54 protein-coding genes (2 of these 54 only partly in view) are annotated in these 55,452 nt (G+C 69.0%); 27 read left to right on the forward strand and 27 right to left on the reverse strand.

Translation table 11 applies throughout. The annotated features are described in order from the left end of the window. Nucleotides 1-711 carry the beginning of a leucyl aminopeptidase gene (locus tag HHL28_RS04330; RefSeq protein WP_075770043.1) on the reverse strand. 783 nt of this gene lie to the left of the window's left edge, so only the first 711 of its 1,494 coding nucleotides appear in the window; it begins with the start codon at nt 709-711; the stop codon falls past the left edge of the window. Nucleotides 712-1,113: 402 nt separating this feature from the next. On the opposite strand from HHL28_RS04330, the gene lptF reads away from it, so the two are divergent. From lptF to rsmA, 5 genes are all read left to right on the forward strand, one after another. Continuing rightward, entirely contained in the window at nt 1,114-2,250 is a 1,137-nt protein-coding gene (gene lptF / locus HHL28_RS04335; protein ID WP_075770044.1) for an LPS export ABC transporter permease LptF, read from the forward strand. Nucleotides 2,251-2,255: 5 nt separating this feature from the next. Beyond that, a complete protein-coding gene (gene lptG / locus HHL28_RS04340; protein ID WP_075770045.1) occupies nt 2,256-3,377 on the forward strand; it encodes an LPS export ABC transporter permease LptG in 1,122 nt (373 codons plus the stop codon). A gap of 90 nt (nt 3,378-3,467) precedes the next feature. Continuing rightward, nucleotides 3,468-4,742, forward strand: coding sequence for a peptidylprolyl isomerase (locus HHL28_RS04345; protein WP_075770046.1), 1,275 nt, complete (start codon nt 3,468-3,470; stop codon nt 4,740-4,742). A 32-nt stretch (nt 4,743-4,774) separates the two neighbouring features. Beyond that, the gene (gene pdxA, locus HHL28_RS04350; protein WP_075770132.1) at nt 4,775-5,758 is read left to right on the forward strand and encodes a 4-hydroxythreonine-4-phosphate dehydrogenase PdxA; all 984 of its coding nucleotides are present in this window, start codon (nt 4,775-4,777) and stop codon (nt 5,756-5,758) included. A gap of 2 nt (nt 5,759-5,760) precedes the next feature. Further along, nucleotides 5,761-6,615, forward strand: coding sequence for a 16S rRNA (adenine(1518)-N(6)/adenine(1519)-N(6))-dimethyltransferase RsmA (gene rsmA / locus HHL28_RS04355; protein WP_075770047.1), 855 nt, complete (start codon nt 5,761-5,763; stop codon nt 6,613-6,615). A gap of 203 nt (nt 6,616-6,818) precedes the next feature. Here rsmA and HHL28_RS04360 read toward each other — a convergent pair whose 3' ends face one another. Further along, a complete protein-coding gene (locus HHL28_RS04360; protein ID WP_075770048.1) occupies nt 6,819-7,469 on the reverse strand; it encodes a LysE family translocator in 651 nt (216 codons plus the stop codon). Nucleotides 7,470-7,739: 270 nt separating this feature from the next. Here HHL28_RS04360 and HHL28_RS04365 point away from each other — a divergent pair, with 270 nt between their 5' ends. Further along, on the forward strand, nt 7,740-8,795 hold the full coding sequence (locus tag HHL28_RS04365) for a glycosyltransferase family 4 protein (protein ID WP_075770049.1): 1,056 nt from the start codon (nt 7,740-7,742) through the stop codon (nt 8,793-8,795). Nucleotides 8,796-8,844: 49 nt separating this feature from the next. Here the strand turns inward: HHL28_RS04365 and gmk are convergent, their stop codons facing one another. After that, nucleotides 8,845-9,519: a guanylate kinase gene (gene gmk, locus HHL28_RS04370; protein WP_075770050.1), complete on the reverse strand. Its 675-nt coding sequence runs from the start codon at nt 9,517-9,519 to the stop codon at nt 8,845-8,847. A 58-nt stretch (nt 9,520-9,577) separates the two neighbouring features. Continuing rightward, complete coding sequence (locus HHL28_RS04375; protein WP_075770133.1) at nt 9,578-10,456, reverse strand: YicC/YloC family endoribonuclease; 879 nt, start codon at nt 10,454-10,456, stop codon at nt 9,578-9,580. A gap of 157 nt (nt 10,457-10,613) precedes the next feature. Here HHL28_RS04375 and HHL28_RS04380 point away from each other — a divergent pair, with 157 nt between their 5' ends. Further along, nucleotides 10,614-11,375, forward strand: a complete 762-nt coding sequence (locus HHL28_RS04380; RefSeq protein ID WP_075770051.1) for an SDR family NAD(P)-dependent oxidoreductase — start codon at nt 10,614-10,616, stop codon at nt 11,373-11,375. Nucleotides 11,376-11,439: 64 nt separating this feature from the next. Here the strand turns inward: HHL28_RS04380 and HHL28_RS04385 are convergent, their stop codons facing one another. From HHL28_RS04385 to HHL28_RS04425, 9 genes are all read right to left on the reverse strand, one after another. Beyond that, nucleotides 11,440-12,042 (reverse strand): class I SAM-dependent methyltransferase, encoded by a 603-nt coding sequence (locus tag HHL28_RS04385; RefSeq protein WP_075770052.1) that lies wholly within the window; start codon nt 12,040-12,042, stop codon nt 11,440-11,442. A 233-nt stretch (nt 12,043-12,275) separates the two neighbouring features. Next, nucleotides 12,276-13,037: a hypothetical protein gene (locus HHL28_RS04390; RefSeq protein ID WP_169654768.1), complete on the reverse strand. Its 762-nt coding sequence runs from the start codon at nt 13,035-13,037 to the stop codon at nt 12,276-12,278. A gap of 38 nt (nt 13,038-13,075) precedes the next feature. Continuing rightward, nucleotides 13,076-13,339 carry a hypothetical protein gene (locus HHL28_RS04395; RefSeq protein ID WP_075770054.1) on the reverse strand — a complete coding sequence of 88 codons (264 nt, stop codon included), beginning with the start codon at nt 13,337-13,339 and terminating at the stop codon, nt 13,076-13,078. Continuing rightward, entirely contained in the window at nt 13,311-13,826 is a 516-nt protein-coding gene (locus tag HHL28_RS04400; RefSeq protein ID WP_075770055.1) for a hypothetical protein, read from the reverse strand. The genes HHL28_RS04395 and HHL28_RS04400 overlap by 29 nt, the downstream gene beginning before the upstream one ends. Before the next feature lie 27 nt (nt 13,827-13,853). Continuing rightward, complete coding sequence (locus HHL28_RS04405) at nt 13,854-14,108, reverse strand: hypothetical protein (protein ID WP_075770056.1); 255 nt, start codon at nt 14,106-14,108, stop codon at nt 13,854-13,856. Nucleotides 14,109-14,196: 88 nt separating this feature from the next. After that, the gene (locus HHL28_RS04410) at nt 14,197-14,814 is read right to left on the reverse strand and encodes a DUF2589 domain-containing protein (RefSeq protein ID WP_404326491.1); all 618 of its coding nucleotides are present in this window, start codon (nt 14,812-14,814) and stop codon (nt 14,197-14,199) included. A gap of 27 nt (nt 14,815-14,841) precedes the next feature. Beyond that, the gene (locus tag HHL28_RS04415; RefSeq protein WP_075770058.1) at nt 14,842-15,381 is read right to left on the reverse strand and encodes a DUF2589 domain-containing protein; all 540 of its coding nucleotides are present in this window, start codon (nt 15,379-15,381) and stop codon (nt 14,842-14,844) included. Nucleotides 15,382-16,023: 642 nt separating this feature from the next. After that, a complete protein-coding gene (locus tag HHL28_RS04420) occupies nt 16,024-16,506 on the reverse strand; it encodes a hypothetical protein (protein WP_075770059.1) in 483 nt (160 codons plus the stop codon). 138 nt (nt 16,507-16,644) lie between these two features. Then, a complete protein-coding gene (locus HHL28_RS04425; protein ID WP_075770060.1) occupies nt 16,645-18,546 on the reverse strand; it encodes an ABC-F family ATP-binding cassette domain-containing protein in 1,902 nt (633 codons plus the stop codon). Between the two features lie 462 nt (nt 18,547-19,008). Here HHL28_RS04425 and ndk point away from each other — a divergent pair, with 462 nt between their 5' ends. Next, a complete protein-coding gene (gene ndk, locus HHL28_RS04430) occupies nt 19,009-19,431 on the forward strand; it encodes a nucleoside-diphosphate kinase (RefSeq protein WP_075770061.1) in 423 nt (140 codons plus the stop codon). A gap of 74 nt (nt 19,432-19,505) precedes the next feature. Here the strand turns inward: ndk and HHL28_RS04435 are convergent, their stop codons facing one another. Next, nucleotides 19,506-20,099 carry a hypothetical protein gene (locus HHL28_RS04435; protein ID WP_075770062.1) on the reverse strand — a complete coding sequence of 198 codons (594 nt, stop codon included), beginning with the start codon at nt 20,097-20,099 and terminating at the stop codon, nt 19,506-19,508. A 173-nt stretch (nt 20,100-20,272) separates the two neighbouring features. On the opposite strand from HHL28_RS04435, the gene HHL28_RS04440 reads away from it, so the two are divergent. Next, nucleotides 20,273-20,539 carry a hypothetical protein gene (locus HHL28_RS04440; protein ID WP_075770063.1) on the forward strand — a complete coding sequence of 89 codons (267 nt, stop codon included), beginning with the start codon at nt 20,273-20,275 and terminating at the stop codon, nt 20,537-20,539. A 3-nt stretch (nt 20,540-20,542) separates the two neighbouring features. Here HHL28_RS04440 and HHL28_RS04445 read toward each other — a convergent pair whose 3' ends face one another. Together HHL28_RS04445 and HHL28_RS04450 are read right to left on the reverse strand one after the other, a co-directional pair. After that, entirely contained in the window at nt 20,543-21,322 is a 780-nt protein-coding gene (locus tag HHL28_RS04445; protein WP_404326495.1) for a vitamin K epoxide reductase family protein, read from the reverse strand. A 33-nt stretch (nt 21,323-21,355) separates the two neighbouring features. Further along, complete coding sequence (locus HHL28_RS04450) at nt 21,356-21,751, reverse strand: DUF2147 domain-containing protein (RefSeq protein ID WP_169654770.1); 396 nt, start codon at nt 21,749-21,751, stop codon at nt 21,356-21,358. A gap of 130 nt (nt 21,752-21,881) precedes the next feature. Between HHL28_RS04450 and lepA the strand changes: the two genes are divergently transcribed. Then, entirely contained in the window at nt 21,882-23,684 is a 1,803-nt protein-coding gene (gene lepA / locus HHL28_RS04455; RefSeq protein ID WP_075770066.1) for a translation elongation factor 4, read from the forward strand. 369 nt (nt 23,685-24,053) lie between these two features. Here lepA and HHL28_RS04460 read toward each other — a convergent pair whose 3' ends face one another. Next, nucleotides 24,054-24,434 (reverse strand): hypothetical protein, encoded by a 381-nt coding sequence (locus tag HHL28_RS04460; protein ID WP_075770067.1) that lies wholly within the window; start codon nt 24,432-24,434, stop codon nt 24,054-24,056. Nucleotides 24,435-24,588: 154 nt separating this feature from the next. Between HHL28_RS04460 and HHL28_RS04465 the strand changes: the two genes are divergently transcribed. Further along, a complete protein-coding gene (locus HHL28_RS04465) occupies nt 24,589-24,936 on the forward strand; it encodes a helix-turn-helix domain-containing protein (RefSeq protein WP_075770068.1) in 348 nt (115 codons plus the stop codon). A 312-nt stretch (nt 24,937-25,248) separates the two neighbouring features. On the opposite strand, the gene HHL28_RS04470 is transcribed toward HHL28_RS04465, so the two are convergent. Further along, a complete protein-coding gene (locus HHL28_RS04470) occupies nt 25,249-26,823 on the reverse strand; it encodes an anti-phage dCTP deaminase (protein WP_083698943.1) in 1,575 nt (524 codons plus the stop codon). A 217-nt stretch (nt 26,824-27,040) separates the two neighbouring features. On the opposite strand from HHL28_RS04470, the gene HHL28_RS04475 reads away from it, so the two are divergent. The 5 genes from HHL28_RS04475 to HHL28_RS04490 all read left to right on the forward strand — a co-directional run bounded on the left by HHL28_RS04475 (nt 27,041) and on the right by HHL28_RS04490 (nt 32,579). After that, nucleotides 27,041-28,228 (forward strand): helix-turn-helix domain-containing protein, encoded by a 1,188-nt coding sequence (locus HHL28_RS04475; protein ID WP_075770070.1) that lies wholly within the window; start codon nt 27,041-27,043, stop codon nt 28,226-28,228. Between the two features lie 372 nt (nt 28,229-28,600). After that, nucleotides 28,601-29,746: an iron-containing alcohol dehydrogenase gene (locus HHL28_RS04480; RefSeq protein ID WP_075770071.1), complete on the forward strand. Its 1,146-nt coding sequence runs from the start codon at nt 28,601-28,603 to the stop codon at nt 29,744-29,746. 113 nt (nt 29,747-29,859) lie between these two features. Continuing rightward, entirely contained in the window at nt 29,860-30,165 is a 306-nt protein-coding gene (locus HHL28_RS04485; protein ID WP_169654772.1) for a helix-turn-helix domain-containing protein, read from the forward strand. Nucleotides 30,166-30,411: 246 nt separating this feature from the next. Then, nucleotides 30,412-31,101 carry a winged helix-turn-helix domain-containing protein gene (locus HHL28_RS18315; protein WP_404326499.1) on the forward strand — a complete coding sequence of 230 codons (690 nt, stop codon included), beginning with the start codon at nt 30,412-30,414 and terminating at the stop codon, nt 31,099-31,101. Nucleotides 31,102-31,202: 101 nt separating this feature from the next. Beyond that, on the forward strand, nt 31,203-32,579 hold the full coding sequence (locus HHL28_RS04490) for an LpqB family beta-propeller domain-containing protein (RefSeq protein ID WP_404326872.1): 1,377 nt from the start codon (nt 31,203-31,205) through the stop codon (nt 32,577-32,579). A 26-nt stretch (nt 32,580-32,605) separates the two neighbouring features. Here HHL28_RS04490 and HHL28_RS04495 read toward each other — a convergent pair whose 3' ends face one another. Next, nucleotides 32,606-34,471, reverse strand: a complete 1,866-nt coding sequence (locus HHL28_RS04495) for a copper-translocating P-type ATPase (RefSeq protein ID WP_404326501.1) — start codon at nt 34,469-34,471, stop codon at nt 32,606-32,608. Nucleotides 34,472-34,491: 20 nt separating this feature from the next. Then, nucleotides 34,492-34,797: a cation transporter gene (locus tag HHL28_RS18320; protein WP_404326503.1), complete on the reverse strand. Its 306-nt coding sequence runs from the start codon at nt 34,795-34,797 to the stop codon at nt 34,492-34,494. A 156-nt stretch (nt 34,798-34,953) separates the two neighbouring features. On the opposite strand from HHL28_RS18320, the gene HHL28_RS04500 reads away from it, so the two are divergent. Both HHL28_RS04500 and HHL28_RS04505 read left to right on the forward strand, forming a co-directional pair. Then, on the forward strand, nt 34,954-35,634 hold the full coding sequence (locus tag HHL28_RS04500; RefSeq protein ID WP_075770075.1) for an RluA family pseudouridine synthase: 681 nt from the start codon (nt 34,954-34,956) through the stop codon (nt 35,632-35,634). A 326-nt stretch (nt 35,635-35,960) separates the two neighbouring features. Continuing rightward, on the forward strand, nt 35,961-37,649 hold the full coding sequence (locus tag HHL28_RS04505) for a hypothetical protein (protein WP_075770076.1): 1,689 nt from the start codon (nt 35,961-35,963) through the stop codon (nt 37,647-37,649). A 267-nt stretch (nt 37,650-37,916) separates the two neighbouring features. On the opposite strand, the gene HHL28_RS04510 is transcribed toward HHL28_RS04505, so the two are convergent. Continuing rightward, nucleotides 37,917-38,123, reverse strand: a complete 207-nt coding sequence (locus HHL28_RS04510; protein ID WP_075770077.1) for a hypothetical protein — start codon at nt 38,121-38,123, stop codon at nt 37,917-37,919. A 309-nt stretch (nt 38,124-38,432) separates the two neighbouring features. Here HHL28_RS04510 and HHL28_RS04515 point away from each other — a divergent pair, with 309 nt between their 5' ends. Then, entirely contained in the window at nt 38,433-39,515 is a 1,083-nt protein-coding gene (locus HHL28_RS04515) for a sensor histidine kinase (RefSeq protein ID WP_169654776.1), read from the forward strand. 72 nt (nt 39,516-39,587) lie between these two features. Here HHL28_RS04515 and HHL28_RS04520 read toward each other — a convergent pair whose 3' ends face one another. Both HHL28_RS04520 and HHL28_RS04525 read right to left on the reverse strand, forming a co-directional pair. Further along, nucleotides 39,588-40,994 carry a PRC-barrel domain-containing protein gene (locus tag HHL28_RS04520; protein WP_075770079.1) on the reverse strand — a complete coding sequence of 469 codons (1,407 nt, stop codon included), beginning with the start codon at nt 40,992-40,994 and terminating at the stop codon, nt 39,588-39,590. Between the two features lie 461 nt (nt 40,995-41,455). Continuing rightward, entirely contained in the window at nt 41,456-43,408 is a 1,953-nt protein-coding gene (locus HHL28_RS04525) for a hypothetical protein (protein WP_404326507.1), read from the reverse strand. 174 nt (nt 43,409-43,582) lie between these two features. Here HHL28_RS04525 and HHL28_RS04530 point away from each other — a divergent pair, with 174 nt between their 5' ends. Continuing rightward, the gene (locus tag HHL28_RS04530; RefSeq protein ID WP_169654778.1) at nt 43,583-45,172 is read left to right on the forward strand and encodes an alpha-amylase family glycosyl hydrolase; all 1,590 of its coding nucleotides are present in this window, start codon (nt 43,583-43,585) and stop codon (nt 45,170-45,172) included. Nucleotides 45,173-45,289: 117 nt separating this feature from the next. Beyond that, a complete protein-coding gene (locus HHL28_RS04535) occupies nt 45,290-45,709 on the forward strand; it encodes a MarR family winged helix-turn-helix transcriptional regulator (protein WP_075770083.1) in 420 nt (139 codons plus the stop codon). A gap of 164 nt (nt 45,710-45,873) precedes the next feature. Here the strand turns inward: HHL28_RS04535 and HHL28_RS04540 are convergent, their stop codons facing one another. From HHL28_RS04540 to HHL28_RS04550, 3 genes are all read right to left on the reverse strand, one after another. Continuing rightward, entirely contained in the window at nt 45,874-46,065 is a 192-nt protein-coding gene (locus HHL28_RS04540) for a hypothetical protein (protein ID WP_075770084.1), read from the reverse strand. Nucleotides 46,066-46,095: 30 nt separating this feature from the next. Further along, nucleotides 46,096-46,659: a 3-keto-disaccharide hydrolase gene (locus HHL28_RS04545; protein ID WP_075770085.1), complete on the reverse strand. Its 564-nt coding sequence runs from the start codon at nt 46,657-46,659 to the stop codon at nt 46,096-46,098. A gap of 189 nt (nt 46,660-46,848) precedes the next feature. Next, on the reverse strand, nt 46,849-47,634 hold the full coding sequence (locus tag HHL28_RS04550) for an MlaA family lipoprotein (RefSeq protein WP_075770086.1): 786 nt from the start codon (nt 47,632-47,634) through the stop codon (nt 46,849-46,851). A gap of 263 nt (nt 47,635-47,897) precedes the next feature. On the opposite strand from HHL28_RS04550, the gene HHL28_RS04555 reads away from it, so the two are divergent. The 6 genes from HHL28_RS04555 (at nt 47,898) to spt (ending at nt 54,981) form a co-directional block, all read left to right on the forward strand. Further along, entirely contained in the window at nt 47,898-49,229 is a 1,332-nt protein-coding gene (locus HHL28_RS04555; RefSeq protein ID WP_075770087.1) for a lipopolysaccharide biosynthesis protein, read from the forward strand. Continuing rightward, the gene (locus HHL28_RS04560; RefSeq protein ID WP_075770088.1) at nt 49,226-50,365 is read left to right on the forward strand and encodes a hypothetical protein; all 1,140 of its coding nucleotides are present in this window, start codon (nt 49,226-49,228) and stop codon (nt 50,363-50,365) included. The genes HHL28_RS04555 and HHL28_RS04560 overlap by 4 nt, the downstream gene beginning before the upstream one ends. A 212-nt stretch (nt 50,366-50,577) precedes the next feature. Then, nucleotides 50,578-52,308, forward strand: coding sequence for a fatty acyl-AMP ligase (locus HHL28_RS04565; RefSeq protein WP_075770089.1), 1,731 nt, complete (start codon nt 50,578-50,580; stop codon nt 52,306-52,308). Nucleotides 52,309-52,318: 10 nt separating this feature from the next. Next, entirely contained in the window at nt 52,319-53,503 is a 1,185-nt protein-coding gene (locus HHL28_RS04570; protein WP_404326511.1) for an NAD-dependent epimerase/dehydratase family protein, read from the forward strand. Continuing rightward, the gene (locus HHL28_RS04575; protein ID WP_075770091.1) at nt 53,504-53,755 is read left to right on the forward strand and encodes an acyl carrier protein; all 252 of its coding nucleotides are present in this window, start codon (nt 53,504-53,506) and stop codon (nt 53,753-53,755) included. It abuts the gene before it with no gap. Between the two features lie 2 nt (nt 53,756-53,757). Further along, nucleotides 53,758-54,981, forward strand: coding sequence for a serine palmitoyltransferase (spt, locus tag HHL28_RS04580; protein ID WP_075770092.1), 1,224 nt, complete (start codon nt 53,758-53,760; stop codon nt 54,979-54,981). Nucleotides 54,982-55,166: 185 nt separating this feature from the next. On the opposite strand, the gene HHL28_RS04585 is transcribed toward spt, so the two are convergent. Then, nucleotides 55,167-55,452: the final stretch of a class I SAM-dependent methyltransferase gene (locus HHL28_RS04585; RefSeq protein WP_404326514.1), read on the reverse strand. The gene runs 302 nt beyond the window's last position; the window shows 286 of its 588 coding nt (coding positions 303-588); its start codon lies beyond the right edge, outside the window; it ends in the stop codon at nt 55,167-55,169.

Here is a 55,452-nt window from a genome sequence, read left to right on the forward strand (position 1 = left end):
GGTGCTGCCCTGGCCGACGCCCAGCAGGGCGCCCATGCCCAGCTTCCGCATCTTCTTCTCGTCCAGCACCTCCACCTCGACGCCCAGGTCGCGCAGCTCCAGGCAGCGGTCGGCCAGGCTCTCCGGATAGATCACGTTGCCCGGCTCGGACACCAGGTCGCGGGCCAGGAACACGCCGTCGGCCAGGGCCTCGTGGCGGGGCCACAGCTTCTTGGCGGCACCGGCGTCGGCGGTCAGGACGGTGACCTTCTTCAGGGAGGGCTTCTTGTCCTCCGGCGTCTTGGTCTTGTACTTGTCGAAGCGATAGCTGCGCGACAGGGCACCAAAGGCGATCTCCACCGCCAACTCCGCGCCCGCCAGGGCCGCACCCTCATGGGCGTCGGCGGCGATGGCCACCTCCGTCTCGCCGCTGGCCAGCAGGCCGGCGATGGCGGCGGAACCGGTGTTGTTGGCGGTCAGGGCGGTGCCGTCGGCCGGCTTGCCGATGCCCACCAGCAGGATGCGCGGCGACTCCACGCCCGTGGGGGCCAGCACGCTCAGCACCTCGTCCGCCTTGCCGGAGAAGCGGCCCGACTCCATGGCGCGGGTCAGCAGGCCGCCGGTGCGCTGGTCCAAATCCTGCCCGAAGCCACCCAGCTTGCGGTCCGCCGCCACGGTCACGGCGATCACGCCCGCCTTCGGCAGGGCGAGGGGCGAGAAGGAGATCTTCATTCTTGTCTTCCTGGCTGGTGCTGCTGGTGGCCCCGGGGGTGCCGCGCGGGGGGATGCCCTGCGGCCCCGGGTGTTGTCTTGGTGCTTGGGAGTCGATAAAGAACAGCCACCAAACCATGTCAAGCCGTGCCCGCACGTCACTGCCCCTTTCGGCGCCGGACCGGCGGGGCGCGCGTGCCATCTTGCCGCCCCGATCCGGCCTTAGACCCGGGGGCATGCCCCCGGAGGACGCCGACCGGCGGCCCGCGACCCCATGGTCGCGAAGCCAAGCCGCCGGATGGCGGCGCCCGGCGTCTGAGGGGGCCTTTGGACGTTCACGGCCAAAGGCCGGTCGTGTAAACGACAAGGTATGCTTGCCTGCCGCGTGCAAGTCCGCACGGGCCCGACGGAACAGCGGGGACCATGAACCAGATCGGCCGCTACCTGCTGCGCAACCTGACGGTGGCGACCCTGTTCGTCACCGTGGGCTTGGCCGCGGCCATCTGGCTGACCCAGTCCCTGCGGCTGGTGCAGCTGGTGGTGGAGGGCGGGGCGCCCTTCGCCATGTTCCTGAAGATGGCGGTGCTGACCTTCCCCACCTTCCTGTCGCTGGTGCTGCCCATCGCGCTGCTGTCGGCGGTGCTGTTCACCTACAACAAGCTGACCATGGACAGCGAGCTGGTGGTGATGCGGGCCGCCGGGCTCGGCCCCATGGCGCTGGCCCGTCCGGCGCTGCTGCTGGGCCTGGGCGTGGCCCTGGTCTGCTACGCCCTGACCGTCAGCATCGGCCCCGCCGCCCAGCGGGAGCTGGTGCGCATGCGGGAGGAGGTGCGGAGCGAGTATTCTGCCGTCCTGCTGCGGGAGGGCACCTTCAACGATGTGGGCGAGGGGCTCACCGTCTATATCCGGGAGCGGGGCCGCAACGGGGAGCTGCGCGGCCTGCTGATCCACGACATCCGCAGCCCGGAGGCGCAGACCACCATCGTGGCCGAGTACGGCATGCTGATGGATGTGGGCGACAACCCGCGGGTGGTCGTCTCCAACGGCACCCAGATGAAGTTCTACGAACCCACCGGCAAGTTGGAGTGGCTGGAGTTCGGCCGCTACACCGTGGACCTCCAGGTCCTGCGCAAGCAGCTCGGCACCCGTTGGCCCGACCCGCGGGAACGCCCCATCGGGGAGCTGTTCCGCATCTCCAACGACCCGCTGGACCAGGAATTCAAGTCCCGCCTGCGGGCGGAGCTGCATTCCCGCCTGTCCACGCCGCTGCTGGCCCTGGCCTTCACCGTCATCGCCATGTGCGCCCTGCTGCCGGGTGAGTTCAGCCGGCGGGGCCGCGCCTCCCGCATCGCCGGGGCCGCCGTGGCCGCGCTGGTGCTGCAGAGCGCCGTGCTGGGCGTGGCCAACCTGGTGGGCAAGAACCCGACCCTCACGCCGCTGCTCTACGCCACCTGCATCCTGCCGACGGTGCTGGGCCTCTGGTACATGAAGAACTGGCGCATCGTGCGGCGCGCCCTGTCCCGGCGGCTCGCCCCGCCGGCGCCCGCGGCGGCGGAGTGACCCCCATGCGCCTTTCCCCGACCCTGTCTGCCTATATCGGCCGCCAGTTCCTGCTCTGGTTCCTGGCGGTGCTGGGGGTGATGCTGGCCATCATCTACCTGCTGGACACGGTGGAACTCCTCCGCCGCGCCGCCACCAAGCCCGACGCCACCTTCGAGGTGGTCATCGGCATGGGCCTGCTGAAGCTGCCGGAGATCGGGCAGCAGGTCTTCCCCTTCGTCATCCTGTTCGGCGGCCTCTACACCTTCTGGCGCCTTACGCGTACGCAGGAGCTGGTGGTGGCCCGGGCCAGCGGCATCTCCGTCTGGCAGTTCATGGCCCCGGTCATGCTGACCGCCATCGGGGTGGGCATCCTGCTCATCACCGTACTGAACCCCATCTTCTCCGCCATGCTGTCGCGGTATGAGCAGATGGAGAACCGTTACCTGCGCGGCCAGACCTCCTCCCTCGACGTGGCCAAGTCCGGCCTGTGGCTGCGCCAGCCGGGGGAGGATCTGTCCTACCTGATCCATGCGGAATCGGTGGTGCCCGGCACGCTGGAACTGCGCAAGGTCATGGTCCTGCTGGACGCGCCCCCGGGCGCCCCGGCCGGGCCTTCCGGCGCGCCGCAGACCGCCGGACGGCTGGACGCGGCCACTGCCGTGCTGAAGGAAGGCTACTGGGACCTGCGGGAGGTCTGGTACAACCGCCCCGGCCGCCCGCCGGAGTTCCTGGCCCGCTACCGCCTGCCGACGGAGCTGACGGAGCAGCGCATCCAGGAGAGCTTCGCCAGCCCGGACACCCTGTCCTTCTGGGAGCTGCCGCGCTTCATCGACATGCTGGAGGCGACGGGACTGTCCTCCATCCGCCACCGGCTCTACTGGCACTCCCTGCTGGCCCTGCCGGTGTTCTTCGCCGCCATGGTGCTGCTGGCCGCCGCCTTCGCCCTGCGCCAGTCCCGCCGCGGCGGGGTGCTGGGGCTGGTCGCCGCCGGGCTCGCCACCACGCTGGTGCTGTTCGTGCTGCGTGACATCGTCAGGGCGCTGGGGGTATCCGGCGCGGTGCCGGTGCCGCTGGCCGCCTGGGCGCCCGCGGGCATCACGGTGATGCTCGGGATCGCGGCCCTTCTCCATATGGAGGATGGCTGACCCTCCCGCGCTTTGCCTTGTGGGCCGATACCCTCTATAACACCGCCACCCCGACGTCCCATGTCGTCTCCTACAGTGACCAGAGCCATCATGAAGCGCCTCCTCCGGAGCACCCTGTTCGGCCTGACCGCCGCCTTCTCCATCGCGGCCCTGCCGGTGGCGGTGCCTGTCGCCTCGGCGCAGGAGGCGGGCCGGATCGCCGCCATCGTGAACGAGGAGGCCATCACCATGTCCGACGTGATGGGCCGGCTGCAGCTGGCCGTCGCGTCCTCGGGCCTGCCGGACAATGTGGAGACGCGGCAGCGGCTGCTGCCCCAGGTGCTGCGCCTGCTGATCGATGAGACGTTGCAGGTGCAGGAGGCGCGCAAGCGCAACATCCAGGTCACGGCGGACGAGCTGGACCAGGAGATGGCGGACCTCGCCCAGCGCAACCGCATGTCCCTGGACCAGTTCAAGCAGGCCCTGGCCCAGGCGGGCATCCCCTTCAACACCATGCGCCAGCAGACCATCGCCCACGTGGCCTGGGGCAAGCTGGTGCAGCGCATGATCCGCCCCAGCGTCCAAGTGTCGGACGATGAGGTGAACGGCTATATCGAGCGGCTCAAGGCCAACGCCGGCAAGCCGGAGTACCTGGTCTCCGAGATCTTCCTGTCCGTGGACAAGGCCAACGACGAGCGCCAAGTGGCCCAGCTCGCGGAGCAGCTGGTGGACCGCATCGGCCAGGGCGCGCCCTTCGCCGCCGTGGCCCAGCAGTTCTCGCAAAGCTCGGGTGCCGCCGCCGGCGGCGACCTGTCCTGGATCCAGCAGGGCCAGTTAGAGGAAAACCTGGACCGGGCGTTGCAGCAGCTCCGCCCCGGCCAGTTCTCCCGCCCCATCCGCGGTGCCAGCGGCTACCACATCCTGTGGCTGCGGGAGCAGCGCACCGTGGCGGCCGGCGACCCCAACAACATCCAGGTCAGCATCCGCCAGTTTATCCTGCCCGCCGCGGAGGGGCAGGACCCGACCCCGCAGTTCAACCAGGCCAAGCAGGTGGTGCAGGAGGCGGCGAGCTGCCCGGCGCTGGAGCAGGCCAGCCAGCGCATCCAGGGCGCCCAGCTCTTCAACCTGCCCCTGACCCGCATGGGCGACATCCCGGAGCAGCTCCGCGGCCTGATCGCCCCCCTGGGCGTGGGTACCCCCACCCAGCCGCTGGTGACCGACCGCGGCGTCATGATCCTGATGGTCTGCGACCGCGTCGTGCCGGAGGGCAGCACCCCGCCCGTGGACCAGGTGCGCAACGCCCTGTTCCTGGAGCGGCTGGACAACCAGCAGCGCCGCTACCTGCGCGACCTGCGCCGCGACGCCGACATCCAGACCCGGCTGTGATCACCGGGCGCGGCCTCCCCCTCGCCCTGACGATGGGTGAGCCCGCCGGCATCGGCGGGGAGATCGCGTTGAAGGCGTGGCTGGCGCGGGGTGAACGGGACCTGCCGCCCTTCGTCCTGCTGGACGACCCGGCCCGCATCCGCGCCCTCGCCGCGTCCCTGGGCTGGGACGTGCCGGTGGCGGAAATCGCCGCCGTGGGGGAGGGGGCGGGCCGCTTCGCCGACGCCCTGCCCGTGCTGCCCGTACCGCTGGCCGTGCCCGCCGCGCCGGGCAAGCCGGACCCGGCCAACGGCCGCGCCGTCATCGACAGCATCGACCGGGCCGTCGCCCTGGCCCAGGCGGGGCAGGTGGCGGCGGTGGTCACCAACCCGATCCAGAAGAGCAGCCTGTACCAGGCCGGCTTCCGCTGGCCCGGCCATACCGAGTACCTGGCCCACCTGGCCGGTCTGCCCGACGATGGCACGGTCATGCTGCTGGAAGGGGGTGGCCTGCGCGTCGTCCTCGCCACCATCCATGTCGCCCTGGCCCGGGTGCCGGACGTGCTGACGGCTGACGCCATCCTCCACGTCGCCCGCGTCACCAACGCCGCCCTGAAGGCCGATTTCGGCATCGCCCACCCCCGCCTCGCCGTCGCCGCCCTCAACCCCCACGCGGGGGAAGCCGGCAGCATGGGGCGGGAGGAGATCGAGCTGATCGCCCCCGCCGTGGCGGCGCTGGTGGGGGAGGGGATCGACGCCTCCGGCCCCCACCCGGCCGACACCCTGTTCCATGCCGGGGCCCGCAGCCGCTATGACGCGGTGGTCTGCATGTACCACGACCAGGGCCTGATCCCGCTGAAGACGCTGGACTTCGACACCGGGGTCAACGTCACCCTGGGGTTGCCCTTCGTCCGCACCTCGCCGGACCATGGCACCGCCCTGGGCATCGCCGGCACCGGCCAGGCCAGCGCCTCCAGCCTCATCGCCGCCCTCCACACCGCCGCGCGCATCGCCGCCCGCCGCGCCTCACCAGCCTGACCGTGACCGACCTCTCCCACCTGCCGCCCCTGCGCGATGTCATCGCCAAGCATGACCTCGGCGCCAAGAAGGCCTTCGGCCAGCATTTCCTGCTCGACCTCAACGTCACCCGCCGCATCGTGCGGGAGGCCGGGGACTTCATCGGCGTCGCCGTGGTGGAGGTGGGCCCGGGCCCCGGCGGCCTGACCCGCGCCCTGGTGGAAAGCCCGGCGCGGGAGGTGGTGGCCGTGGAGCGCGACCGCCGCTTCGCCGCCGCACTGGAGGAGCTGGTCCAGGCCAGCGCCGGCCGCCTGCGCCTGGTGGAAGCCGACGCGCTCCAGGTGGACGCGGCGGAGCTGGTGGCGGAGCCGCGCGCCGTCGTCTCCAACCTGCCCTACAATGTGGGCACGCCCCTGCTGCTGGGCTGGCTGAAGCACATCGACCGCTACCGCTTCCTGGCCCTGATGTTCCAGAAGGAGGTGGCGGACCGCATCGTCGCCCGCCCCCGCACGCCGGCCTATGGCCGCCTCGCCGTCATGTGCCAGTGGCTGGCGGAGTGCCGCACCCTGTTCGACCTGCCCGCCCGCGCCTTCACCCCGCCGCCCAAGGTGGACAGCGCCGTCATCCGCCTGTCCCCCCGGACCCGCCCCGCCGACGACCCCGACTTCGCCACCATGGAATCCCTGGTCGCCGCCGCCTTCGGCCAACGCCGCAAGATGCTCCGCGCCAGCCTGAAATCCCTCCTGGGCACCCCCGAACCCCTCCTGCTCTCCGTCGGCATCCAGCCCACCTGGCGGGCGGAGGAGGTGGACGTGGCCGGGTTCGTGGCGCTGGCGAAGGCGTGGAAACAGGGCTCACACCCATCGGCGCCAAGTTAAGGCCAAGCCGGCTCTGACAGGCACGACCGCTTCCCCGCGCAGGCGGGGGCCCACAGTTCTTGACCCGCGGTGTGCCATTCCCGTGGTTGGAAAATCCGTGGACCCCCGCCTGCGCGGGGGATGCACGAAAATTTTTCGATGCGGATCAATTTGGTGCCGATGGGGCCGAACCCGAGGCGGAGCCTAACCGGGGGGACTGGTGCTCAAACCCCCGGCCGCCGCGCCAGGGCCAAGCCGACACCCAAGGCCACCATCGCCGCCCCGGACCCTTCCCGCAACCGGCGGACCAGCCCGGGCCGGGCGGCAGCGCCCTCCCGGATGCCGCTGGCACCGTAGGCGACGACCATGTCCGCCAGGGTGTTCAGCACCACGGAAATCGTGCCCAGCACCACGAACTGCACGGCCACGGGGCCTGCGGCCGGATCAAGGAACTGCGGGACGAAGGCCAGGAAGAAGGCGGCAGTCTTGGGGTTCAGCGCCTCCACCAGCACCCCTTCCCGGAAGGCCCGGCGCGGCCCCATCGGCGGGGCTGCCGTGCCCCCCTCCAACGCCGTCGCAGCTTCCCGGCGGGCGGAGCGGAAGGTGCGGATGCCGATCCAGACCAGATAGGCGGCACCGGCCAGCTTCAGGCCGGTGAACAGCTCCGCGCTGGCCAGCACGATGGCGGACACGCCCAGGCTCCCTGCCAGCACATGGGCCATGCCGCCCAACCCCGTGCCGAAGCTGGATGCCAAGCCCTCCGCCCGGCCGCCGGCCAGCGTGCGGGCGGCGACATAGAAGATCCCCGGCCCGGGCGTGACGGCAAGGACCAGGGCCGCGGCGAAATACAGGGCAAGTTGGGTCAGGTCTGGCATGGCGACCAGACTAACGGCAAGACGGGTCCATTGCCCAGCCGAAAGCCAGCCGGCGCGCCGCCAAGCTGCACGGGCAGGGCGGCCCCTCCAACGGCCCCTGACGGCGCGGCTCCGGGGCCACCAGCATGGCCTGCGATGGGGTGGGGCAGGTGGGGCCCACGCCGGGCTACCGGGCCCGCGATGTCGTTCCGGCAGAAGAACCAGATGTCATATGACTTTGGGCTTGCGTCGGCTAAACTCGGCTACCCCTCCTGATCCCGGGATGCCGAGATGCCCCGTCCGCTGCGTATCGCCCAGGTCGCCCCGATCCTCTACCCCGTCCCGCCGACCCTCTATGGCGGGACGGAGCGGATGATCTCCTACCTGACTGAGGCCTTGGTGGAAGCGGGACAGGAGGTGACGTTGTTTGCCAGTGGCGACAGCGTCACCACGGCGCGGCTGGTGTCCGTCCGGCCCACCTGCCTCGCCGCCCAGGGCAGCCCCGACCCGCTGCCCGTCTGCATCGCCCACCTCGCGGAAGTCCGGCGCCGGATGGCGGATTTCGACATCCTCCACCTTCATGACAGCGGGTTCAGTGCCCTTGGCTTCCAGGACAGGTCGGCGCGGACGGTGACGACCCTGCACATGTCGCTGGAATGGCCGGACACCACGGCCGCCTTCCGCGCCATGCCGGACATGCCCCTGGTCTCCATCTCCGAATGCCAGCGCCACCCCTATCCGGAGGGGCATTGGGCCGGCACCATCTACCATGGCATCCCCGCGGACCTGTACCGCTTCAGCCCCCGGCCGGAAGGGCACCTGGCCTTCCTCGGCCGCCTGTCCGCGACCAAACAGCCGCATGAGGCCATCCGCATCGCCCAGGCCACGGGCCACACCCTGTTCCTGGCCGGCCCGCCGGAGCACCCGCAGGACCCCTATTTCGTCCAGTCCGTGGCGCCACACCTTGCCGGCCCCGGCGTCCGCTACCTGGGCGAACTGGACGACCGCCGCAAGGACGGCCTGCTGGGCAGCGCCAAGGCCCTGCTGTTCCCCATCGCCTGGGAAGAACCCTTCGGCCTTGTGATGATCGAGGCCATGGCCACCGGCACCCCGGTGATCGCCTACCGCCGCGGCGCGGCACCCGAGGTGGTGGAGGACGGCGTCACCGGCTTCGTCGTCGACAGCTTCGAAGAGGCGGTGGCCGCAGTGGGCCGCCTGGACCGGCTGGACCGCGCCACCATCCGCCGCCGCTTCGAGGAACGCTTCAGCGCCAAGCGGATGGCCGCCGACTACATCGCCCTGTACCGCTCCCGCTTGGAGCGGGCGGGGCTGGCCCTGGCCCCTTAAGGCAGCCCGCAAGCGCTTGAGGCTCATCCAAGCCGGCAGCGGGTGGGGCCTACAACCCCGCCTGCAAGCCCCGCACGAAGTCGCTCAGCCCCACCTGACGGCGGCGCTTCAGCCGCTCGGCCTGCAGGATGCTGCGCACCGCGGTGACGGACTCATCCAGGTCGCGGTTGACGATGACATAGTCGTATTCCGACCAGTGGCTCATCTCGTCATTGGCCTTGGCCATGCGCTTGGCGATCTCGGCGGCGCTGTCCTGGGCGCGGGTGGTCAGGCGGCGCTCCAGCTCCCGCGCGCCCGGCGGCAGGATGAAGATGCTGACCAGATCGTCCCGGGCGGACTCGGCAAGCTGCTGGGTACCCTGCCAGTCGATGTCGAACAGCACGTCCTTGCCGGCCCTCAGCGCCTCTTCCACCGCCCCCTTGGGCGTGCCGTAATAGTTGCCGAAGACCTTGGCATGCTCCAGCAGCTCCCGCCGGTTGACCATCAGGTTGAACTCGGTGGGGTCGATGAAGAAATAGTCCTTGCCATGCACCTCCCCCGGCCGCTTGGCCCGGGTGGTCACCGACACGGACATGGACAGGTTGCCGTCCGACTCCAGCATCCGGCGGGAAATGGTGGTCTTCCCCGCCCCGGAGGGGGAGGACAGGACAAGCATCAGCCCGCGGCGGCGGATGTCGCCGGGCAGGCCCGCGGTGGTGGCGTTGGCGTCGGAAGCGGTGGGCATGGGTCGGACTCGACGGGGTTCGGGTGTACGCGGGGATATAGGCCGGGCTGGCGGAACGTCACTCGATGTTCTGCACCTGCTCCCGGAACTGCTCGATGGTGGCCTTCAGGTCCAGGCCGATGCGGGTCAGCTCCACGTCGGCGGACTTGGAGCACAGGGTGTTGGCCTCCCGGTTGAACTCCTGGCACAGGAAGTCCAGCCGCCGTCCCACGGCGCCACCTTCCGCCAGCAGCGCGTGGGCCTGGGCGATGTGGGCGCGCAGCCGGTCCAGCTCCTCCCGCACGTCGGCCTTGGCGATCAGCAGGGCGGCCTCCTGGGCCAGCCGCTCCTCCGGCAGGCTGGGCACGGCCTCCAGCAACTGGGCAAGCTGCGCCTTCAACTTGGCGCGCAGGGCATCGGGTTGCAGGCTGGCGGTCCGCGCCGCCGCCTCGGTCAGGGACGCGATGGTGCCCAGGTGGCCGGACAGCACGGCGGCCAGGTGCCGGCCCTCGTCCAGGCGCGCCTGGGCCAGCTTGCCCAGCATCTCCGCCACGGACCGGGTCAGGGCGGCCTCAAGCTCGGCGCGCTCCCCTTCCGCGTCGCCGCCGCCATCCTCCTCCACCGTCTCGATGATGCCGCGGACGGACAGCAGGGCGTCGATGCGGGGCCGCTCGGCCCCGGCGCCCTCGATCTCCCGGGCCAACTCGATAACCTGGGCCAGCAGTTCCCGGTTCAGCCGCAGGGGCGACTGCCTGGCCGTGCGGGTCAGGCTCAGCCCGATGTTCACGTTGCCCCGCTTCAGCACCCTCATGGCCTCGGCCCGGGCGAAGGCCTCCACCGCGTCCAGGCCGGACGGGAAACGGCAGCGCACGTCCAGGGACTTGCCGTTGACGCTCTTGACCTCCACGGTCCACGAAGCGGCACCATTCGCGCCGTCGGCGCGGGCGAAGCCGGTCATGCTGGCGATGGCGGCCTTGCCGGCGCTGGTCGTCTTGCTGGCGGTCACCGGACTCTCGGGCTAATCAAGGGGGAAGGGGTGGGGGTTTATAGACCCGTTGCCCACCCCGCAACAACTGCCGATCCCTTTGCCCGTGCAGGCCGGGAAGGAGCCACTCATGCGCGACCCGCGCTGCATCCTGATCACCGGCGGGTCCAGCGGCATCGGCGCCGCCCTGGCCCGGCTCTATGCCGCCCCGGGCACCCGCCTGCTCCTCACCGGCCGCGACCCCGCCCGCCTTGCCGCCGTGGCTGCCGACTGCGCGGGGCAGGGGGCGGCGGTGGAGACGACCACCACCGACGTCACCGACCGCGACGCCCTGGCAGCATGGTTGCTGGCCCAGGACGATTCAGGCCCCATCGACCTCGTCCTCGCCAACGCGGGCATCTCCGCCGGCACCGGCGGCGGGGTGGAGACGGAGGCCCAGGCGAGGGCCGTCTTCGCCACCAACTTGGACGGCGTGATGAACACCATCCACCCCCTTATCCCCCGCATGCAGGCGCGGCGGCGGGGGCAACTCGGCCTCATGGCATCCCTCGCCGGCTTCCGCGGCCTGCCCGGCGCCCCGGCCTATTGCGCCTCCAAGGCCGCGGTGCGGGTGTATGGGGAGGCGTTGCGCGCCGACCTCGCCCCCCATGGCGTGGGCGTCAGCGTCATCTGCCCGGGCTTCGTCCGCACGCCCATGACGGACGTGAACCGCTTCCCCATGCCCTTCCTGATGGACGCGGACCGCGCCGCCCGGATCATCCGGCGGGGGCTGGAGCGCGACCGCGCCCGCATCGCCTTCCCCTTCGGCACCTACCTGGTGAGCTGGCTGCTCGGCACCCTGCCGCCCCTGCTCATCGACCCTTTCCTGGCCGCGCTGCCCCGGAAGGGCTGAGGCCCAAACGGAAACGCCGGGAAGGACCCCTTCCCGGCGCCATCCGCAACCCGTGTGACCCGACTCAGGCCTTGGTATAGCCCCACACGCTGGCCGGCGGGATGTTGGCCATGGTGAAGCCCACCCGGCGGCCATGCAGCCCCAGCGGCTTGCGCTTCAGGGGCGAGCGGGCGGAATAGGTATAGGCCAGGAACTGCCGCCCCTCCGGCATGACCTTGAAGATCTCTTCCACGATCTTCCGCTGGGCGTCCACCGGGATCAGGATCATGGGGATGCCCACGACGACGGTGCCGACCTTGCCGATGAACTGGCTGGGGATCAGCTTCTGCACGTCGGTGACGTTGCCCTCGATCACGTTGACCTCGGGGAAGTGCTGGCGCAGGTAGGCGGCCAGCTCCGGGTCCAGCTCGATGGTGTACAGGCGCGACGGCGGCACGCCGTTTTCCAACAGCGCCTTGGTGATGGCGCCCGTGCCGCCGCCGAACTCCACCACGATCTCATCCGGGTCGCGGCGGACCTTGCTGGCGATCAGGTTGGACAGGGCGGGGGACGAAGGCGTGATCGACGCCATGGCAAGGGGGTTGGCCATCCAGCGCTTGAAGAACAGCCAGGCGGGGTGGGGGGCCTTCCTGGTGGTGGAGGTGGCCTCGGCGCGGTCAAGCGGCATCGGGGGTTTCGTCCCTGGTGTCGGTTGCGAAAACGGGTGACGGGAGAAATGGCACGCGGGCGGCAGCTTTGCAATCGTCGGGGCTGGCGCACGGTCTGCATACGGGCCCTGTCGCCAAACCCCTAACCCCGCGTCCGGGTTCCCCGCAAGCGCATTGGAAGTACCGGGAAGGGTACCACCTGCCACGCCCCGGGGAATCCCGCCACGAAGCCCCGGTCGCGGGGCGTCCCGGGTCAGGGGCTGACGGTGGTGTCGAAGGCCTGGCTCCGGTCCTGCCGGGTCATCACCGCCCGCAGCCCCGCCGCGCTCCCGGACAGCGCCAGCGTGCCCAGCGTATAAGTGCCGCAGGGCCCGCCATTGCTGTTGGTCGGCGTCAGCACCAGCGCGCCGGATGCCGCGGGGCCGGAGAATTCCAGCTCGTTGCGGCAGGACTCGGGCGCGGCGAACTCCACGGTCCCGGCCGGCTTGCCCAATCCCGCGGGCTTCACCGTCAGGGTGAAGGGGATGGTGGCGCCGTTCTGCTTGCGGTAGCTGCCCTTGTAGGTCCCCGCCACGGCGGCGGTGGAGGCGGTGCCGTCGCCGGCGGTGAGCGTCGCCACGGGACCCGGCTTGCCGTTCACCTGCGCCAGGGCCACCTGCAGCGCCCCGCCCGTCCCGGCGGTGGCGGTCAGGCTCCCCAGGGCATACGGGGCGCACTTGCCCCCGTTGGAGCTTCCAAGGGCGAAGCGGGTCGCCCCGCCCTCCGCCGCCGCCAGTGTGAGGGGGAGCTTGCACTGGTAGGGCTGGCCGAACCGGACCTCCCCCGCCGCCCGCCCCGGCTGGGCGGCTGCCAGTTCCAGCACCACGGGCACCGGCCGCCCGTCCTGGTCCGTCGTGCCCGACCAGCGCCCGGCCAGGTCGGCGGCCCCCGCCGCGCACAGGGCGGGGATGCCCAGGCTCGCCAGGCCAGCCAACAGCATGCGGCCCGCAAGGCCGCGCCCATGTCCGATCCTCATGTTTCTCCCCTCGCATTCGGCCGTTCTCGGCCCGTTGTTCATGGGTTCGCCAGCACCGCCAGGGCGCGCATGACCGCTCCCAGGATCGCGTCGCGCGCCTCGGGCAGGGACAGGACCAGCGCCAGGGGGATGGCAAGGGACAGGCCGGCGGCCAGCAGCTTCGGCCACAGGGGCGGGCGGGCCGGCGGCGGTGGCGGTTCCTCGGCGGCGGATTCGGCCAGGATGGCGCGCAGGGTATCCTGCTCCTCCCGGCTCAGGGACAGCAGGATCCCCTCATTCCTCGGCGGGCGGAGCCGCCCCATCAGCCCGGCCAGCAGGCTTGATCCCGAAGACGCGGAGAAGGCGGTCATTCAGCCGCACCTCCGCCTGCTCGAAGCGGGGCCCGAAGATGGTGACGACCAGCTTGTGCAGCTTGGAGGCGGCGCGCGGCGGCACGCCGATGCGCAGGCGCAGGTCGGGCGGCGGGGCCAGCATCCCAGGCCGGCGTGGCGGCTGGGGGGCGGGGACCTCTTCCACCACGGCGGTGGTCTCGATCCGCAGCTCGGTGACCCGCGTCTCGGTCAGGGTGTGCAGCGAGGCGAACGGGATCTGGACCGTCCGCGCGGGCTGCCCGCCCCGTCCCGGGATCTCGACCTTCAGGCTCCATGTCTCCGCCTCGACGTCGCTGTTCCCGTTGAGCTGCAGGTTGCGCACGACACGGCCGCGTTCGGACGCCGACAGGGCATCCTGGGCAAGGCCGGCCGCCGTCTGCAGCCTGAGGACCAGATCGTCAAGGCTGATGGCCGCCATGTGACTGCGGTGCTCCCAGTGAAGGGTTCATTCAAGCCAATAAGGCTTCCGCGGGAATCCCACATGGTAGACAACGCATTGCAAGACGACCTGGTGCTCGCCGATGTTCAGGATCGAGAAATTTTTCTCGACCCCGATGATCCGTCCCTTGGGCGAGTCTGACAGGCAGCGGTTCAGCAGGTCCGCCGCCGCCTGCACCTCTTCCTCCGTCGCCATCCTCTCCGGGTTGGTACTGCCCACGGTGATGCGCTTGACGAATCCGACATCGGTCAGGTCGAACATCGTGCGCTTGCCTCGGCGGACGGAAGCGGGCCGGACAGGCCCAGGGGGAAGGGGCCCCGGGCCGTCGCCGGCCCGGGGGTATGGGCCATCACGTCTTCGGCGGGGTGATGGTCTTCGGCGCGATGGACTGGTTCATCATGTCCAGCACGCGGGCCAGGCCCTCGGGCATGCCCTTGTCCTCGGCCTTCACGATCACCGTGTACTTGGCGGAGCTGTCGGTCTGCCGCTGCGTCTCCTTGGAGCTGGAGACGGAGCCGGAGATCTTCACGCTGCCGGACACGGGGCCCCAGCCGAACTTGGCCTCCAGCTCGCCCTTGGCCTCGCTGGCGCTCTTCTCGGTGGTGGTCTCGCTGTTCTTCACCTCCATGTTGAAGGTGATGTCCACGGTGTTGATCGCCAGGGACGGGATCTTCACCACGGCCAGCAGCGGAACCTCCAGCTCCACCGTCTCCATGCTCGGGGCCGTGTTCGGGTCGGTGGCCACGGCGGTGGAGGGGCGGTTGAACTTGAAGGACACGGTCCGCACATCGCCCACGGCGTTGGCGTCGGCCTTGCTGGGGTCGGCAGGCGGGTTGAAGCCCACCACCTTGATGAAATTCGCCGTGGCGGTGGCCAGGCGCACCTGGGCGTCACAGGCGGCCATCAGCGGACCGCCGATGAGGTCGCCCATGGGAAGGCCGCGGAACTGATCAGCAATCGCTGCCATGCTTCAAACTCCCGGTTAAGTCCGCATTCAGATCAATTTGTCGAGTTGCTGGATCAGCCTGGCCATCCCGTCGGACGGGGGCTGGCTCTCGACCTTCAGGGTGACCTTGGCGATGGCGCCCGGCCCCCGGCTCCTGCTCCCGCCGACATCGACGCCGAGCACGCGCTGCAGCCCGACGCCCCGCCAGCCCGACCCATCGTCGTCCGGGGCGCCGGAATCGCTCTTGTCCTGTGGTTTGCCGTCCTTGGCATCCTTCGCGCCCGCGCCCTTGGGCGGGTCGTCGTCATCGATGCCGGTCAGCCCGATCTCGAAATTGATCTCGGCCGCCTTGATGGACAGCAGTTGCGGCCCGACCAGCGACAGCAGGGGCACGCGGACGATCCGCTCCTCCCCCTCCTCGGCGTCCGGCGACAGGGATGGCATCCGGACGTCCACCGCCTTGGGGCGGTTGTTCTCGTCGAAATAGTCGCTGACCGTCGAAAGCTGGAAACGATGAATCTTGTCCTGCGCCTCGGCCACCGCGTTGGCGATGGCCTGGATGAGGTGATGCAGTCCCAGGTTGGCCACGACTCGTCCCCTGCTGTCCCGGACGGGTTACTACCGCGGACGCAGTTCTATCACTGCCTATAACCGATGGAAAGTCAGAAGCCGAAAAGAGCGCACTTAAAGAACCTTATTAAGCATATGACAATGCTGTGATCCGTCGCTTTTCATCTTTCGTTGCGCGATGCTATCGGCTTGACAACCACTTGTACCAGCCAAAGCGAGCAACTTCCTGGCTGACGCCAGAGGCCCAAGCACCGCACCAAGTTGCCGAAGTGGTTCTTCTTAGGAGTGCGTCAATATCCAATTGCCCACCACACCCCAACCGGCACTGGATGCATGGGTTTCGGAGGCGGGTGGGAACACAGATGAAAACAGATTTAAAATGATGACCACACATAACAAAAATGAATGAGCTATTAAGAAATCAGGCAACCTACTGATTATGATAGGAGTAAACGCATTTCGGTGAACCGGGGCTATCAATATTGACTGTGTTCATCCGTGTCTCGAGAACACCCAGTCCGGAATGGCCGACCGTAGGTTTGCGCCGCACTGATCCCGATCCTGGGTCGTCTACGCCGGAAGACCCGTGCATCCCTGGGCAAGAGAGGGATACCCAAGCAGCGGCCTGCTTTGCCTTGTCGGGTAGGGGCCGTCACTCCGTCACTGGAGCCGCGGCCCGTTCTCACGGTCCAGCAAGGCCTCGTACCGCCTCACCGTGGCCCGCATTTCCTCAAGCAGTTGGCGCTGCTCGTCAGCCGCCGCACGGGCCTCTTCCGCGTCGGTACGGGCGCGCTCGGCATACAGCCGGGCCGCCTCGGCAGACTTTCGGGCATCCTCGCCCATGATGCGCGCCCGCTCCTCGGCTTGGCGCGCCTCTTCCGCCGCAAGCCGCGCGCTCTCGGCGAACCGGCGCTGGTCTTCGGCTTCCAGGCGCTGTGTTTCGCCGGTGACCCGCCCCTCCTCGGCGATCAGGCGGCTTCCTTCAGCCGCCTCCAGCCGCGCGAAGGCCGCCGCCCTGGCCTGCTCGGCCTCGGCCCGGTCCTGTTCGGCGGAAATGCGGTCCTGTTCGGCATGGGACCGCCGAAGCTCACCGCGCCGCCGGATTTCCTCGGCATCCACCCTGCGCTCCTCGGCATCGTCCATGGGGCGACGTGACGGGTCCATGGCCAATTCCCCAGGCTTTCCGTGTCAATCGTCCACGGAAAGCTTACGGCATCCCGGCACACGCGGCACAGGAAAAGGTCATCCTACTCCCATCGGCGAACACCGGCCGCAGCGGGATCACGCCGTCAGCTCGGCTTCCATCCGCTCCAGCTCCTCGGACAGCTCCAGCCACTGCATCTCAAGCTCTTCCAGCTCGCGCCCCAGGGTGCCCAGCTCCTTCTGCGCCGCGGCCACGTCGGCCTTGGCGCCCTGGTAGAAGGCCGGGTCGGCCATGCGGGCCTCCAGGGCGTTCTTCTTCTTGGTGACGGCGGCCATCTGCTTCTCCACCGCCTCCACCTTCTTCTTCAGCGGGGCGAGCTGGGCGCGCACCTCTGCCGCCGCCCGGCGTTCGTCCTTGCGGGCGTCGCGGCCACGGGCCGGGGGGTCGGCTTGCTTCTCCGCCCGGGATTCCGCCCGCGCCTTGTCCAGCAGCAGGCGCTTGTACTCCTCCAGGTCGCCGTCGAAGGGCTTGGCCGTGCCGTCCGCCACCAGCCACAGCCGGTCGGCCGTCAGCTCGATCAGGTGGGGGTCGTGGCTGATGACGATCACCGCCCCCTCATAGCCGTTCAGCGCCTCCACCAGCGCCTCGCGGCTGTCAATGTCCAAATGGTTGGTGGGCTCGTCCAGCATCAGGATGTGCGGCGCGTCCCGGGTCATCATGGCCAGCAGCAGCTTGGCCTTCTCCCCGCCTGACAGGGACCCGATCTTGGTCTCCGCCTTCTGCTGCGCCAGCCCGAACCGGCCAAGGTGCGCGCGCACCGCCGTCTCATGGGTGTTGGGCGGCATGATGGACGCCATCTGTTGGATGGGCGTCCAGTCCAGGTTCAGCTCGTCCGCCTGGTGCTGGGCGAAGTACCCGACCTTCAGCTTGGAGGACCGGCGGAACTCCCCGGCCATGGGGGCCAGCCGCCCGGCCAGCAGCTTGACCAGGGTGGACTTGCCGTTGCCGTTGGCGCCCAGCAGGGCGATGCGGTCGTCCGCGTCGATGCGCAGGTTCAGCTTCCTCAGGACCGCCCGGCCGTCATAGCCGATGGTCACGTCGTCCACCGCGATCAGCGGCGGGGCCAGCTCTTCCGGCGATGGGAAGTTGAAGCTGGTGGCGCTGTCCTCGATCACCTCGATGCGCGGCCCCAGCCGCTCCAGCGCCTTGATGCGGCTCTGGGCCTGGCGGGCCTTGGTGGCCTTGGCGCGAAACCGGTCCACGAAGCTTTGCAGGTGCTTGCGTTGCAATTCCTGCTTCACCGCGGCGGACTTCATCTGTTCCAGCTTGGCTGCCCGCTGCTTCACGAACTGGTCGTAGTTGCCGCTGTAGGAGGTCAGCTTCAACTGGTCCAGGTGGATGATGGTGGTGGGGACCTTGTTCAGCAGTTCCCGGTCATGGCTGACGATCATCACCGTGTGCGGGTAGGCCCGCAGGTAATCCTCCAGCCACAGGGTGGCTTCCAGGTCCAGGTGGTTGGTCGGTTCGTCCAGCAGCAGCAGGTCCGGCTCGGCGAACAGCACGCCGGCCAGGGCCACGCGCATGCGCCAGCCGCCGGAAAAGTCGCTGCACGGCCGCCGCTGCGCCTCCGCGTCGAATCCCAGCCCGTGCAGGATGCGCGCCGCCCGCGCCTCCGCCGCATGGGCGCCGATGTCCGCCAGCCGCGCGTGGATCTCCCCGATGCGGGCCGGGTCGGTGGCCGTCTCCGCCTCCGCCAGCAGGGACGTGCGCTCCTGGTCGGCGGCCAGCACCGTGTCGATCAGGCTGGTGGCCCCGGCGGGCACCTCCTGCCGCACCCAGCCCATCTTCAGGCCGGCGGGCAGGCTGATGCTGCCCTCATCCTGGTGCAGCTCCCCCGCGATCAGCTTCAGCAGGGTGGACTTGCCCGTCCCATTGCGCCCCACCAACGCCACCCGATGCCCGGCCGGCACGGTGACGGAGGCACGGTCCAACAGCACGCGGCCGGCGATACGGAAAGTGAGGTCGGTGATCTGCAGCATGGCGGGGGATGTAGCACAGCCGCGCCAAGGGCAGAAGCGGCCGTTACCGTTCCCTCTCCCTGGGGAGAGGGTGCCTTGCGCAGCGAGGCGTGAGGGAGGTGGGAGCAGCACTACCCACCCCCTCTCCCCCCGGGGGAGAGGGTTGGGGTGAGGGGGCCGGGTTCCTCGAGACGCTTCGGTCCCTACGCCCACCTCCCTCACCCGGCGCTACCGCGCCACCCTCTCCCCAAGGAGAGGGAACAATACCGCCGAACAGGCACCCAAGGCCCGCGACCGCGGGCCCGCGGGCCCATGCCCGCGCAAGCCAAGCCCGCGGAGCGGGCGCCCGGCGCCTGAGGGCGCGCGCACGCGCACATCTGGCCCGCGCGTTCGGCGATGCGGTGGCGTAGGATTGGCGTTGCGGGCAGAATGGGCTGCCGTTATAACGCCGCGACTTTTTCGAGAGTTTTCCAGGAGCATCCCATGGCGATCGAACGCACGCTGTCGATCCTCAAGCCCGACGCCACCCGTCGCAACCTGACCGGCAAGATCAACGCCCGGTTCGAGGATGCGGGCCTGCGCATCGTCGCGCAGAAGCGCATGCAGCTCAGCCAGGCCCAGGCCGAGAAGTTCTACGACGTGCACCGTGAGCGCCCCTTCTTCGGCGACCTGGTGTCCTTCATGATCTCCGGCCCGGTGGTCGTGCAGGTGCTGGAGGGTGAGAACGCCGTGGCGAAGAACCGTGAGATCATGGGCGCCACCAACCCGGCCAACGCCGCCCCCGGCACCATCCGCAAGGACTTCGCCGAGAGCATCGAGGCCAACAGCGTCCACGGCTCCGACAGCCTGGAGAACGCGGCCCGCGAGGTCGCCTTCTTCTTCGCGGAGAGCGAGATCGTCGGCTGACCCCAGCCTGACTGGTCGAGAGACAGGAACGCCGCCGGGGGATGCCCTCCGGCGGCGTTTTCTTTTGCCCGGCCTCACCCCACGCTCCCCCGCACGCAGGCCGCGCACGTCCTGGCCACGGTGAAGCTCCCCGGCTTCCCCGGCACCGGCGACACGATGTATTCCGGCCGCTCCCCCGCCAGGCCCGGCCCGCGCCAGCCGCAATACATGCGCCAGCCCTGGGCCACCTTGGTGATGCCCTCGCACAGCAGCAACCGCGGCTGGCCGCCCAGGCCCGTGCGGCTGGTGACGGACAGGCCGGGCCCGCCCTCGCACAGGGCCAGGGGCGACCAGTCGGGCCGCCCCTGGGCGATGTCGTCATTGATCTCCACGGGATAGCCGATCAGGTCTCGGAACGTGTACTGCACCTCGCCTGGCCCGGCCGCCGGCATGACATAGGCCAGGCACGCCCCGCCGTTCAGCCCAGGGCTGCCCGGGTTGCCCTGGACGAAGGCCTTCAGCCCGGCCCCGGCGGCCTGCGCCACCACCGCCCCCACGGGCGGCACGCCCACCGTCACCGCCGGGCCCTGTGCCGGGGACCCGCCGGCGTTCAACCTTTCCTCCGACGGCCCGGCACAGGCGGCCAGCAGCAACAGGCCGGGCAGCAGCATCAGTCGGTTCGCGTGCATGGGCGTCACTCCGGGCAGCGGCAGGGCACTCCCCAGCTAATTGCCCGGCCCGTACGGTCGTTCCATACCCCGGACGGCGCAGAAATCCGCCGGCCTGTGACAAGGCTCACTTCAAACCCGGGGCCCTTGCCCCCATGTCCAGGCCAGCCGTTTCCAGCCAGGGGAAAGCCCCGATGCGCCCGACCGAGACCACCGCCCGCCAACGCAACAACCGCCGCGCCTTGGCCGCCCTGGGCGCCTTCCTGCTGGTGGGCGTCGCGATGCAGGACGCGCCGTCCGTCGAGGTCGCCACCGGGTTCCCCATCGGCCCCGCCGACCGGCAGGAGCTGGCCGTCGCCCTGGGCGTGACGGAGGCCCGCGTCGCCCAGGCGGCGGAGCAGGGGGTCGGCGCCTTCCTGGCCTTCGTCATCGAAGGCGCCATCGCCCACACCCGCCCCTAGTCCTCACGGATACATGGCCACGTCGTTGAAGGCCTCTTCCTCGTCATAGGGCTGCACCACCCGGCCCCGCCCCGGCGTCATCGCCAGGTCCGCGCCGTAGCGATAGCGCCGCTCCGGCCGCACCCCGTCCTCCCGGCGCGTCCCGCGGCCCTGGTCCTGGCGGCCATGCTCGTCCGCGCCCATCAGCGTCTCGATGGCCCACAGCGCCTCCGGCAGGGCCAGCGCGGCCGAGGCGAAGCTCGCCACCGTCGCCACCTGGCAGTACTCGCACAGGGCGTGGTTGTCGGCCCATTCCTCCCGGGCCAGCTTCACGCACAGCACCGCGTCATAGATCGTCTTCGCCGCCATCAGCAGCGGCAGGGCAGGGGCCGTGCGCGCCCGGTCCCGCCCGCCGGCCCCTGCCAGGATGGCCGTCACGGCATAGGTGGCGGTCATCAGCAGCCCGTCCGGCGTCCCCGCCCGGCGATAGGCATAGGCGCTGGCATCCACCTTGGTGGCGTTGAACAGCTTACCCAGCTCCGCCCCCATGACCACCAGATCCTCCGGCGGGTCGGGCAGGCGCTTGATGATTCCGGTCTGGTAGAGCCCGACCAGGTTGCCGATGGTGCCGCTCAGCATGGACAGGCCGACGACCCAGCGCCGCCGCGTCAGGTCGGCGGACCGCCCCTCCCGCAGCTCATGGCTCAGCCGCTCCGGCCTCGGCACGTCCCACCGGGCGAGCCGCCGGGCGCTTCCGGGCATGTCCAGGGGCATGGTCTCCTCCGTCGTCGGTTGGGGTGTCACCCCCTCAACCGCCGTGGCACCCCTTAGGTCACGCTAGCCCCCACACACCTCCAGGTCCGGGGGCGCCGGCTTCCAGTTCTGGGTCTTCCCGATCCACGGTATGCCGATATACCCCCGCACCTTCAGCCGCTCCGGCCCCAGGATCTCCAGCCTCGCCCCGTAGGTCTTGCCGGAGTGGGGGTCATAGACCCGGCCGCCGCTCCAGGTCCCGTCCCCCTCCCATTCCAGGCCCCAGACCACCTCCGCCCCGCACAGCTCCCGCCCGCGAAGCTTCGGGTCCGGGTTGCGCACGTCCTTGGTCTGGCCGTCCGGGTACTGGTCCTTCCGCCCCCAGACCAGGGTGCCGCACAGCTCCTCCCCCTTCTTGCCGCAGGGGTGGAAGCTCACGGCCGCCTTGCCGTTCTGCAGCATCCACACGCCCTTGGGCACCTCCTGCGCGCCCGCGGCACCCGCGCACACCACGCCTGCGAGCCCCAGCAATGCCCCAAGGCCGCAGCGCCATTGCTTCCGGGGGCTGCGGCCCCTATCTTCCGCCCACCCCGTCCAGGACTTGAGTTCCATGACCGACCTGTCGCGCATCCGCAATTTCTCCATCATCGCCCACATCGACCACGGCAAGTCCACCCTGGCGGACAGGCTGATCGAGTACTGTGGCGCCCTTGAGGCGCGGGAGATGAAGGAACAGTACCTCGACAACATGGACATTGAGCGGGAACGCGGCATCACCATCAAGGCCCAGACCGTCCGCCTGTCCTACAAGGCGAACGACGGGGAGACCTACCAGCTCAACCTGATGGACACGCCCGGCCACGTGGACTTCGCCTATGAGGTCAGCCGCAGCTTGTCCGCCTGTGAGGGCTCGCTGCTGGTCGTCGACGCCTCCCAGGGCGTGGAGGCGCAGACCCTGGCCAACGTCTACCAGGCCATCGACGCCAACCATGAGATCGTGCCCGTCCTGAACAAGATCGACCTGCCCGCGGCCGACGTGCCCCGCGTGAAGCAGCAGATCGAGGACGTGATCGGCCTGGACGCGTCCGACGCGGTGGAGATCTCCGCCAAGACCGGCCTCAACATCCAGGGCGTGCTGGAGGCCATCGTCACCCGCCTGCCGCCCCCCAAGGGCGACATCGACGCCCCGCTCCAGGCCCTGATCGTGGACAGCTGGTACGACCCCTACTTAGGAGTCGTCATCCTGGTCCGCGTCGTGAACGGGGAGCTGCGCCTGGGCCAGAAGGTGCGCTTCATGGCCACCGGCGCCACGCGCGAACTGGACCGCGTCGGCATCTTCACGCCCAAGAAGGTGGTGACCAACCGCCTCGGGCCGGGGGAGATGGGCTTCGTCACCGCCGCCATCAAGGACATCCGCGACACCAAGGTGGGCGACACCATCACGGAGGAAAAGCGCCTGGCGCCCACCGCGCTGCCCGGCTTCAAGCCCTCCATCCCCGTCGTCTTCTGCGGCCTGTTCCCCGCCGACGCCGCGGACTTCGAGCACCTGCGCGAATCCCTCGGCAAGCTCGCCCTGAACGACGCCTCCTTCCAGTTTGAGACGGAGTCGAGCGCCGCGCTGGGCTTCGGCTTCCGCTGCGGCTTCCTCGGCCTCCTGCACCTGGAGATCATCCAGGAGCGGCTGGAGCGCGAGTTCAACCTGGACCTCATCACCACAGCCCCGTCGGTCGTCTACAAGATGTACATGACCAACGGCGACGTGATCGAGATGCACAACCCCGCGGACATGCCCGACGTGGTCAAGATCGACCACATCGAGGAGCCGTGGATCAAGGCCACCATCATGCTGCCGGATGAGTATCTGGGCGGCGTCCTGGCCCTCTGCACCGAACGCCGCGGCATCCAGAAGGACCTGACCTATGTCGGCGGCCGCGCCATGCTGGTGTACGAGCTGCCCCTGAACGAGGTGGTGTTCGACTTCTACGACCGGCTGAAGTCCATCAGCCGCGGCTACGCCAGCTTCGACTACCAGCTTGAGGAGTACCGGGAGGGCGACCTGGTGAAGATGTCCATCCTGGTGAACGCGGAGCCGGTGGACGCCCTCTCCATGATCGTCCACCGCAGCCAGGCCGAGTACCGGGGCCGCCAGCTCTGCGAGCGCCTGAAGGACCTGATCCCCCGCCACCTCTTCAAGATCCCCATCCAGGCCGCCATCGGCGGCAAGGTGGTGGCGCGAGAGACCATCGCCGCCCTGCGCAAGGACGTGCTGGCCAAGTGCTACGGCGGCGACATCAGCCGCAAGCGCAAGCTCCTCGACAAGCAGAAGGAGGGCAAGAAGCGCATGCGCCAGTTCGGCGAGGTGGAAATCCCCCAAAGCGCCTTCATCGCCGCGCTACGGATGGGCCAGGAATAGTTTTGTCCCCTCGCCCTGGGGAGAGGGTGGCCGCGCAGCTGCCGGTTGAGAGCCTGCCCCGCGAAGGCGGGGGAGGTGGGCATAGAGACCAACGCCTCCCCCTCTCCCCCCGGGGAGAGAGCCTGCCCCGGACCTGATCCGGGGGGCGGGGTGAGGGGGTGCCCGGCATAGAGCCGGCGGCCCCCCTGCCAATCCCCGATGTCACCCCGGGCTTGACCCGGGGCCCTCGGGAAAGCCGCAGTGCCAATGGCGCGGCAGCGGCCCTCCGCCATTTCCACGGGGAGAGCGTCGGGCCACCCAGCATCGCCCTGACCTCCCCCCCCCCCATGGGGGAGGGGGCTTGCGTCCAGCCAAACGGACCGCCCCCACCTAACCTCCACACCCCCCGTACCGCACCACGTCCCCCGCCATCGGCGGCAGCATCAGCGCCGTCACCGCGCCCCCATCCTGCGCCCGTTCCACCTGGACCAGCACCATGGTCCGCGCCGGCCGCCCCTTGTTGGCCCGCTCGATGGCCTGTTCCAGCAGGGCCCGCCGGCAGTCCGCCGACCCCTCCGGCGGCGGGTTGCGCAGCCGCACCGTGTCCTCCAGCACCGCCCCCGGCCAAGGATACGCCCGCACCGCCAGCGTCTCCCCATCCACCACCCGCAGCACCGCCACGGTCACCGGCCCTTGGGTCTGCGCCAACGGGTTCGCCCCCGCCGCCCCGGCCACCAGCCCCAAGGCCACCCCCACCAACACCTTCCGCATGGCCCCTCCCGCCAAGTCATATGACCCTGTAGGATCACCCCACCATCCCCAGGGCAGGGAGGGGAGGGGGTGCCAGCAGATTCACAATCAGATTGTGAGTGCTTGCCACGGCCAATGCACAGAAACTCCCGGCTGCCTCCTTATCGTAGCGGCCATGGATAAGGAGCTTCGCCAGCATCTCGGCCGGGTCGTGCGCGAAAACCGCAAGCGCCTGGGCCTCTCCCAAGAGCAGCTTGGGCAGATGATCGGCCGGGCGTCTCACAACACGATTTCAAATATCGAGCGGGGGCGGACTGTGCCGTCGCTCTATCGGCTGTCAGCACTGTCGAAGGTGCTGGGGGTGCCGCTTTGGAAATTTGTAACGGTGGAAAATCTGGTACCTGCTACCAAAGCAGCAAACGAATATGAATACAAAATTATAGAAAACTTTTCTCGTTTGACAGAAAAAGATCAGCGGCGCCTATCGGAGATAGTCGCCGCATTTTCTAATGACCTGCATTGAATGGCTAAGTTTTAGCGAAAAACCCCAGACTCTCGGGCCATTCGGATTAACTCAGCTCGAACAGCTTCACGGCGTCGCTCTTCAAAGCAGATTACCGACGCTTCATCAGAATAGGATGGCGATTCGTCGCCTCTCAAATCTTTCCGATCATCAGCTGCTGAACCGTCAATCGGAAAAAAGAATGCGAGTTGCTGGCCATTCGGTTTGGTTCCCGCGCTCATCTTTTTCCCCCATGGTCCCGCTGCATCATTGTTTTTTTGTGACTATAATTCTAATTCTTACTGGGTAGTTTTCAAGCGCGCTTAAGTGGGATCAGGGCTGCGACGTTTTGGACTCCATCTCGCGCAGCTGTTTTACAATCTGCGCTTCGTAGATTGTAAAACTATCCAGATGTGGTCTGTAGATTGGCTCCTGTCGCTTGCGGTCAAAGAGGATCACTTTGCCACTCTGTTTCCTTTCAATACGGGAGTTAAAAAGTTTGAGAATATTCTTTGGTGCAACTCCCTCGTACTGGCGGAAGATCACCTGAGTGGCAGAGTTTCGCTCATCTGAAGATATTGTATCTTCATGAAGTGAGTCGGCAAGACTTTTGGGATAAGGTTCTATGTAATAAACCTCTCGGATGCCGCTGACTACGATATGTCTGGCGCAATTGTGGCAGGGGTATGTTGTCGTGTATAGAATGCTATCGAGTATAGATTTGCCACCGTTCCGCGCAACGCTTATGATTGCCTCCATTTCGGCATGGATGGATCTGCTGTATTCAATGATGGACGATAGTTCGGTTTCTTTCAGAGCTTTTCTTATTGGGGTGATATCGGTTCCCTTCTTGATAACTCTTTTATCCAATAATTTTGCAATGATATTATCGATCAGATTAGCTTTTCGTTCGTCATTATGACACAGGCCTTGCTTCCATTTGAAGCAGCGTGCATCCAAAAAATCCTTTTCCTTTAGTGGCTCCTCATACAATCCCCCGCCAAATTTTGGAACATCATTCCATCCGACTGCTAGCAAATCGCCAGATTTGCTGACAATTGCTGCGCCAACTTGACGAGACATGCACCCAGACTTAGCTGCAACAGATGCTGCTTTGAACATAGCTGCTTCGTGTCTGTTTGGTGTGTGAATTGTACCGTGAAAAATGATATCTAGGAATCGAAGAACTGTATCTTCGAGAGGCTTCTCGGTATCATGTTCGTTTCGGATGAAATAATCCGACTCAGAGAATATTTTTCTAACTTTCTGCCCTTCTTCTAAATTTTCTCCTTGGTCGCGCTCCATTATTTTTTCCGCTTCTGATTTGGACATTGTTTTCGTGAGGCGCTTCAAGCGAACAAACTCCGGAGCAAACACACCAACACACCAAAACATCTCTCCATAAACCTCTTGGAATAACCTTAGCTCAGCCGGGTGTTTGATAGAGTCGACCAAGTATGCACGCCGAATCGGAACCGGGACTGACGTATCCCCGGAAGGGGTGGAGACTTTTCTAAAGCCATTGTTTGTTTTTCTTTGTACGGCTATCTCATCAATTACTAACTTGGCTAGAATGTCACTGCTAAAACGTGCACGCAAAGTATTGCCGGTGGATTGCAAATGCTCAATTCGCTTCGCCCCCTTCATGTCATGAGAGGCGCTCATGCTTACTCTGCTGGACCATTTGTTGATTAAAGAACTCACACGAATTGGTTCAGGAACTTCGTATCCGAACTCCTTTTCTAAAATGCGTCTAAAGGCATTTACTGTAGTCGTAACGCCTGATGCTACGGGGCCAATGAAGCCAATCACCAATTCTGGCGTCCTACGTTCAAATACTGAGTCTGCCTGCTCTGATGAGGTCTCGGCAGTTTCAACCTTGCCAATTACAGCTTGGAGCAGGGACATAATCCACCATGGATGGTCTAGTTTTCTAAGATGATGTACCGCTAATGGAATAATGTCAAATCTTTGTGTTGCAACAAATGCAGTTTACAGATGTAGATCGCGTCGGTCTTGCCGGCTATCGCACCTCGCCTAACCGGCTCCTGACATCTCGCTCTATGAAACAGGAAAAAAAACCGATATCCTTCCCTCCTTCCCCATCCGGAAGGAGCCCCGTCCCATGTCCGACTTCACCTACTTCATGAAGCTCCCCGAGCCCGGCAGCCGGGTTAAGAGCCTGTTGCTGCCCTGGGGGCCGGAGGGGCCGCCGCCGGCGGACCAGTTGCCGGCGCAGCGGCCGAAGGACTATCATCCTCTCGCGGCCTGGCCGCCCATCCCCTACACCGACTGGGCCAAGCGGCGGCATGCGGCCAGCTTTCACCGGCCCAACGACATGGCCAACCGCTTCTTCCTGCTGATGCACCCGGAAGTGGCGCATGAGGTGCAGGCGCGGAACGAGGTGACCGGGGGGCCGGAGTCGGTGGCCCATGCCAATGCGGGGTATGATTGGGTGGTGCCCTATGACGGCAACCATGACAACACCCTGCCGCCCGGCTTCTCCGGCTGCCACCTGGTGGTCAAGGATTACGTGGTGGAGTTCACGCCGGGCAACCCGGCCTTCGACTACACCGACCTGGTCCCGTCGCCCTCCATCGACATGCCCGGCCTGGTCTGGAAGGGCATGGGCCGCCGCCCGCTGGCGCCGTTCCACCGCTGGTTCCGCCCCGGCATCCTGGAGGAGTTCGTGGAGAGCTGGCCCGTGGACCGGGACATGCGCCCCGTGGACCCCGGCCCCTTCACCAAGGACTGCGCGGAAGCCGCCGCGGCCGGCATCTTCTTCACGCCGGAAGCCCTGGCCGCCGTCTCCGACCCCTCCGTCCCGCCCTATCCCGAGCCCGAGCCGCCGCGCCTGATCCGCGACCGGCGCAAGCGCTACGACTGGACCCGCGCCGCCCAACTGCTTGGGGAGGGGCACAGCGTCAGCGCCGTGGCGCTGGAGATTGGCTGTGCCCGGCAATCCCTCTGGCGCGCCATCAAGGTGTCCCCCCAGCTCCGCGCCATGGTGGAGGAGGAGCGAATGAAGCGCGCCAGCGAGTTCGCGGCCCGCCTGGACGGGGCCCGCATGGTGGTGCTGGAAAGCATGCTCCAGGCCGCCTGCCTGGACCGCAGCCCCCATGTGCTGGTGGCGCTGGCCCGCATGATGCGCCTGGACGACGGCGCCAACTACGTGAAGCTGGCCGAGGGCCTGGACCAGATCCGCGACCAGCTCCGCCGCCGCGACGCCCTTAAGGAGACAAAGGTGACACGAAGCCAACCCGGTAACCTTAGTCACCTTAAGCCCGAAAACCCAATGATCCCAACGCCCTGAAATGTGACACGCGTCACCTTAAGCGTCACCTTTGGTCACCTTAAGGTCTCATCAGGTCACCCATTTCCCTCTCCCTGGGGAGAGGGTGCCGCCGAAGGCGGCGGGTGAGGGGGGTGGGCATGGAGATCAACCCCATCCGTGCCCATCCGGCCAGCATCCGTGTCCATCCGTGTCCCAACCCTTCCGCCCCGCTCCCCCGGCCTTCTCATCGGCTCCCGCTTGGGTTTTCTGTTTCCCCCGCCTTCGCGGGGGAAACAGGAGGGCTCCTGGAAGCCGGACAACTCCCCCGCCCGTCATCCCCTCTTCCCCCCTTGCCCGAAACGCCCAACCGGCCCACCCTGTCCTTCCCTCAAACAAGCGTTCGAACCCGCCATGACCGCCTTCGACTTCCGCACCGTCGGCACCCTCCTCACCGGCCCGGGCTCGGTCCAGCGGCTGCCGGAGCTGTGCCGGGAACTGGGCATCAGCAGGTTGTTCCTGGTCACCGACCCCGGCGTGGCCCGGGCGGGGCTGCCTTCGGGCGCGGTGGATGCCTGCAAGTCGGCGGGGATCACCGTCTCCACCTTCGCCGATGTCCAGGCCGACCCGCCGGAATCGGTGATCCGCACGGCGGTGGCCCAGGGGCGCGGGTTCGGGGCGGACGGGGTGGTGGGCTTCGGCGGCGGCAGCGCCATGGACGTGGCGAAGCTGGTGGCCTTCCTGCTGGGGGACACGGGCCAGGCCTTGGGTGACATCTACGGCGTCGGCGCCTGCCGCGGCTCACGCCTGCCCCTCATCCAGGTGCCCACCACCGCCGGCACGGGGTCCGAGGTCACCCCCATCTCCATCGTCACGACGGGAGAGGCGGAAAAGAAGGGCGTCGTCTCCCCCCAGCTCCTGGCCGACGCGGTGCTGCTGGACGCGGACCTGACCCTGGGCCTGCCGCCGGCCGTGACGGCGGCCACCGGCATCGACGCCATGGTCCACGCCATCGAGGCCTATACCAGCCGCCACAAGAAGAACCCCCTGTCCGACCTGCTGGCGCGGGAGGCCTTGCGCCTCCTCGGCGGGGCCATCCGCCGGGCCGTGTCCGACGGGCGGGACCGGGCGGCGCGGCAGGACATGCTGCTGGGCGCCATGCTGGCCGGCCAGGCCTTCGCCAACGCCCCCGTGGCCGCGGTCCACGCGCTCGCTTATCCCCTGGGCGGCCATTTCCACCTGCCCCACGGCCTGACCAACGCCCTGGTCCTGCCCCACGTCATCCGCTTCAACAGCGCGGAGCCCGCGGCAGCCGCCGCCTATGCCGAGCTGTCCGCCATCCTCTTCCCCGGCCGGGACGGCACCGGCCGCTTCGCCGACGACCTGGCCAGCCTGTCCCGCGACCTGGGCCTGCCCCCCACCCTGCGGGAGGTGGGCGTGGGCGCCGACAGCCTCGACCTGCTCGCCACGGACGCCATGAAACAGACCCGTCTCCTGGTCAACAACCCCCGCGAGGTCACCCTGGAAGACGCCCGCCGCATCTATGGGGAGGCGCTGTAACCCGCACAAACCCTCGCCATCGGCAATTCATCGGCAATTCATCGGCCCCCCGCCATGGCACCGGCCCGGCCGCCGCGGGACCCTCGGACCAACAAACAAGGACGGGGGCAGACATGAACGCCATGAACCGCAAGCGCCAACGCTCCACCCCGCTGGAGGTGCTGGAGCTGTTCCGGGAATGGGACCCGGATGTCTCGCTGAAGGCCGCCTGTGCCTTCTTGTATGTGGCGGAGAATGAGGGCATCAGCATCTCCGAGCTGGCCTTCCTCCTGCGCACCAGCCTTTCCACCGCCACCCGGGTGGTGGCGGCCCTCGGGGGCCGGGCAGCGGCCTGGTGGAGGTCCGGCCCTGGCCCAGCGACGGCCGGGTCCGCACGGTCCACCTCTCCCCCTTCGGCCGGCAGATGCGGGACCGGCTGAACGGCTCGGTCCAGGACGCCCGCCCGGTGGAGCCGCCCTCCCTCCCCATGCTCCCCCCGGCATCGCCGGCCCCGCCGCCTCCCTGCGGGCCTGGTACTAGGCCGGGGGGGAGGTGGGGCAGGGGCCGGTCTGCCCAAGTGGCCCGGTACCACCGGCGGCCGGCCTTGCATCCTTATTGGGCAAAGGGGCATCCTCCCAGGCCCATGACCGGGGGTCTCCCCCGGGCGCGATGACCGGAAACCCGCCATGGCCCTGGAAATGGTCGCGCTGGCCCGCGAGCCGGACTTCCGGCTGGGCCGGTGCGTCGTCTCCCCCTCCGCCGGCCTCCTGACCGCCCCTGGCGGCGGCCAGGCGCGGCTGGAGCCGCGGGTCATGCAGGTGCTGGTGGCCCTGGCCCGCCGCGCCGGCCACCCCGTCTCCCGCGATGATCTGCTGCACGCCTGCTGGGGCAACGTGGTGGTGGGCGACGACGCCCTGAACCGCTGCATCCAGCGCCTCCGCGCCGCCTTCCGCGACCTGGCCGAGCCCGGCATCCAGATCGAGACCCTGCCCCGCCTCGGCTACCGCCTTCGCCTGCCCGACGGCCTCTCGGTCGAGCCCCTCCAGCCCCCACCGCCCGCCGCTGCCCCGCCCGGGCCCGCCCCGTCCCCCTCGCCGCCACCCCAGTCCCGCCGCCCCTGGCTGCCCCTGGCCCTGGCGGGGCGGCGGCGGTGTTGGGCGGGTTGGTGGTACTGGCGGCCATGCTGCTCTGGGGCGACCCCGGCCCGGGTTGGGAGGTGCGCCGCGTCACCCCTGCCACCGCCCTGCCGGGGCGGGAGACCTGGCCCGCCTTGTCCCCCGACGGCGGCCAGCTCGCCTTCGCCGCCCGCCTCGCCGACCCGGGCAACGCCGACCTCTACCTGCAGAGCGTCGCCGGCGGCAGCCCCGTCCGCCTGACCGACGACCCGGGCATCGACTCGGCCCCCGCCTGGTCTCCCGACGGCAGCCGCATCGCCTTCTCCCGCAGCGCCGACGGCCAGCCCTGCCGCATCCTGGTGATGACCGTCCCCGCCGGCCAGCCGCAGCAGGTGGGCCAGTGCCGTGACGCCCCCTGGACCCAGCCCGCCTGGACCCCCGACGGCAAGTCCATCATCTTCCCGGACCGCCCCGGCATCGTGGCGCCATTCCAGCTCTACCGCCTGGCCCTGGATGACGGCCGCGTCACGCCCCTGACAAGGGCGCTGGCCCGCACCTGGGGCCATGACCGGCCCACCGTCTCCCCCGACGGTCGCCGGGTCGCCTTCGTGGACACCCCCGCCTGGTCGGTGCAGGACGTGCAGGTGCTGGACCTGCTGGACGGCACGGTGCGCCGCGTCACCAACGAGGGCGGGGAGATCGGCGGCCTCGCCTGGCTGCGCGATGGCTCCCTGGTCTTCAGCTCCGCCCGGCAGGGCGACCGCGGCCTCTGGACCCTGGCGCCGGGGGCGGAGGTGCCGCGCCGGCTGCTGGCCGGGGTGCAGGACCTGCGCCGCCTGTCCAGCGCCCGCCATGCGGACCGGCTGGCGGTGGAGTCCTGGACCTTCCACGCCAACCTGTCCGAGATCACCCTGGACCCAGGCGGCTCCCCCGTGGCGGACACGTCCGGCAAGCGCCTGACCTTCGCTACCGCCGCCGACCACGACCCCGACCTCGCCCCCGACGGCAGCCTGGCCTTCATCTCCACCCGCTCCGGCACGCCGGAAATTTGGGTGAAGCCGACGGCGGGGGAGCCGCGGAAGCTCACGGAGCTGGGCGGCACCTCCATCAGCAGCGTGCGCTGGTCGCCGGACGGCACGCGGCTGGCCTTCGCCGCGGCGCGGGCTGGCAACTATGACGTCTTCACGGTGGGGGCCGACGGCAGTGGCCTGAAGCGCTGGACGGAGGAGATGGAGGAGGATCTGTCCCCCGTCTGGGCAGCGGATGGGCAGTCCCTCTACTTCACCTCGCGCCGTACCGGGTTCTGGCGGCTGTGGAGCCTGGACCTCTCCTCCGGCGAGGCGCTGCCCCTGACCGGCGACGGCCCCATGACGGTCCGGGCCAGCCCGGACGGCCAAGCCATCTATTATGCCAAGGAGGGGGAAAGCGGGATCTGGCGCCGGTCCCTGGACGGGTCGGAGGATGAGGTGCTGGTGATCCCCGACTTCGCCTACCAGGACTGGCCCAACTGGACCATCGCCGACGGGATGCTCTGGTACGTGCTGCGCGGCCGGCCCGGGGGCGCGGTGCTGGTGCGGGCGGGGCTGGACGGGCAGGGGGCGCAGGCGGTGGCGACCCTGTCCCGCTTCTATGCCATGTCCGGCCTGGCGGTGCGGCCGGATGGCCGGTCGGTCATCCTGTCCAGCATGGTGATCGACGAGGCGGACATCCACCTCGTCGATCTCGCCCGGCACGACTAGGCGAACTTTCGAATTCGAAACCCGCCCTACCTTCCAGGCGTCCAGCGGTAGAGCAGCAGGGCGTTGCTGACGACGCTGACGCTGGAGAAGGCCATGGCCGCCCCGGCGACCATCGGGCTCAGCAGGCCCAAGGCGGCCAGTGGGATTCCCAGGACGTTGTAGGCGAAGGCCCAGAACAGGTTCTGGCGGATCTTGGCGTAAGTCCGCCGCGCCAGGTCCAGCGCGTCCCCCACCAGCGCCGGGTCGCCCCGCATCAGGGTGATGCCCGCGGCCTGCATGGCCACGTCGGTGCCGCTGCCCATGGCCAACCCCAAATCGGCCGCGGCCAGGGCCGGGGCGTCGTTCACCCCGTCGCCCACCATGGCCACCTTGGCGCCCTTGGCCTTCAGGGCGGCGACGGCGGCGGCCTTGTCCTCCGGCAGCACCTCGGCCACCACCTCCGTGATGCCCAGGGTCCGGGCGGCGGCATGGGCGCTGCCCACATTGTCGCCGGTCAGCAGGACGGTACGGAGGCCCCGCGCCGCCAGCCGCCGGACAGCCTCCACCGCCCCGACCTTCACCGGGTCGCCGAAAGCCAACAGGCCCAGCAAGGTGCCGGTCCCGGCATCGGCCAGGTAGGAGACGGTACGCCCCTCGGACGCCAGCCGTTCCGCCGCCGCGGCCAGGGGCGTCAGGTCCAAGCCCAGCTCCGCCACCAGCCGGCCGCTGCCCAGGCGCAGGTCGCGGCCCTCCACGGTCGCGGCGACGCCCCGGCCGGGCAGGGCGCGCAGGCCCGCCGCCTTGGGGATGTGAAGGCCCTTGTCAGCGGCGGCGGCGAGGACGGCCCTGGCCAGGGGATGCTCGCTGCCGGACTGGACGGCGGCAGACAGGCGCAACAGCTCGTCCGCGGGGATGCCCACCGGTTCCGCTGCAACCAGGGTGGGGCGCCCCTCCGTCAGGGTGCCGGTCTTGTCGAAGACGACGGTGTCCACCCCCGTCGCCCGCTCCAGCGACTCCGCGTCCTTCACCAGGATGCCGGCCCGGGCGGCGACGCCGGTGCCGGCCATGATGGCGGTGGGTGTGGCGAGGCCCAGGGCGCAGGGGCAGGCGATGACCAGGACGGAGACGGCGTTGACGATGGCCTGCTCCATGCCGGCGCCCACCAGAAGCCAGACCGCCAAAGTCAGCAAAGCGATGGCCAGCACCACGGGCACGAAAACGGCGCTGACCTTGTCCACCAGCTTCTGGATGGGGGCCTTGGCGGCCTGGGCGTCCTCCACCAGCCGGATAATGCGGGACAGGACGGTTTCGGTCCCGACCGCGGTCGTGCGGACCAGCAGGCGGCCCTCCCCGTTGATGGCGCCGCCGGCCACCTTGGCACCGGGGTGCTTGGGCACGGGCAGGCTCTCCCCGGTCAGCAGGCTCTCATCCGCGTGGCTGTCGCCCTCCGCCACCTGCCCGTCCACCGGGATGCGCTCGCCTGGGCGGACGACCACCAGGTCGCCCACGCGGATGGCGGCCACGGGCACCTCCACCTCCTCTCCCTTCCGCAAACGCCGGGCGGTGGCGGGGCGGAGGGCGGAGAGGGCGCGGATGGCGGAGGTGGCCTGCCGCTTGGCCCGACCTTCCAGATACTTGCCCAGGAGGACCAGGGTGATGACGACGCTGGACGCCTCGAAATACAGATGCGGCATGTGCCCGGGATGGGCAGTCAGCAACAGCCAGAGGGACAGGGCATAGGCGGCCGAGGTGCCCAGGGCCACCAGCAGGTCCATGTTGCCGGACAGCGCCTTGGCTGCCTTCCAGCCGGCCCGGTAGAAGCGGGCGCCCAGCCAGAACTGCACCGGGGTGGCGAGCACAAGCTGCAGCCAGCCCGGCACCACCAAGTCCACCCCCGCCAAGGCCAGCAGCATCGGCGCGGCCAGGGGCAGGGTCAGCAGGGCGGCGATGAGGACGTGCAGGCGCTCCCGCCCGGATGTGTCGGGCGGCGGGGGGCGACCTCATCCGCTGCGACGGGGTGGGCTGGATAGCCGGCGCGGGTGACGGCGTCCGCCAGTTCCTGGGCGGTGGGGCCGCTGGACTGCACCCGGGCCATCTCCGTCGCCAGGTTCACGCTGGCGCTGACCACGCCCGGCAGGCGGGCCAGGGCCTTCTCCACGCGGGTGCTGCAACTGGCGCAGGTCATGCCCTGGATGGACAAATCGACCTGGGTGACGGGGGCCGTGGCGGTCGTGCTCATGACAGGAAACCCAAACGGTTCGTTCAGACCCTCGGATAGGTGGGGCTTCCAGTCACTGGAAGGTCAAGGGGTGATCTTGGCCGTCCCGGGCCCTGGCGCAAATGACCTGGGTCAGGTAGGACGGGGACCCGATCCCAGACCCGCGGCCCCGACCCGATGCCTTACCTGCCCGAGGAGATCCGTGCCCGCGTGCTGGTGGAGGCTGCGGACCTGTTGGTCTTCGACAAGCCCCACGGCCTGCCTGTCCATTTCGGCACCAAGACGACGGATGACCTGGACCGCTACCTGCCCCTGATCGCCATGGGCCGGGAAGAGCCGCCGCGGCTTGCCCACCGGCTGGACAAGGACACGGCCGGCTGCCTGGTGCTGGCCCGCGACGCGGCAGCCGCCGCGCGGATGGGCCGGCTGTTCCTGTCGGGCCAGGTGCGGAAGACCTATTGGGCTGTCGTGTTGGGCCGCCCGAAGGCGGAGGCTGGGCAGATCGACCTGCCGCTGATGAAGGTGCACATCCCCGGCTGTTCCAAGGTCGTGGTGGACCCGGCAGGCAAGCCGGCCCTGACCGACTGGCGCCTGTTGGGCACGGACGGGCGCCTGTCCTTGCTGGAGCTGAACCCGCGCACCGGGCGGATGCACCAGTTGCGCGCGCACTTGGCCGTCACGGCCATGCCCATCCTGGGCGACCCGATCTATGGGGCGGAGATACCGCCGGCCCAGCCCCTGCACCTGCTGTCCCGCGCCGTACGCATCCCCTGGGCGGAGGCGCAGGGCGGCTGGGTGGAAGCCACGGCCGAACCGCCGCCGCACATGGCGGCGACGATCCGGGGCATGTTTGGCTAGGGTCCGCGGACAGCCATATCCGGGGTTCGCGTGACGGGGTTGTCCGCCTCCGGCCGCCAATGAGGATCAGCCGAACTGAAAGGGCTTGTCTGCTTGCTCCAGCAAGCATTACCTTCCACACCCAATCCAGAGAATGCAACAATCGTTGTGAAGCAAGACTTTTCCCGAAACCGGGCGCCGGATGACCTGGCTTGGCCAGGGTTAAGTGCCTTGCCCACTGCTCTGAATACTTATTTAAACGCAGACCCGCCATCAGCCAACGGGCTTTTTTTATAACTTCCAGCCCCGCATGACCCGCGGGGCTTTTCTCGCGCCAAGGAGCCGCAATGTCGCGCTTGTTCTCCCCCTTCGTCGCCACCTTCGATGCCAGCGGCCTCCCCCGTGATGGGGCAAAGCTATACACCTACGAGGCCGGCACCAGCACGCCCAAGCCCACCTACTCCGACCCTGCCATGACGACCCCGCACGCGAATCCCGTGGTTGCCGACAGCGCCGGTCTGTTCCCGGCCATCTTCGGCGCCGGGGCTTACAAGGTTGTCCTGCGCGACAAGGCCGACAATCTAGTGCAGTCGATCGACGGCCTGGAATTCCCCGCCGGTGACAGCTTCACGCAGGGAGGCACCGGTTCGGTGCCCGTGCAGTTGGCGGACGCGATCCGCCAGTACGTCACGCCGGCCCGCTTCGGTGCCACGCCGGGTGGCGTGGTGGACAGCACGACGGCCATGCGGGACTGGCTGGCCTATGTGCAAGCCAACCCGGTGGCGGGCTTCATCGATGCAGTTTACCGCGTCACGGATGAACTCCAGATCACCGTGCCAGGCACCAAGATTTTTGGATGCGGCCTGAAATCGGGCATCTATCTGCATGCCAGCAACAAGGCGGCACTGCGGGTGGCCACGTCCCGGTGCGTGGTGCACGACATCAAGCTGACGTCCGACCTGTCTCAGTTCAGTGGCAACACCGGCTTGCGCTTGGCCCCCGTCAACGAAAGCGCCGGCTTCTCGGAGATCAACGACAACAACATCCGCGTCTACGTGAATGGCTTCGAGAACGGGATCGTGCTGCGGCCCGGCCCTCGGGCCGGCGCCTTGGACAGCCAGCTGTACTATAACCACATCGCTGGTGAGGTGAAGGATTGCCGGCGTGGGGTGTGGCTGGCGGGCAATGCGTCGCCGGGCTCTGGTTCTGGTAGCAACCGCAATTGGTTCAGGCTGCACATCTGGGGCCCGACGTACGGAAATACCGGCTTCCAACTGGACGACGGCGAGGGCAACTTCCTGGATAACCGGTACGAGCAAATTCAAAACCATACGGGCCCGAACGCCACTCCGACGGCCCTGAAAATCCTCAACGTGGGCAGTTCGTCCGGCATCGTGAACGACGCCAACTATGTCGTCGGCGAGTGGGAAGCCTGCACCCGCGACGTGGAAAACCACAACGCCAGCACCGTGTTCGCGAAGGTGCCCGGAATGGTCTGGTCCCGCGTCAGCGGCACCGCGCCCTATGGCGGCCTGACCAACCGCGTGCAGTCGTCCTTCCCGAGCGAGATCCCCGACATCACCCCGTCCACCCTGTACCAGGCCAATTCCCAGGTGACGGACCCGGACCAGGGCCTGCCCTTTGAGGACCTGGTGATGCACGTCACCGCGCCACGGGGCTTGTCGGCGCTGGTCGGCCGGTTCGGGCGGCAGGAGGTGGCGCGGCCCTCGGGCGGCAGCTCAACCCATGCCTTCCCTGGTATGCGCTACAAGGAGCTGCGGGTCTATCTGGTGACGCGCGGGGCATATACCGCGTCCGGCACGGCCTATCTGGTCCGGTGCAGCATCTTCCTTGAGACAGGCATCGGCACCTTGGTTGAGCTGCCGCGCTTGGCCGACAATGGCGGCGGCTCCGGCCTATCCTGGATGACCGATGCCTTGACCCGAACGGACAGCCAAACCCTGCAGGTGACGGTCAACATAGCCACCGGGGGTGCGGCGACGACCAACTTCGCTTCCGTCCTGCGCCTTGCCTGACCGGACGGCCCCGTCGGTCCTCCTGGGCTGACGGGGCCGGCAGCCTTGTGCTGGCCCAGTATGTCGCGGCTGCCAGCGCAGCTGGGCACGGACGTGCGCCTGTCGTGGGTGACGCTGAAACCGCGGACAGGCCAATGCACCAGCTGCGCCCGGACCTGTCCGCGTCGGCCATGCCCATCCTGGGCGATCCGGTCCATGAGGTTTATTTCTTGAAGCCACGGCCGAACCGCCGCCGCACATGGCGACGACGATCCGGCGCCTGGTCGGTTAGTCGCCCGTCCCGTGCTGGGCGTGGCCGGATTGGCCGTGGCAGGACGCCTCCACCACCTTGGCCTTGTCGCCCGGCTTGCCGCCGGCGTCGGCCTTGCGGTCCGGGGTCTGGCCCTTGATGCGGCTCTCGAACTGGTCGGCGCGGACCTTGTCTGGCGAGGCGTCGCCCAGATTACTGGGATGGGCGCGGTTGTCCGTTGTCATGGCGGAACCTCCCGTTAGTGGATAAGGGGACAACAGCCCCTGCCCACGGGGATCACGCCAAGCAGGCATCCCGATGATGCCATGCCGATGTTGCGAAGATCAGAGCAGATCGGCAACGAAAGGGAAACTCTACGTCAATGGAAAATGACGTTCCTTTACGTAAACGGAAATTCCTGGGCCAGGTCTTAAGGCTAAATGGATAGTGGGACAGGGTTGGTTCAACCAACTATGCAGGATATCATGCGAATGTAAGGCGTTGTGTGGCTTTTTTCATGAATTTGCTTTTCACGGCCCATGATGATGTCCTGCATGACCAAGTTCGACAAAGACAAGCCAGGCAATTCGCCGGGTGGCGGCACCGATCCAGCCCTGTTGGAACGGCTCGTGGCGCTGACGCCGGACATCATTTATGTGCATGACGTCGTGGCGGACCGGAACGTCTATGCCAACCCGCGCGCCTGCGAGTTCACGGGCTTGACCCAGGCGGAAATGGCGGCGTTGGGGCCGGGACTGTTGCCGAGCATCATCCATCCTGACGATCTGGCGGAGATGCGGGCGCAGCGGCTGGCGGACGGCCGGCTGTCGGCTTGGCCGGACAGGATGGTGGAGGCCCGGTACCGACTTCGTGCGGCCGACGGGTCCTGGCACTGGATACGCACCAAGGAACGCCCCTTCCAATGGGACGCGGACGGCCACGTCACACAGGTCATGGGCATCATCACCGAGATCGGCGCCCTGGTGGCGGCGGAGCAAGGCCAGGCCCAGCAGGCGGAGGCGCTGGAGAGCGAGCGGGCAGACGCCCTGCACCGTCGCGGCCTGCTGCTGCGGGAGCTTAACCACCGCATCAAGAACAGCCTGCAACTGGTTGTCAGCCTTTTGCGTTTGCAGGCCGGAACCCTGGGCGCGGGTGACACGCGCGTCGCCTTCGACGCGGCCTGCCAGCGCGTCAGCGCCATCGCCGAGATCCACGCCCGGCTCTACATGACGGAGGAGGTGGGGCTTCTGGATTTCGGCGACTATGTCCGCACCCTGGCCCCGCAACTGGCCTCCCTCTCCGGCCGGCCCGAGGTCGTGGTGCTGGTGGAGGAAGCGGCCGGCCGGTTGGACGTGGACCGGGCCGTCCCGATCGGCCTGATCCTGAACGAGCTGCTGTCCAACGCCTTGCGGCACGCCTACCCGGCCGGGACCAGGGGGACCGTGCGGGTGGGCTTCCGGGCGGATGAGGGGGCGGCTTGGCTATGGGTGGCAGATGACGGGCCCGGGCCGGCCCAGCCCTTGCGCCATGGCCTGGGGCTGCGACTGTCCAAGGCGCTGGCGGAGCAGGTGCGGGGGACATTGGTCCCCACCATGGGGAAAGGCCTGCGCTGGGACCTGAAGGTGCCGCTGGGCTGAGAGTGCGCGTGCCCCCAAAAGAGAAAGGGCCGCGGCACCGGGATGCCGCGGCCCTTTCCAGTCCTTGATGACTTATTGGGTGGTCAGGTTCATCGGCACGGTGATGCGGCCGTTGCCCATCTGCACCAGGGTGAAAGGCACCCGGACCAGGGCGACGCTGTCGTCGCTGGACTGGTCCACCCGGACCAGCAGGGCGGAGATGCCGCCGGTGCTGCCAGAGACCAGCAGGTCCTCCACCCGGCCCAGCGGCTCGCCCCGGCTGCCATAGACCTCACGGCCCATGACGGTGCGCAGGGTGACCGGCTCGGCCTCCGCCGTCACCGGGGCGGTGTCCGCCGCGGCAGGAGCTGGGAGGGCCGCCTGTTGCTCCGCCGGGGTCAGGGCGGAGTGCTGCTCGGGCGCCGGTACCGGCGTGGCCGGCGCCACGGGGGCAGCCGTGCCCTCGGCCGGCAGGGTGGCCGCAGGGGGGATGTTGGCGAGGGGCTCCGGCGCGGCCTCGGGACCGGGCTGGGTGCCGAGGGCCAGCGGCGGCTGGGCCTCACCCGGGGTGACCATGGCCGTCTCGGCCGGGGCGGGCTCAGCCGGCAAGGCCGAGGACTGTTCCGTCACCGGCGGCGTGGCCGGGTCGGCGGTTGCCGGCTCAGTCGGGGCCAGCATGGAGGACTGGGGCTCCGCCGCAGGCGGGGCCACGTCGGTGGCGGCAAGCGCGTCACCGGTGGTGGCGCTGGCTGCCGGGGAGGGCGGGGCCACGTCCGGCATGGGCTCCCCACGGCCGGCCAGGGCCACGGTGCTGTCGGCCGGCGGGACGGGCTCGGTGGCCAGGCCACTGGCGGCCGGGCCCTGCTGGTCCACGCCCTGGCGGTCAGCGTCCAGGCTGGCCGTGTCCTGCGGCGCGGAAGCGGTGGGGTCCATGGCCGGTACAGGCGGCGCGGGGGCGGCGGAGGGGTCGGCGTCCGGCGGCTCCACCGGCGGGCCGGCCTCGGCACGCTGCTGCTCCGGCGTGGCCATGGCCTGGGTCACGGGTTCGCCGTCCACGGGGGCGGTGCCCTCGAAGCGGGTGGGCTCGGCATCCCGGGTGGGCGAGGAGTCGAACGGGCGCACGGCGGCGGCGACGTTCTCCTGGGCGTCCGGCGCTTCCTGCTGGAGGGAGGCGCGGGCTACCTCCACCTGGCGCTGGGCGTCGGTCAGCACGGCGGACAGGCGCACAAGGGCTTGGTCCATGGCGGAGCGCGCCCGCTCCAGCCGCATCTCATCCCCGGCGCGCTGGGCGATGCCCAACTCCCGCTGGGCGAGGCGGATGGAGTTGCGGGCCTCGAACAGTTGCGCCGTGGTGGCGCTGGCCGCCAGCTCGGCCCGGCTCGGTTCGGTGCTCGCCTCGGTGGTCGGTGTCGTAACGGGTCCGGCCTCCTCGGCCAGTACGGGCAGCGGCGCGGCCAGCACCATCAAGGCCACCGCCGCCGTCATCAGGCGGGTACGCATCGGGCTCCTCCGCAGGGGCAAACGGGGTGGTACGGGCCTGCCGCCCGCACCACGGCATTGGTCTTCGTTACGCTTCCTCAAACGCCGGCACCGCATCCGCGGCTTGGCTTCCGCGACCACGGGGCCGTGCGGCGGCGGTCGCCTCCGGAGCGGTTTCCCGTCGCCTGGAAACCGCTCTAAGCAACCGGCCCGGCCCCTTGGTGTGACATCCGGCCAGCGGGCGCGGGCCTATCCGCAAGCGCCGCGGCCCGCCAATCGTTCGGGCATGGGGGGCGGTTCCTGCGGCGGGACGGGGATGGCGTCCGGCGGCTCCTCCACAGGTGGCGGGGCGTCCGGGTCTTCCCGGCCGGGGCCGGCAGGTTCGGGCAGGGGCGGCACTGGGTAGGGTCCCGCCAGGATGTCGGTCATCTCGTCCATGGGCCTGCAACAGGGGTGGGGTGAGGCGGTTCCAAGCCGTGTCGTCAACGGGGCGCGGCCTGGCGGATGGACAGCAGGAAACTGACCAAATCCTCCTGCTCCGCCGGGCTGAAGCCGGCTGCCGCGTCGGCCCAGAAGGGGTGGCCCTCGCCGGTCGCGTGGGTGGTCTGGGCGCGGGCGTCGGCCCTGTTCGCGGCTACCACCTTTGCCCGCAGGTCACGGTCCAGCAGGGCCCTAAGGCTGTTGCGCGGATCGGGCGTCACCCCGGCATAGAGGGTGCCGGGCAGGCCGAGCTGCCGGTCGGCATCCGGCCCCACCGCGACGCCGGAGTCATGCAGGTAGGGGGCGGTCCAGGCGAGGCCTACCAGCCCCTTCACCTTGTAGCCACCCTGTGTCCCCCGGTGCGCCCAGCCCAGGGCGAGCTGGTCGAGCTGCTCCGTCGGGATGGGCACGTCGATCACCCGCGGCTCCGCCGGCATGGGGAAGGGGGCGGAGGGGGCGATCATTAGGCTGGGGGCCAGCGCCTTCTCCGTCGCCGCCAGGGCGATGGCGCGGGACGGCTCCGTCCCCACCTCCGCCACCGGCAGGATGCGGTTGTTGGTCAGGGCCGGGCCGGCATGGCAGGCACCGCAGCCGGCCCGGTCGAAAACCCGCGCCCCGCGCTGCACCGCTTGCGGGTCCAGGGGCGGCAGGGGGGCGGTCAGCGTCTCCTGGAAGGCGGACATGGCGTTCACCTTCTCCCACACCGGCAGGCCCGGGGTGCTGAGCAGCAGGCTGTCGGTGGAGACGTAGGTGACTTTGGGGAAGGTGGGCATCCTTGCCGCGCTGACCAGGGCCGGGCTTTCCGGCGTCGGGTCGGCGGCGGCCAGCACGGCCGACGGCGGGGCGCCGCCGGCAGGGTCCCAGCGGAAATCCGGGTTGGCCGCCCCGCGCAGCAGCAGGGCCAGGTACACCTCCGTGTCCAGGCCCAGCACGTCCGGTGCCGCCTGGGCGCTGGTGGTGGCGTCGGCGTTCAGGGCGTGGACGTTGTTGCTGAGCATGCTGGAGCCGCGGAACGGCCCCACCAGGGCGAAGCCGGACCAGCCATAGGGGTGCGCCTCCGCCGTGAAGCTGTCGGGGATGCTGGTCGGGTTGTTCACCTTGTCGATGGTGCTGTCGAAGCTGCCCGGCGGCCAGGCGGCGAACTGCCCGTCCACCAGCGCCTCCAGGGCCGCCGGGTCCGGCAGGGGGACGGGCTGCCCGTCCCGGGCGGTGACGGTGGCGGCATCCGGCCCGGCCAGGGCGGTGGGGTCCTTCACCCCCACATGGGTGAAATAGGCTGACGTGTTGGACGCCAAGGCCAGCATCAGCCCCACGTTCAGGTCTGTGTTGGGCACCCCCTCCACCACCTTGCCGGTGGCCGCGTCCACGGTGCTGTGGCAGGCGGCGCAGGTCAGGCCGGCGCGCAAACGCCCCTTGTCCCAAACCATCTTCACGCCTAGGGGCAGCAGGGAGCCCGCGGGCACGTCCAGGCCGGTGGGGACCACCGTGCCCTTGGCCAGTACCCGGTCGCCCAGCCGCACGTCCCTGGCCAGGGTCAGCTCCAGGTTCGTGGTGGAACCGCCTGCCAGGGAGAGGAGGGACTTGGTCATCGCCCAGGGCGTCATGGCCCCGTCCAGCAGGCCCATCACGTCGGACAGGAAGACCTCGTTGCCGAAGGTCTCCCGGTAGAAGGCGTCGCGGCCCAGTTGCACCAGGGCGGGGGTGACCTGGATGGCCCCGTTCTCCCGCGAGAGGTGGGCGAGGCCGGCGCGGGTGGCCTTGAGCTGGGGCACGTCGGCATGGGGCACCCGCTCCCCCAGCACGTCATAGGCTGTGTCGAACGGCCGGCGCTGGGGGTTCAGCAGCTCCGCCTCCGACGGGAAGGGCGCGTACTCCACCCGGACCAGCAGGGCGGCGGCGGCCAGGGAAATGCCCAGCACGGCCAGGACAAGCAGGGTCTTCCACACACGCATCATCAGTGCCCGCGAAGGCCGGGATCAGCCAGGGCGCAGAACAAGGACCGGGCGGGGACTGTTCCTTGGCCGGCCCTTGTCATGCGGTCGCAATGGGCGGGCGGTAGGGTTGCGGGCAACAAGCGGCCGGTGACGCCGTTGGAGTCGGCTCATGGCGACACGGAAGAGGGGTTCGGGATGTCCAGCGAGGCGGAATGGTGGAAGCGGGGGATCGTCTACCAGGTCTATCCGCGCAGCTTCCAGGACACGGACGGCGACGGGGTTGGGGACCTGCGGGGCATCCGCCAGCGGCTGGACCATGTGGTGTCGCTGGGGGTCGACGCGATCTGGATCAGCCCGATCTTCCCGTCGCCCATGAAGGATTTCGGCTACGACATCGCCGACTATTGCGGGATCGAGCCCCTGTTCGGGACGATGGCCGACTTCGACGCCCTGCTGGCGGCGGCGAAGGAGCGTGGGTTGAAGCTGGTCCTGGACCTGGTGCCCAACCACACCAGCGACCAGCACCCCTGGTTCCTGGAAAGCCGGTCGTCCCGGGACAATCCCAAGCGCGACTGGTACATCTGGCGGGACCCCGCCCCGGATGGCGGCCCGCCCACCAACTGGCTGTCGGAGTTCGGCGGGTCGGGCTGGGAATATGACGAGGCCACGGGCCAGTACTACTACCACGCCTTCCTGGCCAGCCAGCCGGACCTGAACTGGCGCAACCCGGAGGTCCGGGAGGCCATCTATGATTCCATGCGCTTCTGGCTGGACAAGGGGGTGGACGGGTTCCGGGTGGACGTCATGTGGCACCTGGTCAAGGACGACCAGTTCCGGGACAACCCGCCGAACCCCAACCCGCCCGCCGGCGGCAACCCGGCCAACCGCCTGCTGACCACCTATTCCGCCGACCGGCCGGAGGTGCATGAGGTGGTGCGGGAGATGCGTGCCGTGATGGATGCCTATCCGGAGCGGGTCCTGATCGGGGAGATCTGGCTGCCCAGTGAGCGGCTGGTGGCCTATTACGGGGAGGATTTGAAGGGCGCGCACCTGCCCTTCAACTTCCAGCTCATCACCTCGGCCTGGGACGCAAGGCAGATCCGGGATCTGGTGGAGGAGTATGAGCGGGCGCTGCCCAAGGGCGGCTGGCCCAACTGGGTGCTGGGCAACCATGACCGCAGCCGCATCGCCAGCCGGGTGGGGCCGCGGCAGGCCAGGGTGGCAGCCATGCTGCTGCTGACCCTGCGCGGCACGCCGACCCTCTATTACGGGGACGAGCTGGGCATGATGGACGTGCCCATCCCGCCGGACCGGGTTCAGGACCCGTTCGAGAAGAACGTGCCCGGCCTGGGCCTTGGCCGCGACCCCTGCCGCACGCCCATGCAGTGGGATGACAGCCCCAACGCCGGCTTCGCGGCGGAGGGGGTGGAGCCCTGGCTGCCCCTGGCGGAGGACTGGAAGACCAACAATGTGGCGGCGCAAAGCCGGGACCCTGGCAGCGTCCTGTCCCTCTACCGCGACCTGATCGCCCTGCGCCGGGAAGAGCCGGCGTTGAGCCTGGGCGATTACCAGGACGTCACCGCCCTGGGCACCCTGCTGGTCTACAGCCGGACCCATGCCGGCCGGACCATCCTGGTGGTCCTGAACCTGGGCGCGGAGCGGCATGAGGTGGCCCTGCCCGACGGCGGCGGCGACGTGCTGCTGTCCACCGGCGGCCACGCGCGGGGGAGCGCCTGTCTGGCACCCTGTCCTTGGGTGAGGCGGAAGGGGTGCTCATCGCCTTAGGCTGAACCTGCCCCGTGACCTTCCCGGCCGGGTTACCCCGTCCGAATGTTTTCACAGCCGCCCATCGTTCGGCCGTGGCACCTGTCTGCCGTGGGCATCGGTAGCACGGGGGCAGTGATGGACCAGGGGGCAGTGCGGGCGGCGGGCAGGATGGTGGCCCATTTCCGCGCGTTGGACGCGGAGATCGGCGCGGTGGCGATGGCCATCCTGCTGGTGGTGGCGGAAGCGGGTGAGATCGGGATGAAGGACATCGCCCAGCGGGTCGGGGTGGTGAAATCCTCCGTCAGCCGCACGGTGGCGCTTATGTCCCGCACGGGGCACAAGGGCGCCAACGGGCATGACCTGCTGGCCTGGCGGGAAGACCCCGCCGACCGGCGAAACAAGCGCGTCTTCCTGACCCGCAAGGGCCAGGACTTCATGCGCCAGCTCACCGGCCTTCTGGTTGTGGACACGGCGGAGGCCGGCGCGGCCGAGACGATGCCGGCGCCGATCCTGGCGGTGGCCGCCGTGCCGTTGAACGGGCACGCCAGCCACTGATACCAAGCGCATGAGTTTTTGACTCATGCGCTTGGAGGCCGGCGACCGCCGACCCGCGGGCCCATGCCCGCGTGAGCCAAGCCGCCGGAGGGCGGCGCCCGGCGCCTGAGGGGCCGTTGATCGGTCACGATCAACGGCGGCTGGTATGAGTCCCCACCGCCCCGTCACATGGGGATGACGCCCGGCGGGGCGCCGGGGGGCAGGCCGGGCGGGTCCTTGGGAATGCCGACACCGGGAAGGTCGTTCCCCGGCAGGTCCCGGGGGCCCGGGATGTCGGTCATGGGGATGTCGGTGACGGGAAGGTCCTCGTTCGGCGCGGGACGGCCGTCCCCGGGCAGGGGCTGCGGACGCGGCATGGTGCTCTCCCCTCGGTGTCGTGTCGTCGGCTAGAGCCGGGCGACGCGCAGGTCCCGGAACTGCACCCGGGACCCGTCATGGTGGGCCTGGAGGGCAACGTGCCCCTCCCGCCGCCGGTTCCCACCGGTGAGGTGGCAGACAGGCCGGCCGTTCAGCACCACGCCGATGTCGCCGCCCCGGGCCTTGACCTCGAACCGGTTCCAGTCGCCGGTGGGGCGGAAGGCGCTTTCCGTCACGGGGACCAGGGAATAGACGGCACCGGTCAGGTGCAACGGGCTGCCCAGGCTGCCGTCCGGGGCCACGCCACGGTCGTCGATCTGGATTTCATAGCCCTGCTCAATGGCAGGCTTGTCGCTGTCGGCCAGGGGCGGGCTGCGCAGGAATATGCCGGAATTGTCATGGTCGCCCTGGCAACGCCACTCCGCCACCAGCACGAAGTCCGCGAAGACCGCGTCCGCGAACCAGAACAGGCCGGGCCCGCCCCGGCTTTCGACCGTGCCCGGCCCCACCTCAAGGAAGCCGCCGGCGCCTGCCATGCGCCAGCCCGGCAGGCCGGGGGTGAGGAGGGGGAGGAAGTCCTTGTCCGTCGGCATGGCCGGCTTAACAGGCTCAGGGGGCCAGAATTCCGGCGTAGCTGGGAATTATGCCTCCCCCGCGCAGGCGGGGGTCCACTGTTTTTCAGCTACGGCTGGCGGCGGGCAACGGCTCAAAAACCGTGGACCCCCGCCTGCGCGGGGGAAGCTGCGCTCCAGGCCCTAGCTCGGTCCAAAGACCGGCTGTACTCACTTCCCGGCCGGCGCGTCGTAGTCCGGGATGTCCGGCAGGTCGGCGGAGGGGGGCGGCAGGACGCCGTCGCGGACCCAATTGTCCCGCCGCTGGCGATAGAGGGAGCGCATGGCAGCGTAGTAGTCGAAGCTGTTGCGCTTCAGGTCGTCCATCACCTCGATGTAGCCGGCACGGGTGTCCGCCACGTTCAGGCCAGCCCGGGTGTAGTTGAACCACTGGGCATCGTTGTTGCTGGCGAGGTTGGAGACGGGGTCGCCGTAGAACTCCGCCCCGAATCCTACGGCGTCGCGCAGGGAGGACGGGCCCAGTAGCGGCAGCACCAGATACGGTCCCTCTGGCACGCCCCAGACCGCCAATGTCTGGTCGAAGCTTTCATACTCATAGGGCATGCCGTGTTCCCCGGCCACGTCGATCAGACCGCCCAGGCCCACGGTGGTGTTGATGGCGAAACGCTTCACCACGTTGCCGGCCCCCTCCCAGTCGCCCTGCAGTGTCTGGTTGGCGAGGTCCAGCGGCGAGCGCAGGTTCTGCAGCACGTTGCGCACGCCGCGCTTGGCGGGGTCGGGCAACACGGCCTTGTAGATCTCCGCCACGGGGCGGAGGATGACCACGTCCAGCCCCTCATTCAGCCAGAAGATGGCGCGGTTCACCGGCTCCAGCGGGTCGTTGACGTCTTCCGCCGGTTGCGATGCCTCCTGGGCCCCGGCCGGCAAGGCGAAGGTGGCCGCCCCCAGAAACAGGACGGCAAGTAGGGCGGGGAGGCGACGGGGAAGCAAGCTCACGGGGAATGGTCCTGGAAGGTGGCGGCTGCCACCAGGGCGGGCATACCGATATCACCAAAAAAGATGCGACAAAGTGATGGTCGCCACATCATGCGATCTGCGCAGGGCGGTTCATCCTGCACTGCAACACTTCACCGGCTACCTGTCAGCGCATGTCCATAGGCGGGTGGCAGCGATGCTGCTAGATGCAATCCCATGAGTCCTATCCTTCCGAGTGATCCCCCTCCACCCCCGCAAGGGCCGGCTGGTTCGGAGACGGCCGTTTGCGGCGGCTGTTCGCCAATGCCGGTATCCTGTTGGGCGGCAAGGGTTTCAACGCCGTCTTCAGCCTGGGCGCCATGGCCGTGGCCGCCCGCGCCCTCGGCGTGGAGCAGTTCGGCATCCTGGTGCTGATCCATACCTTCACCCAGGCCATCGGGGAGATCGCCAAATTCCAGTCCTGGCAGGCGGTGCTGCGCTACGGCACCCCGGCCCTGGTGGATGGCCGGGTCGGCGACCTGCAACGGCTTATCCGTTTCACCGTGCTGCTGGACGCAAGTGCGGCCGTGGCCGGCATGGTGTTCTCTGTGGCGCTGGCCTGGGTGCTGGGGCCGCGGTTCGGCTGGCCGGCGGAGCTGCTGCCGGCCGCGGCGCTTTATGTCACCTCCGTGCTGTTCATGGTCACGGCCACGCCCACCGGGGTGCTGCGCCTGGTGGACCGTTTCGGCGTGCTGTCGGTCCAGGGCACCCTGGGCAACCTGGTGCGGCTGCTGGCCGGGGCGGCGGCCTGGGCGTGGGGCGGGGGGATCGAGTGGTTCCTGGCCGCCTGGTACCTGGCCACCGTCGTGGCGGGCGTCTACCTGATCCATGCCGGCTGGAAGGAACTGAAGGTCCGTGGCCTGCTGGATGGCTTCCGTTGGCGCGGCGGCGGGCTGACCCGCGGGTTCGACGGCATCTGGAAGTTCGTCTTCTCCACCAACCTGAACGCCACGCTGGAACTGGCCTTCACCCATATTGGCACGCTGGTGGTCGGCTGGTACCTGGGGCCGAAGGATGCCGCCCTGTTCCGGGTCGCCCGGCAGGTGGGGGAGGCACTGGCCAAGCCCGCCAAGCTGCTGGTCCCGGCCATCTACCCGGAGCTGGCCCGCCTGTCCGCGGCGGGGGAGCACAAGACCATGCGCGACCTGGCCCTGCGTTCCGCCCTGCTGGCGGGGGCGGGGGCCAGCCTGGGGTTGGGGTTGGTCTGGCTGGCGGGGGAATGGCTGTTGGGCCTGGTCCTGGGACCGGACTTCATCCCGGCCTATCCGGTCATGATCTGGCTTGTGGCGGCGGCCGTGGTGGGCATCTGGGCCTTCCCCCTGGAACCCGTGCTGATCAGCAGCGGCGAGGCCGGGGCCGCCCTGCGGGCGCGGATCTGGAGTTCCGCGGTGTACCTGCCGGTGCTGTTCCTGGCCGTCCAGTCCTATGGCCTGATCGGCGCCGGGTGGGCACGGCTGTTCGCGTCGGTGGTGGTGTTCGCCGCTTTCCTGCTGCCGGTCATCCGCTGGTTCCGGGGCCAGGCGTTGCCGGCGACCCCGCCGGCCAGGGCGGCGCGTGACGAGGGGGACGGGGCATGAGGGTCGCCTTCTTCTACAACGCCCAGCTCCACCAGATCCCGCACAGCCTGCCCATGGCGTTCGAGCTGTCGGCCATGCAGGGATTCTGCGTGGACATCCTGTCCCCCTATCCCGGCCACCTGGACTTCGTCCGTGAGATGGAGCGGCTCTACCCGGAGTCGCGGGTCAATTACCGCCTGCTGGGGACGGCCTGGCCCCTGCGCCTGCTGCGCAAGGTCAGCCGGGTGCAGGTGCCGCCGAAGCTGCTGACCCTCTGGCACAACCGGCATGTCTTCGACGAGTACGACGCCCTGGTGGTGACGGAGAAGACCAGCCTGAACCTGAAGAGGTTCGGCGTCCGCCGGCCCAAGTTCATCCACACCGCCCACGGTGCGGGGGACAAGGGCACGGCGGTGGAGCGGCGCATCCGGAAGTTCGACTTCGTCCTGGCCCCCGGGCCGAAGACGGCCGGCTGGCTGGCGGAGGCGGGGCTGGTCCGGCCGGGCGACCATGCCGTCGGCGCCTATGCCAAGTTCGACATGGTCCGCCGGATGCGCCAGCAACCGCGGCGCCTGTTCGACAATGACCGGCCGACCATCCTGTACAATCCCAACTGGGACCCGAAATACGCATCGTGGGAGCGGTTCGGCTGGGACGTGCTGGAATATTTCGCCGGCAGCGACCGGTACAATCTGGTGTTCGCCCCCCACGTCAGGCTGTTCGACCCGCCGACACCGGACAAGTACGCGCCCTTCGCCCGTTACCGCGACCTGCCGCACATGCTCATCGACCTGGGCAGCGGCCGCAGCGTGGACATGACCTACACGATCAGCGCCGACGCCTATCTCGGCGACGTGTCCAGCCAGGTGTACGAGTTCCTGCTGTCGCCCCGGCCCTGCCTGTTCCTCGACGCCCACGGGGTGGAATGGCAGGGCAACCCCCGCTACCTGTTCTGGACCCTGGGGCCCGTGGTGTCCGACATGGCGGACTTCGGCGCGGCGCTGGATTCCCTGATGGCCGACCCGTCCCCCTGGCGGCCGTTCCAGGAACAGGCGGTGGCCGCGACATTCGACCTGACCGTCGCCGAGCCCGGCCGGCACAATGCCGACGTCATCGCCACATGGCTGCGGAAGAAGGTGGCGGCCGGAAAGGCCTGAGGATTGGCCTGGATCAAGGCGGGGCGGATGCGCCGCTGTCACACCCTGTGACGATCAGGACGCACGCGCCCCGGCCGTGTTGCCCCTTGGGGGTGGCTTTGCTAGGAAGCGCGTTCCATCTTTGCCCGGCCCTTCGACGGTCGCGACGATAACCCCTTCGCGTGTTAGGCTTATCGCCCGCCACGCCCTCGTTTGTTGGAACCCAGGACCCCATGTCGTCACCCACCCCCACCGCTTCCGGGCTGGCCAGGCGCCTTGCCGACTTCCGCACGGTCGCGGAGGCGCTGGACTATGCCGCCAGGGGAGCGACCGGCCTGAACTTCTATTCCGGCCGGGGGGAGTTGCTGGAGGTGCTCACCTACCGCGCCCTGCGGGACCAGTCCCTGGACCTGGCCCGGCGGATGCTGGCCGCCGGACTGGTGCCGGGGGAACGGGTGGCCATCATCGCGGAGTCCGACGGCGATTTCCTGCGGGCCTTCATGGCCTGCCAGTATGCCGGGCTGGTGCCGGCCCCCATGCCGCTGCCCGCGGCATTCGGCGGCAAGGACGCCTATGTCGACCATATCCGCCGCATGATCCAGGGTGCCCAGGCCGCAGCCGCCCTGGCCCCGGCCGCCCTGGCCGACTGGCTGGCCGCCGCGGCCGACGGGCTGGACCTGAAGGCGGTGGGCACGCTGGCCCTGTTCCAGGACGTGTCCGCGGACGGGGTGGAACTGCCCACCGTCGGCCCGGACGACCTCTGCTATCTCCAGTTCTCCTCCGGCAGCACCCGCTTCCCCCTGGGCGTCGCGGTGACGCAGGGCGCCTTGATGGCCAATTGCGTGGGCATCACCCGCGACGGGCTGAAGGTGCGTGACGGGGACCGGGCCACCTCCTGGCTGCCCCTCTACCATGACATGGGCATGGTGGGTTTCATGCTGGCCCCGCTGGTCAGCCAGCTCTCCATCGACCTGTTGCCGACGCGGGAATTCGCGCGGCGGCCGCTGCTCTGGCTGCAGCTCATCACCCGCAATGGCGGCACCCTGTCCTACAGCCCCAGCTTCGGCTATGAGCTGGCCAGCCGCCGGGCGCAGACCGCCTCGACCGAGGATATCGACCTGTCGGGCTGGCGGGTGGCCGGCATCGGCGGCGACATGGTGCGCCCCCGGGTGCTGGAGCGGTTCGCCGACGCCTTCGGGCCCCGCGGCTTCCGGAAGGAGGCCCTGGTCGCCAGCTATGGCATGGCGGAGGCGAGCCTTGCCCTCAGCTTCGCGCCGCTGGACACGGGGCTGGTCACCGACCTGGTGGACCTGGACCGGCTGGAGAACGAACAGGTGGCCGTGCCCCCCGGGCCGGATACCGAGCGGTCCCGCGACTTCGTGCTGAACGGCCCGGCCCTGCCGGGGCATGAGATCCAGGTGCGGGATGAGGTGGGCCGGCCCGTCGCCGAACGCCAGGTGGGCCGCGTCTTCGCCCGCGGCCCGTCGCTGATGCGGGAGTATTTCGGCCGGCCGGAAGAGACGGCCGCGGCCCTGTCCGCGCAGGGATGGCTGGACACGGGCGACCTGGGCTACCTCTGCGACGGGCAGATTGTCATCACCGGCCGTGCCAAGGACCTGATCCTGGTGAACGGCCGCAACATCTGGCCGCAGGACCTGGAGTGGACGACGGAGCACCAGGTCGAGTCGCTGCGCAGCGGCGATGTGGCCGCCTTCTCCGTGGATGAGGACTCAGGCGAGGTGGTCATGGTTCTGGTCCAGTGCCGGACCAGCGACCCGGGCGCCCGCGACGCGTTGGCACAGGAGGTGGCCGGCGTGCTGCGCTCCGCCCACGGGGTGGAGGTGCGGGTGGTCCTGGTGCCCACCCATTCCCTGCCGCAGACCTCCTCCGGCAAGCTCAGCCGCTCCCGCGCCAAGCAGATGTACCTGCGGGGGGAGTACGGCCGCGGCACGGCGGCAGCCTGACGGCAGGCCCATGGCAGTCGGAGCAGACAGCGCGCCGCGGCCCCTGGCGGCCCTGACCGGGGCCACCGGGTTCCTGGGCCGGCACGTCATCCGGGCGCTGCATAAAGCGGGGTTCCGGGTCCGGATTCTGGTGCGCCAGGACCCCGTCCACCCCCTGACGGCCGCGGTGCCCCTGGAGGTGGTCCCCGGCGACCTGTCCAGCGATGCCGCGCTGGAGCGGCTGGTGCGCGGGGCCGACGCGGTCATCCATGCCGCGGGCCTGATCAAGGCGGCCGGCAGGAAGGACTTCTTCGCCATCAACGAGGGCGGCTCCGCCCGGCTGGGCCGTGCCATGGCCAAGGCGGCACCCGGCGCCCGGCTGGTGGTGGTCTCCAGCCTCGCGGCGCGGGAGCCGCAGCTTTCCCCCTATGCCGCCAGCAAACGGGCGGGGGAGGAGGCGGCGGTGCGCTGCTCCGGCACGGAGGATTGGGTGGTGCTGCGCCCCCCGGCCCTGTACGGCCCCGGCGACCGCGAGACGCTGGCCCTGTTCAAGGCTGCCGACAGCCCCGTCGTGCCCGTCGCGGGTGGTCCCGGCGCGCGCCTGGCCCTGCTGCATGTGGAGGATTGCGCGGCGGCCGTCGCCGCCCTGGCCCGTCCCGGCGGCCCCCGCGGTCAGACCTACGAGCTGGCCGACGGCAAGCCCGGCGGATATGGCTGGGCGGATTTGCTTGACACCGCCGCGGCGGCCCTGGGGCACAAGGCCGTGCGGGTCAGAGTCGCCGCCCCGCTGCTGCGTGGGATGGGTCTGGCGGGCAGCGGCTGGGCATGGCTGCTTCGACGTCCGGTCATGATGACATCCGGCAAAGTCCGTGAAATTCTCCACCCGGACTGGTCGGTCGACCCGTCCGGCATGCCGCCCCGGGCCTGTGGAAGCCCACCCGCAAGCTGTTGGAAGGATTTACGGAATCCGTTTCCTGGTACCGACACCAGGGCTGGCTATAGGCCGAAAGCCGTAACCGCTAGGGATGGTGTGGCCGAATTACCAAACGCGCGGCTGTTCTGCGCCTGCAACAAACTGTCCCGCCGGTTTCTACTTGCATCCGTGGGCGTTGCACTTACCTTACAGCCAGATGACGATTTGTGCATGGATGCCGAGGCTTCGGTATCCTTGATCCCTTTCCAAAAAACTCTTCCAGAATTCGCCCGGGTTCGCTGAATGGACGCTGAAGACGACGAGATCGTTGCAGAGATCATCCGCGCCCTCGGGCCTAGCCTGCAATCGCCCGTTACCATCACCACCGACACGAACATCACCCGCGACCTGGGGCTCGACTCCCTGGCCGTCATGGATTTCGTGATGGTGCTTGAGGACAGGTTCGACATCTCCATCCCCCTTGAGCGCATCGCCGAGGTGGAGACGGTGGGGGATCTGGCGCGGACGATCCGGGAACTTCGGGGGCGCTCCTGAACATGACCATCCTCGCGAAATTTTCCCCGCTGCGTGAGAACTATGAGCGGCTTCGGGCCCTGGGGCACGATCCCTTCTCAGTCAAGTTCGAGCGCATCGTGTCGCCGACCGAGGGCGTGCTGCGCGGGAAGCGCACCATCCTGCTGGGCACCAACAACTATCTGGGCCTGACCTTCGACCCGAGCTGCATCGACGCTGGCGTCGCCGCGCTCGAAGGGCAGGGGACGGGCACCACCGGCTCGCGCATCGCCAACGGCACCTATGGCGGCCATGGCGATCTGGAAGCGGCCCTGGCGGACTTCTACGGCCGCCAGCACTGCATGGTGTTCACCACGGGCTATCAGGCCAACCTGGGCATCATCTCCACGCTGGTCGGCAAGGACGATTTCCTGCTGATCGACAGCGACAGCCACGCCAGCATCTATGACGCGGCGAAGATGGGCACCGCCCCGGTGGTGCGCTTCCGGCACAACGACCCGGACGACCTTTACAAGCGCCTGCGCCGCCTGGGCGACCAGCCCGGCAACAAGCTGGTGGTGGTGGAGGGCATCTACTCCATGCTGGGCGACACCGCCCCGCTGAAGGAGTTCGTGCAGGTGAAGCGGGAGACCGGCGCCTTCCTGCTGGTGGACGAGGCCCATTCCATGGGCGTCCTCGGCGAGAACGGCCGCGGCCTCGCGGAGCAGGAGGGGGTGGAGGACGACGTGGACTTCACCGTCGGCACCTTCTCCAAGAGCCTGGGCGCCGTGGGCGGCTTCTGCGTGTCCGACCACCCGGATTTCGACATCCTGCGGGTGGCCTGCCGGCCCTACATGTTCACCGCCTCCCTGCCGCCGTCGGTCATCGCCACCACCCTGCAGGCGCTGAAGCGCATGCGGGAGGAGCCGGGCCTGCGCCGTCGCCTGACCGCCAATGCGGAACGGCTGTATTACGGGCTGAAGGGGCTGGGCTTCGAGCTGGGGCCTGAGCCGAACCCCATCGTCTCCGTCATGCTCCCGAACAAGGAGCTGGCCATCGCGGCCTGGAACATGCTGCTGGAGGCGGGCCTGTACCTGAACCTGGCCCTGCCGCCGGCGACGCCCAACAGCCTCGCCCTGCTGCGCTCCAGCGTCAGCGCCGCCCACACGCCGGCGCAGATCGATACGGCCATCGAGCTGTTCGGCCAGGTCGGCCGCCGGCTCGGTGTCCTGCCCACCCCTGGCCTCGTGGTCCAGGCGGCGGAGTAAACCCGGCGAAGGGTCGGGAGCCTCAAGCAAAAAACAGCGCACGGGCCCGGCGGCGACGCCGGGCCCGAAACTTTTGGGGAAGGCCAGCGGCATGGGTCCCGTGCCGGCGACCGCCGGCCCGCGCCCTCGTGGGCGCGTGAGCCAAGCCCGCCGATGCGGGCGCCCGGCGCTTGAGGGGACGCGTATCAGGCCTTCCGCCAGAGGGTCGCGAGCCAGGTCTGCTGGCGACGCGGGGCGTCCAGGGGGCGGCGCCATTCCTCCACCAGGGTGAGGCCCGAGTCCCGCGCCAGCCGCTTCCAGGACTGGGGGCGGCGCAGGGCGATGTGGCGGTCTTCCACCCAGCCTTCCTCCCCCGACCCGGTAGGGTCGCAGGCGTAGAAGACCCCGCCCGGGCGCAGGGTGGCCAGGATGGCGGCCAGCAGCGCGGGAAGGCCCGGCGTGGGGACATGGAACAGCACGGCTTGGGCGAAC

Origin of the sequence: Aerophototrophica crusticola (genome assembly GCF_012913305.1) — a bacterium.
In the GTDB taxonomy this organism is placed as follows: domain Bacteria; phylum Pseudomonadota; class Alphaproteobacteria; order Azospirillales; family Azospirillaceae; genus Niveispirillum; species Niveispirillum crusticola.

Coding starts and splice junctions, on each gene's coding strand:
- HHL28_RS04480 (WP_075770071.1), top strand. CDS start 28,601: ATGACCGCCTTCGACTTCCGCACCGTCGGCACCCTCCTCACCGGCCCG.
- HHL28_RS04390 (WP_169654768.1), bottom strand. CDS start 13,037: ATGAGGATCGGACATGGGCGCGGCCTTGCGGGCCGCATGCTGTTGGCT.
- HHL28_RS04540 (WP_075770084.1), bottom strand. CDS start 46,065: ATGCCGCGTCCGCAGCCCCTGCCCGGGGACGGCCGTCCCGCGCCGAAC.
- lptF (WP_075770044.1), top strand. CDS start 1,114: ATGAACCAGATCGGCCGCTACCTGCTGCGCAACCTGACGGTGGCGACC.
- lptG (WP_075770045.1), top strand. CDS start 2,256: ATGCGCCTTTCCCCGACCCTGTCTGCCTATATCGGCCGCCAGTTCCTG.
- HHL28_RS04420 (WP_075770059.1), bottom strand. CDS start 16,506: ATGGACGATGCCGAGGAGCGCAGGGTGGATGCCGAGGAAATCCGGCGG.
- HHL28_RS18315 (WP_404326499.1), top strand. CDS start 30,412: ATGGCCCTGGAAATGGTCGCGCTGGCCCGCGAGCCGGACTTCCGGCTG.
- HHL28_RS04405 (WP_075770056.1), bottom strand. CDS start 14,108: ATGTTCGACCTGACCGATGTCGGATTCGTCAAGCGCATCACCGTGGGC.
- HHL28_RS04560 (WP_075770088.1), top strand. CDS start 49,226: ATGAGGGTCGCCTTCTTCTACAACGCCCAGCTCCACCAGATCCCGCAC.
- HHL28_RS04565 (WP_075770089.1), top strand. CDS start 50,578: ATGTCGTCACCCACCCCCACCGCTTCCGGGCTGGCCAGGCGCCTTGCC.
- HHL28_RS04510 (WP_075770077.1), bottom strand. CDS start 38,123: ATGACAACGGACAACCGCGCCCATCCCAGTAATCTGGGCGACGCCTCG.
- HHL28_RS04435 (WP_075770062.1), bottom strand. CDS start 20,099: ATGCACGCGAACCGACTGATGCTGCTGCCCGGCCTGTTGCTGCTGGCC.
- lepA (WP_075770066.1), top strand. CDS start 21,882: ATGACCGACCTGTCGCGCATCCGCAATTTCTCCATCATCGCCCACATC.
- HHL28_RS04395 (WP_075770054.1), bottom strand. CDS start 13,339: ATGGGGCGGCTCCGCCCGCCGAGGAATGAGGGGATCCTGCTGTCCCTG.
- HHL28_RS04570 (WP_404326511.1), top strand. CDS start 52,319: ATGGCAGTCGGAGCAGACAGCGCGCCGCGGCCCCTGGCGGCCCTGACC.
- HHL28_RS04410 (WP_404326491.1), bottom strand. CDS start 14,814: ATGGCAGCGATTGCTGATCAGTTCCGCGGCCTTCCCATGGGCGACCTC.
- HHL28_RS04515 (WP_169654776.1), top strand. CDS start 38,433: ATGACCAAGTTCGACAAAGACAAGCCAGGCAATTCGCCGGGTGGCGGC.
- ndk (WP_075770061.1), top strand. CDS start 19,009: ATGGCGATCGAACGCACGCTGTCGATCCTCAAGCCCGACGCCACCCGT.
- HHL28_RS04380 (WP_075770051.1), top strand. CDS start 10,614: ATGCGCGACCCGCGCTGCATCCTGATCACCGGCGGGTCCAGCGGCATC.
- HHL28_RS04345 (WP_075770046.1), top strand. CDS start 3,468: ATGAAGCGCCTCCTCCGGAGCACCCTGTTCGGCCTGACCGCCGCCTTC.
- pdxA (WP_075770132.1), top strand. CDS start 4,775: ATGGGTGAGCCCGCCGGCATCGGCGGGGAGATCGCGTTGAAGGCGTGG.
- HHL28_RS04485 (WP_169654772.1), top strand. CDS start 29,860: ATGAACGCCATGAACCGCAAGCGCCAACGCTCCACCCCGCTGGAGGTG.
- HHL28_RS04530 (WP_169654778.1), top strand. CDS start 43,583: ATGTCCAGCGAGGCGGAATGGTGGAAGCGGGGGATCGTCTACCAGGTC.
- HHL28_RS04385 (WP_075770052.1), bottom strand. CDS start 12,042: ATGCCGCTTGACCGCGCCGAGGCCACCTCCACCACCAGGAAGGCCCCC.
- HHL28_RS04575 (WP_075770091.1), top strand. CDS start 53,504: ATGGACGCTGAAGACGACGAGATCGTTGCAGAGATCATCCGCGCCCTC.
- HHL28_RS04505 (WP_075770076.1), top strand. CDS start 35,961: ATGTCGCGCTTGTTCTCCCCCTTCGTCGCCACCTTCGATGCCAGCGGC.
- HHL28_RS04360 (WP_075770048.1), bottom strand. CDS start 7,469: ATGCCAGACCTGACCCAACTTGCCCTGTATTTCGCCGCGGCCCTGGTC.
- HHL28_RS04365 (WP_075770049.1), top strand. CDS start 7,740: ATGCCCCGTCCGCTGCGTATCGCCCAGGTCGCCCCGATCCTCTACCCC.
- HHL28_RS04440 (WP_075770063.1), top strand. CDS start 20,273: ATGCGCCCGACCGAGACCACCGCCCGCCAACGCAACAACCGCCGCGCC.
- HHL28_RS04500 (WP_075770075.1), top strand. CDS start 34,954: ATGCCTTACCTGCCCGAGGAGATCCGTGCCCGCGTGCTGGTGGAGGCT.
- HHL28_RS04460 (WP_075770067.1), bottom strand. CDS start 24,434: ATGCGGAAGGTGTTGGTGGGGGTGGCCTTGGGGCTGGTGGCCGGGGCG.
- HHL28_RS04520 (WP_075770079.1), bottom strand. CDS start 40,994: ATGCGTACCCGCCTGATGACGGCGGCGGTGGCCTTGATGGTGCTGGCC.
- HHL28_RS04475 (WP_075770070.1), top strand. CDS start 27,041: ATGTCCGACTTCACCTACTTCATGAAGCTCCCCGAGCCCGGCAGCCGG.
- gmk (WP_075770050.1), bottom strand. CDS start 9,519: ATGCCCACCGCTTCCGACGCCAACGCCACCACCGCGGGCCTGCCCGGC.
- HHL28_RS04490 (WP_404326872.1), top strand. CDS start 31,203: ATGACCGTCCCCGCCGGCCAGCCGCAGCAGGTGGGCCAGTGCCGTGAC.
- HHL28_RS18320 (WP_404326503.1), bottom strand. CDS start 34,797: ATGAGCACGACCGCCACGGCCCCCGTCACCCAGGTCGATTTGTCCATC.
- spt (WP_075770092.1), top strand. CDS start 53,758: ATGACCATCCTCGCGAAATTTTCCCCGCTGCGTGAGAACTATGAGCGG.
- HHL28_RS04425 (WP_075770060.1), bottom strand. CDS start 18,546: ATGCTGCAGATCACCGACCTCACTTTCCGTATCGCCGGCCGCGTGCTG.
- HHL28_RS04535 (WP_075770083.1), top strand. CDS start 45,290: ATGGACCAGGGGGCAGTGCGGGCGGCGGGCAGGATGGTGGCCCATTTC.
- HHL28_RS04465 (WP_075770068.1), top strand. CDS start 24,589: ATGGATAAGGAGCTTCGCCAGCATCTCGGCCGGGTCGTGCGCGAAAAC.
- HHL28_RS04525 (WP_404326507.1), bottom strand. CDS start 43,408: ATGATGCGTGTGTGGAAGACCCTGCTTGTCCTGGCCGTGCTGGGCATT.
- HHL28_RS04470 (WP_083698943.1), bottom strand. CDS start 26,823: ATGTCCCTGCTCCAAGCTGTAATTGGCAAGGTTGAAACTGCCGAGACC.
- HHL28_RS04495 (WP_404326501.1), bottom strand. CDS start 34,471: ATGCTGCTGGCCTTGGCGGGGGTGGACTTGGTGGTGCCGGGCTGGCTG.
- HHL28_RS04375 (WP_075770133.1), bottom strand. CDS start 10,456: ATGACCGGCTTCGCCCGCGCCGACGGCGCGAATGGTGCCGCTTCGTGG.
- HHL28_RS04400 (WP_075770055.1), bottom strand. CDS start 13,826: ATGGCGGCCATCAGCCTTGACGATCTGGTCCTCAGGCTGCAGACGGCG.
- HHL28_RS04545 (WP_075770085.1), bottom strand. CDS start 46,659: ATGCCGACGGACAAGGACTTCCTCCCCCTCCTCACCCCCGGCCTGCCG.